Consider the following 55,908-nt stretch of genomic DNA (forward strand, 5'->3'; position numbering starts at 1 on the left):
CGGCCTGATCCACCACAGCGACCGTGGCAGCCAATACGTCTCGATCAAGTATACCGAGCGCCTTGCCGAAGCTGGGATCGAGCCATCGGTGGGCAGCGTAGGCGACAGCTACGACAACGCTTTGGCCGAGACGATAAACGGCCTTTACAAGGCCGAGCTGATCCACCGGCGAGGTCCGTGGCGATCCTTCGAGGCCGTTGAATACGCCACGCTCGAATGGGTGGACTGGTTCAACAACCGCCGGCTCCTCGCGCCCATTGGCAATATACCGCCTGCTGAAGCGGAGGCGCGCTATTACGCCATGCTGGACGATATCCCGATCGCCGCATAATTTAAGCCGAATGGCCTCCGGCAATCCCGGGGCGGTTCAATCGTCGATGTCCATCTCGACGAGGTTGTTCATCCGGATGATGCCGGCATTGTTGACGAGGATGTCGAGGCCGCCGAGTTCTGCCGATGCCTCGTCGACCGAACGACGGATCGCCGCGACATCCGCGCTGTCGGCCTGAATAGCGACGGCGAAGCGACCAAGCGCCTTGATTTCGGACGCCACCGCGCGCGCGTGATCGGCCGACTTCTCATACGTGATCGCGATCTCGGCACCCTCGGCCGCAAGCGTCCTGGCGATCGCAGCGCCGATACCCGGCTGCCGCCGGTCACGAGCGCCTTTTTCCCTGCAAGGTTCATCGAACCCTCCTTCTCATGTCGAGCGCATAGGGTCACGCTGGCCGACGGCTGCTGATCATCTTTGCACTGGCAATTGCGGCCTAGTCGGCCTGTTGCGAACGCCAGATTTCCAGCGTGTCGATCACTTGGTGAAAGCCAACGATCTTGCCGTCGGCGACACGGACGACATGCATGTATTGCGCATCGAATGGTTTTCCGGTGGAGGCCATGACGCCTTTTGATCGGCCCACGGCAACCACCACATCGCCGGCGTCGATCAGCTCGGTAGGTCCGGCCACATAATCCTGAAACTCTTTGGCGATGCGACCAAAAACGCCGTCCACGACCGCCGAAGGGGACAAATAAGGGTTGCGATCGCCCAGCAGAAAATTCTCGGATTCCCGCCAGTCCAGATCATCGCTCAAGGTGGCTACGACGGCTTCAATGTTACCTTCCACGAAACTGTCGTAGAACTTTTTGACGACGGCAATGCCAGCTTGTTCAGTCATGATGCACTCCATGAACAAATGGTTCGTATCAGGATGTTGGATTGTTGCTCTGAGGCCGAATGACCTGCTTGAGTAGCTGATCTTCAGGAGCCGCGGACCTGCCACGACGGCCCACCCGCCGGCATCAGACGGTGCGGATCGTCCCGCCGTCGATGACGAACTCAGCGCCGTGAATGGCGGCCGCCCGGTCGGCGGACAGATAAGCAATAAGGTCGGCGACCTCTTCCGGTTCGGCTCCGCGGCCGATTGAGATCCCGCCGAGAGCATCGAGCACGGACTGACGCGCGTCCTCGATCGTGCCGCCATTGGCTGCTTGAAGCATGCCGAGAAAATCTCTCGTGGCTTCCGTCATGATCCACCCAGGCGAGACAGCGTTGACCCGCACGCCCTTTGGCCCGAGCTCCTTCGAGATCGACTTGCTGTACGTCCGGAGCGCAGCCTTGGCGGCGGCATAGCCGGTCGTGGACGCCGGAAGGGGCAGGACGGACTGAATCGAGGTGACGTGGACCACGACGCCGTTGCCTCTGTCGAGCATCTGCGGGATCAGCAGGCGGTCGAGCCTTACGGTCGCCAGCAGGTTGAGGTTCAACTCTGCAAGCCAGTGCTCGTCCGTCAGTGCGACAAAGCCTCCGGCGGGCGACGCCGAACCCCCGACGACATGGGCCAGGATATCGATCCCGCCCAGCCGCTCGATCGCCGCGTTGGCAAGCGCCTCGCCGCCCTCGGACGTGGTCAGGTCTGCCTCGACATATTCGACGCCCTCGATCGCATCCTTGATAGCCCTTGCGGCCGTAATGACCCGCGCGCCGCCGGCCAGGAAGCGCTCGACCGTCGCACGGCCCAGTCCCTTGGTGCCACCACTCACGAGCACGCGCTTGCCGGCGAACTCGGTGGGATCAGCCTTGACGCTCATAGCGTGATCTCCAGCGTCTCGATGGCGTCGTTTGCCAACGCGAAGCGATAGGTGAAGCGGAGCGGGCTGCCCGGAAAATCACCGTGAGCAGGGCCTTCGACCACGACATCGCCGTCCTCTTCCCGCATGGTGTCGGGCGCGAAGATCGCCTTTACCGGGATCACTTCGTTTTCGAGCAGATGGCGGATCGCCGTCTGCCCCTCGAACCGCTTGCCGTTATCGACGATGACGGCGTCGCGCAGAAAAGGCTTCATCATACCGTCGACATCGAGGCGGGCATTTGCCTCGACATAGTCGGCAATGGGTCGGGGTAGATCGCTAATCATGGTCATCTCCTCAGCGGCGATGACGCAGATTTAGCGATGGACATTACGCCTGATAATCGAGACAAATCGCCATAGCGTGTCACGGAAAACGGGATAATGAATCGCCATTCGCTGATCGAGCTGGAGGCGGTGCTCGCCATCGTGCGGTGCGGTTCGTTCCGCGCGGCGGCGCTCGACCTTGGTCTATCGACAACCGCCATCAGCAACGCGGTGGGCAAGCTCGAACGCGAGCTGGCGGTGCGGCTGTTCAATCGCACCACGCGTAGCGTCTCACTCACGCACGCCGGGCGGATTTTTGTCGCTCAGATCAAGCCAGCGCTCGAGGACATCCAAAAGGCGATGAACACCGCGCGCGCGCAGCAGGAGGTGCCATCGGGCGCGTTACGCATCAACGCCTTCGCGACGGCGGCGCGCGAGATCATGGCGCCCCTCGTGCTGGCCTATCTGCAGCGCTATCCGCAGGTACATATTGACCTCGTCACCGAGGGGCGGCTGGTCGACGTCGTGGCGGCAGGGTTCGATCTTGGGGTGCGCAGCGCGGACTTTGTGCCAAGCGATGCGATCGCCATCCCGCTCGGCCAGGTGCGGCGCATGGCGGTCGCGGCGTCACCCGCCTTTTTCGAAGGCCGGGCGATCCCCCGGGTGCCGCAGGAACTGCTCGGTCACCCCTGTCTGCGGATCCGGCTCCCCAATGGCGCCTTGTTCCGATGGCGCTTCGAGAAGGACGGCGAGGAACTGCAGATCGACGTCGAGGGGCCGATCACCCTCGACGAGGCCTCGCTCTCGCGGATCGCAGCAACGAATGGCGTCGGGATCGGCTATTTCATGGAAGCTGACGTTCGCGAGGACATCGCGGCGGGTAAACTCGTCCGCATCCTCGAGGACTGGACGCCGCCGCTCGCTCCGCTGTGCCTTTATTATTCCAACCGGCGCAATTCCTCGGCGGCCTTCCAAGCCTTTATCGCACTCGCGCGCGACTTTGCCGCGGGACGGCTAGCGCAGACCTGACCGCGGTCGCGTGGATCGCCGTCCACCCAGCCGATGAGGCCCGCCCCAATAGGAGAGGACGGCGCATCGCTACATGACGGCACGTCGCCCTCTCGCATGGAAGATGAGGCAGCGCCGCCCACCTACCGCGCTCATGGGCAAGCGATATCACCTCGCGCCGATAGGAGCGGCGCGAGGTGATTACGGATCCCGCTCAGAAAGGGCAGCGTCAGCTTAGGCACGTCTTTTGCGGACGGCCCCGATCATGCCGCGTGGCCGAAGCGCCGTCGCTCTGGAAATCGAAAATCGTCGCCGACAGAAAAGGGAAGATGGCGCTTCCAGCGCGGCCCGGTCTCCTTGGCGGGACGGTCCACGAGGACGAAAGGCTCGGGCAAACCGTCGCAAAGCATGTCAGCCCAAGCCTGAGCGAGTTCCCGACGCCGTGGCATATATGCAGCCCGGTTGTAGGCTCCTTCGACCTTTTCCTTCGGCACGTGCGCCAGCATGAGGTCGATCACCTTGCGATCATGCTCCTTGCCATGTCGCTCCGTCCACTCGTTCATGATCGTCGAGAACGCCGCGCGGAACCCGTGGGGCACATGGTGTCCGTGGTAGCCGGCGCGATTGAGCAGATAGCCGATCGCGTTTTCGCTCATCCGCCGGTGCGTGTGCCGCATGCTGGGAAAGACCAGCGGACAGGCTCCCGTCAGCGGCCAGATGGCCTTGAGCACCGCGATCGCCTGCGGCGTCAAGGGAACGACATGATCGCCGTTGATCTCATCCTTGCGCTCGAGGTCGCCTTTCATTCGTGCTGCCGGGATGCGCCACAAGGGTTCGCGACCATTCAGATCCTCGAACTCGTCCCAGAAGGCGCCGCGCAGCTCGCTCGGTCGGACCGCGGTCAATGCCAGAAACCGTAGCGCGAGGCGCGTGATCGGCCGGGCATGGTCTTCCTCGGCGCGACTGATCATTACGCGCAGCGCGGCGAGATCGGTGATCGCGGGCTGGCGCCCTTTGCGCAGCGGCTTCAAGACCGCACCGAGCTTCTCCGCTGGATCGGACTGGGTGATGCCTTGGGCGATCGCGTAGACGAACGTGCCCGAGATTCGCTGGCGCACGCGCTTTGCCGTCTCGATCGCGCCTCGGCTCTCGATCTCGCGAAGCACGGCGAGCACCAGCGGGGGCGTGAGATCGGCGATCGGAAGCGCCCCGATCGTTGGGAACACGTCGCGCTCCAAGCTGCGGATCACGTCGTTGGCATGGACCGTCGCCCATTTGCACTTGGCGTTCTCATGCCACTCGCGGGCGACCCTCTCGAAGGTCTGCCGGCTCGCTTCGAGATTCTCCTCGATCTTGAGCTTCTTCGCCACGCCGGGATCTCGGCCTTCATCGAGCAGCATGCTCGCCTCGTCACGCTTTATGCGGGCATCGGCGAGGCTCACCTTCGGGTAGGGGCCGAAGGCCATCGTCTTCTGCTTGCCGTCGAAGGCGTAGTTCCATTCCCAGAGCTTGGAACCATTGGGCTTCACCAGGAGGTAGAGCCGGTGGCTATCTGTCACCTTGTAAGCCGAGGGCCGCGACTTCGCCGCCCGGATCTTCGTTTCGTTCAACATCGTTCACCTCGGGACCACGTTTTTCCGGTGCCGGGACCACGTTTTGATCCACGCGACTCGTCGGAGGCGTGTGGACGGCTGTGGATGACCTGACCCGCTAAGCGTCTGGTTTCAGAGGAAAAACATCAATCCTGGTGGACTTCTGCGGACCCTTCCGGAGGGGGGTCTGGCGGAGCGGGAGGGATTCGAACCCTCGATACGCTTTTGACGTATACTCACTTTCCAGGCGAGCGCCTTCGACCACTCGGCCACCGCTCCGCATAGCTTGGAAGGCGGCTCCCTATCGCGGCAGCGGCGGCGGTGCAAGCGCTTCCGCTGCGGGGCGTTACAGGACCAGGCGGAACAGCGCGCCGCCGGCGGGCGAGCGGTCGACCTCGATCGATCCGTCATGCGCCAGCAGCACCTGCCTTGCGAAGCTGAGGCCGATGCCGCTGCCCGTCTTCTTGGTGGTGAAGAAGGGCAGGAAGATGTCGTGGCGCAGCGCCTCCGGCACGCCGGCGCCATTGTCGCCCACCTCGATCCGCGTGCGGCCGGAGCGCATCGCCTCGATCGACAGCGAGACTTCGGGCGTGTCGCCGTTCATCGTCGCCGCGTCGGCGGCATTGCGCAGCAGGTTGATCACCACCTGCGCGATCAGGTCCGGATCGGCGTCGATCAGATGGTCGGGCGGGTTGATCAGTATCCTCAGCAGCACATCGGCCCAATGGCCATCGGCCTCGAACAGCCGGCCAAGCTCGGCGGCGAAGGGCTCGGCGGCGAAGAGGCGGCGGTTGATCTGGGGCGGGCGGGTGATCGTGCGATATGTCTCGACGAAATGCATCACGCCGTCGGCGCGGCGCGACAAGGTCTCGATCGCGCTGCGTGCATCGGCGACGGCGGGATCGTCACCGCGATCGGCCTCGGCGATCAGGTGCGCGGCGGTACGTGCGAGCGACGTCACCGGCGTCATCGAATTCATGATCTCGTGCGTCAGCACGCGGATCAGGTCGCTCTGCGCCGCGACCTCGACGGCGTTGAGCGCGTCCTGGATCGGTTGCACCGCGATCACCCGCACGGCGCCGCCCAGCCGCGCGAGCGACGCCGCCCGCACCGTCGCGCGCTGCGGCCCGATATCGAGCGAGAGGATCAGCAACTGGTGGCGGCCGGGCGGCAGGCCGGCGATCGCCTGCACCAGGCTGGCGCCATAGACCTCGAAATCGGCGACACGGACGCCGCCGTGGCGGTTGAACAGCCGGCGGGCCGCCTTGTTGGCGCATTCGGCGCGTCCCTCCGCATCGACGGTGACGAGCGCGACGGGCACGTCGTCGACCAGGGCGGAGAAGAAGCGGGTTTCCTCGGCGATGCGTTCGCGCTCCTCGCGCAGCGTACGGATGCCGCCATCGAGCGCTTCGCCCAATATGTCGAAGCCGCTGCCCGCGCCGGGGCGGGCGAAGCGCGCCTGCAGATCGCCGAAGCGTACCGCGTCGACGAAGCGTGCGACTTCCAGATTGGTGCGGCGGACATAGCGCCACAGCGCGATGCCGGTGCCCAGCGCCAGCAGGGCGGCGACGATCCGCGCCGCTGCGAGCCCGGGCGTCAGCCATGCCCAGGCGAACAGCGCGAGCGCGGCGAGCGCGAGGGCGAGCCGCAGCGCCAGCCCGATCGCGAAGCGCCGGTCAAAGCCCATGTTTTTCCATCCGCCGGTAGAGCGAGGCGCGGGTCAGACCGAGTTCGGCCGCCGCGTTGGAGATATTGTAGCCGTGCTTCTTCAGCGCCGCTTCCACCAGGCGGCGCTCGACACGTTCGAGGTTGAGATCGTCGTGGCCGGCATCCGGCTCGACGACGGCTGCGCGCTCGACACGCAACGGCGCGGGTTCCGGACGGCGGATCGAGAAGTCCTCGATCGCCAAGGGCGCGTCGCCCGCCAGGATCACCGCGCGTTCGACGGCATGGCGCAGCGCGCGGACATTGCCTGGCCAGTCATAGGTGGTCAGCGCGGCCAGCACGTCGTCCGGAACGGGACGCAGCGGCTTGCCATATTTGCGGGCGTAGAAACCCAGATAATGGTCGAGCAGCATCGGCACGTCCTCACGGCGTTCGCGCAGGGGCGGCAGCACGATCTCGACGGTGTTGAGCCGGAACAGCAGGTCCTGGCGGAAGCGCCGCTCGTCGCCAAGCTGGTCCGCCGAAAGGTTGGTGGCGGCGATCACGCGGATATCGACGGGCACCGGTTTGTTGGCGCCGACCGGCGTCACCTTGCGCTGCTCCAGCGCGGTGAGCAGCTTGGGCTGTAGGTGGAGCGGCAGATTGCCGATCTCGTCGAGGAAAAGCGTGCCGCCGTCCGCCGCCTGGAGCCGGCCGATCCGGTCGGCGCGCGCATCGGTGAAGGCGCCACGAACATGGCCGAACAGCTCGGAATCGATCACCGTTTCCGCCACCGCGCCCAGATCGACCGACAGCATCACCCGTTCGGCGCGACGCGAGCGGCGATGGAGTTCGCGTGCGACGAGTTCCTTGCCCGTGCCGTTCTCGCCCAGGATCAACACATTCGCATCGGTGGGCCCGGCGCGGTCGATCAACTGCTGGACGCGCGCCATCGCGGGCGAGGTGCCGAGGAGCGGCGTCTCCCCGCCCGGCGTGGCGGCCGCGATCGCCACCACCTTGTCCTTCTCCACCGCCACCCGGCGTGATTGGCGAAGCGCGGCCGCGGTCCGCACGGTGGCGAGCAGCCGCTCGTTCGACCATGGCTTGGTCGCGAAATCGGTGGCGCCACGCTTCATCGCCTCAATGGCGATCTGGACGCCGCCATGCGCGGTGATCATCACCACCACCGCGTCGGGATCGCGCGCCAGGAAATGGCCCAGCCATTCGAAGCCTTCGGCGGCATTGGTGGCGCCGCGCGCGAAATTGGCGTCGAGCAGGATCGCGTCGGGCGCGCGCGCGGCGGTGCGTTCGAAGGCGTCGCGCGGATCGGTGAAGGTCAGGACCTCGTCGAACAGCGCGCGCAGCAGCAGGCGTGCCGCGAGCAATATGTCTTCGTCGTCATCGATGACGACGCACAATTCGAATGGCTTTCCCTCCGGCATGCGTCCGTTCCCGTACAGCGAGTGTCCGAAATCGGGCAATCAATAATTGTGCCAGCCTGGACGGTATCGGCCCAACGCGCCGAAATGCGCCGTTTCCGGCATTTGGCACGCCCCCTGCAAAGACATGGGCAACAGGGCCGCGATCGGCGGCATGACGAGGAGAAAGACCATGTATACGCCCAGCTCCAACCGGTTCCCCAGTGCCGTCGCCGCCATCCTGGCCGCTGCCGTCATGACCTTCATGACCGTCGCGCCGGAGGCGGAAATCCGCGCTTCCACCAGCGATATCCGTGTCGCCGAGACCGAAGCGTCCCCGTCCGGCGTGTGCATCGAGCGCGCTTTCGTCGGCTGCGAACCCATTCGCGCCTAATGTCCGGAAACGGACACGAACTGTTCGGAATCGGACGCGGCCTATGAGCGTGATACGGATGACCAGCGATGCGAGCCGCACTGACCAGCCGACGAGCGGCGGCGCGATGGACCGCGTGATCGAGCGCCGCGCGATTCCGCTCAAGATGAAGCTGGCCGCGGCCGGCGTCGGCGTGGTGCTGTTGCTCGCGATCGCCTGGTATCTGATGCCGCGCGGCAGCAGCCAGACCGTCGCCGCCGATCGTGTCACCGTCTCCACCGTCACACGTGGCCGCTTCGAGGATTTCCTGCCGCTGCGCGCGCGCGTCACCCCGCTCGTCACCGTCTATCTCGATGCGATCGAGGGCGGTCGCGTGGAGGAGGTGCTCGTCGAGGACGGCGCGACTGTCCAGAAGGGGCAATTGCTCGCACGGCTCTCCAATGCCGAACTCCAGCTTTCGGTGCTCGCGCGCCAGACCGAAGTGACGCAGCAGCTCAATTCGATGCGCAGCCAGGAACTGGCGCTTTCGCAGAGCCGTATCCAGAACGAACGCAACCTGCTCGAAGCCGGACTGGCGGTGAAGAAGGCGCAGCGCCAGTTCGAGCGTGAGGAGCCGCTGGCGAAGCGTGGCTTCGTGCCGGGCAAGACCTTTGACGATACGCGCGACGATTTCAGCTATCAACGCGATCGGCATGCCGTGCTCGCGCGCGCGCAGGCGACCGACGAGCGTTTGCAGTCGAGCCAGCTTGCGCAGCTCCGCGCCTCAGCCGTCTCGCTCGAATCGAGCCTGGCGCTCGCGCGCGCCAATCTCGATGCGCTCAACCTGCGCGCGCCGGTGTCGGGCACGCTTTCGGCTTTCTCGATCCAGGTCGGCCAGTCGATGGGACGCGGCGAGCGGCTCGGCCAGATCGACAGCCCCGGCCGCAACAAGCTGATGGCCGGCGTCGACGAATTCTATCTCGCGCGCGTCCAGCCCGGCCAGACCGCGGTCGTCGACTGGAACGGCAAATCATACCGGATGCGCGTCACCAAGATCTATCCGACCGTGCGCAACGGCCAGTTCGAGCTGGACCTGCAGTTCCTGGGCGACGAGCCGCCGCAGATCCAGCGCGGCCAGACCTTGCAGGCGAAGCTGACACTGGGCGATCCGAGCACCGCGTCGCTGATCCCCAATGGCAGCTTCTACAACGAGACGGGCGGAAGCTGGGTGTTCGTGGTGACGCCCGATGGCAGCCAGGCGATCAAGCGTCAGGTCCGCCTGGGCCGCCGCAACGCCGATTTCATCGAAGTGCTCGACGGGCTGGAACCCGGCGAGAAGGTTCTGACCTCTCCCTATACCGGTTTCGCCGACAAGGATCGGCTCGACCTTGCCCGTAAATGACTAAAACGAAAGGCCAAGACATGACGCAACCGATGCTCAGCATGCGCGACCTCAGCCGGGTCTATCGCACCGACATGGTCGAGACGACGGCGCTCAACTCCGTCGATCTCGATATCCATCAGGGTGAGTTCGTCGCGGTGATGGGGCCTTCGGGCTGTGGCAAATCGACCTTGCTGAATGTGATCGGCATGCTCGACAGCCCGTCGAGCGGATCGTACCGCTTCGGCGATATCGAGGTGGCGGGGCTGCCCGAAAGCAAGCTGGCCGAAACGCGCAAGACGCATCTCGGCTTCATCTTCCAGAGCTTCAACCTGATCGACGAACTCAGCGTCGCCGAGAATGTCGAGCTGGCGCTGCTCTATCACGACATGCCGGCGGCGACGCGCAAGGCGAAGGTGGAAGCGGTGATGGACCGGGTCGGGATCGCGCACCGTGCGCGCCACCGGCCGAGCCAGCTTTCGGGCGGGCAGCAGCAGCGCGTCGCGGTCGCCCGCGCGCTCGTCGCCGAACCCAAGCTGATCCTGGCGGACGAGCCGACGGGCAACCTCGACACCCAGCATGGCGAGGAGGTGATGAAGATGCTCCAGACGCTCAACGCCGAGGGATCGACCATCGTCATGGTCACGCACTCGCCCTCGCATGCCGATTACGCCAGCCGCGTCGTCAACATGCTCGATGGCCGCATCCTCCAGGAACGGCGCCGCGCCGCCTGATCATGATGTCTGATATCCCTTCCGTTCGTGTCGAGCCTGTCGAGACACCGCCCTTCTTCTACGTCGACGCGGAAGAACAGGGCTTCGACAGGCTCAGCCCGAGCGGGTTCTGAAGAATCCGGGAGGAAACCTGCCATGTGGCGCAATTATCTGATCGTCGGGCTCAGGTCGCTCATGAAGAGCCGCACCTATGCCGCCATCAACATATTGGGGCTCGCCATCGGCATGGCGGCGTGCCTGATCATCCTGATCTTCGTGCGCAACGAGCTGACTTATGATCGCTGGATGCCGGAGGCCGACCGGACCTTCCAGCTCCAGACCTATTATACCGACCGCACGACCGGCGAAGAGCAGAACCTGCAAATGGCCGCCTATGTGACCAAGGCGGCGATGCTCAAGGATTTCCCGCAGATCGAGGGCAGCGTGCATCTGCTCTCGGCCGGCCCGGTGGTGATCCGCAACGGCCAGGCGACCGAGGTGGAGGCGATGAAGTTCGTCGACGGTCCCCTGTTCGACGTGCTCGATCTGCCGCTGGTGCAGGGCGATCCGAAGACCGCGTTGGCGCAGCCCGGCGGGATGGTGCTGACCGAAAGCGAGGCGAAGCGCCGTTTCGGCGACGAGAACCCGATGGGGCAGACGCTGACTCTGGTCTCGCGCGGCATATCGCAGGATTATCGCGTCACCGGCATCCTCAAGGATATTCCGAAGAACTCGCACCTCAAGCTCAACATGGTCGCGCGTTATGACATCAATGCCTATTGGGCTGAAAATCCGCAGTTCCTGAGCGAATATGGCTGGCAATCGGGCGCGCTCTATTTCCGCTTGAAGCCGGGCGCGAACGTGAACGACATCAACAGCCAGTTCCATGCCTGGGAGAAGCGCAACATTCCCGATCAGGTGTTCGGGGAGCGGCGCACCAACCAGGGCGACAATGCCGAGTTCGCGCTGGTCAATGTCCGCGACATCCACCTCGGCCGCGCGCAGGAAGGCGCGATGACGCCGGGCAATGATCGTCGTTCGATCATGACCTTCGCGGTGATCGCGCTGCTGATCCTGGGGATGGCCTGCGTCAACTTCGTCAATCTGGCGACGGCGCGGGCGAGCCAGCGCGCACGCGAAGTGGCGCTGCGCAAGGTGCTCGGCGCCAATCGCCGCCAGCTCGTGATCCAGTTCATCGGCGAATCGATCCTCGTTTCCGCGCTGGCGATGTTGCTTGCGCTGGCGATGACCGAACTGGTGCTGCCGCTGATCAGCCGTTTCCTCGATGCGGAGCTGTCACTCGTTTATATCGGAACCGGCGGCCTGTTGCTGCCGATCATCGCCCTGGTGTTGCTGGTCGGCGTCGCCGGCGGTGTCTATCCGGCCTTCTACCTGTCCCGCTTCCAGCCGGCTCGCGTGCTCAAGGCGAACAAGTCGGCGGCCGATGCGGAAGGGTCGGGCCGGCTGCGCAGTGCACTGGTGGTCGCGCAGTTCGCGGTCTCGATCGGGCTGATCATCTGCACGATCGTAGTCTATGCGCAGACGCTCTATGCGCGGAATTCCGATCCGGGCTATCGCCGCGACGGACTGATCCAGATCTCCGCCATCGGGCGCCGCCAGCTCGATCCGATCAAGGATACGCTGGTGCGCGAGATCGGAAAGGTCGATGGCGTCACGGCGGTGGGGCGCACGACCATCGGCATCAACACGCTGAACAACACGGTGACCGGCGTCCAGCTTCCCGGTCAGACGGAGCCGATCGGCCTGGGCTATTACAATGTCGATACCAGCTTCTTCGACACGATGGGCATCAAGCTGCTCGCCGGGCGCGGTTTCGATATCAACCGGCCGCTCGACGACAGCACGCGCCCCACGCCCGAGGATCCGGCGGCCGAGCATGCGTTCGTCGCGCGCGGCGCGAATACGGTGATCAATGCGACCGCGGTCAAAAGGCTGGGCTTCAAGTCGCCGCAGGATGCGATCGGCAAGCAGATCCGGGGATCGATCGCGCGCGACCAATATGGACTGGTGCCGATCACCATCATCGGTGTCGTCCAGGATTCGCGCTTCCGTTCGATCCGCGATCCGCTCGACGCGATCATGTTCTATTATGATCGCAACAATCACAACGAGATGCTGGTGCGCTACACCGGCGATCCGGCGGCGGCGATGGGCAAGATCGAGGCGGTGTGGAAGCGCCTGGCGCCGGATACACCCTTCACCGCCAAGTTCGCCGACGACATCGTCCGCGACCTCTACAAGGCGGAGGAGTCGCGTGCGCAGATCTTCGGGGCGTTCTCGCTGCTCGCGGTGGTCGTCGGCTGCCTGGGTCTGTTCGGCTTGGCCGCGTTCACGGCGCAGCGCCGGACCAAGGAGATCGGCATCCGCAAGGTGCTGGGCGCCAGCACGTCACGGATCGTACGGCTGCTCGTCTGGCAGTTCAGCCGGCCCGTGATCCTCGCCAACATCATCGCCTGGCCGATCGCCTGGTGGGTGATGCGCGATTGGCTCAACGGCTTCGACGCGCGCATCGCGCTGGGGCCGATACCCTTCCTGGTCGCGGGTGCGCTGGCGCTGCTGATCGCGATCGGGACGATCGGTGCGCACAGTTTCCGCGTCGCGCGCACCAACCCGATCCACGCGCTGCGCTACGAATAGGAGGCTTGAGGCCGGGCAGGTTCCCGCCCGGCCTCAGGTCTTCCATCTCGGCCGCTCCGGCTTATGCCGGGGCGGCCTTTTTTTTGTTTTGTATTATGGCCTGCGCCGGATCGGCACGGGGATGTTGCACACATCGGCACCGCCCGCCGGCACGTTGAAGAACGGATCGCGACGGTTCGCGCGCGCCTCGCGATAGGCGGCGAAGCTCTTGCCGGCCAGATATTGGTGCGTCGATCGCGCGCCTGGATCGGCCTCGGCCATCGGCCTGATGCTGTCGATGGGGATGCGCTGGCGCGGGTCGTCGTAGAAGCCGAGCTGGGCGGTGCCGCGCGGGCGCGAGGACAGATATTCCATGCCTTCGATCACGCGGCCGACCAGCGCGATGTTGCGATCGAGGTGGCGCGGCGCCTGGCCGATCACCGCGTAGAGTTCCGCGCCGGATCCGGTATCGGGCGCCATGTTCCGGCCGACGCCGACCATCGCATAGCAATGGGCCAGCCAGATCTTGCCGCGTCCGTCGCCGCCCACCGGCCAGCCGCCCGCGAAGCCGGTGCGCTTCGCATAGGGATCGGGCCATGGAATCCATTCGGGTTCCAGTCCCGTTTCGGCGCGCAGATATTCCTCGGGCGGTTTCGCGGTCACGTCGGCGGGCAGCGGTTTGCGTTCGGTGGGATCGCCCCATTGCACGACATAATTGTCCTGCACCCGGTTGATCGAGGTGCCGTCCCACCAGCGCTGGGCCGCGAGCTTGCGGATATTGTCGATATGGACGGGCGCGTAATCGGGCGCGAGCTGGATGACGACGCGCCCGCCGCCGGCCACGTTCATCAGCAGCAGGTCGCTTTCCGGGATGTCGCGCCAATCCGATGCAGGCGCTGCCTGGGTGATCTCGGTCGGCGCGAGCGCGGGCGCCTGGCGCTGCGCCACGGCATAGATGCCGATCGGCGCGGCGCCGGCCACCAGCAGCGAAAGCAGGATCGTTCTCGTCATCGATATCCTGGCCAAGGGGATTTTCTGGGATCACCTGCCCGTCTGGACTTCCCTGCGGGCAGAGAGAATCCAGACGCATTCCGGAACGCGAACCCGGTCGAGACTAGAGCGGATTTCGACGGAGTCGATACCCATAAGAGCATCGGGCCCTTACTCGGCGGGAAAGACGCTGCGCTTGCCGCCCGCCTTGTGGATGACGCCCTGGCGCATCACGAACTCGACCCGCTCCATCGCATGGACATCATCGAGCGGATTGCCCGGAACCGCGACGATATCGGCGTCCTTGCCCGGCTCGATCGAGCCGATGCTGTCGCCACGGCCGAGCAGTGCCGCGGCATCGATCGTCGCGGCGCGCAACGTAGCGGCGGGCGTCATGCCCACGTCTGTCATCAACGCGAATTCGCGGCCGTTGATGCCGTGGCGCCCCACACCCGAATCGGTGCCGAAGACGATACGGACACCGCCACGCACCGCACGGCGATGGCTTTCCTTGACGACGCGCGCGACTTCCTCCGCCTTGGCGGCTGACGCGGCGGGCCGCTCGCCGCTGCGCGATTGTTCGAGGACCGACTGGAAAGCGAGCATCGTCGGCACCAGTGCCGCGCCGGTCTGCTTGAACAGGCGCACCGTCTCGTCGTCGATGAAGGATCCATGCTCGATCGAATCGACGCCCGCCCGCAGCGCCGCGTCGATCCCGTCCTTGCCATGGGCATGCGCGGTCACCTTGCGGCCGAATGCATGGGCGGTGTCGACGATCGCTTTCATCTCCTCGTCGGTCATCTGCTTGCCCAGGCCGCCGGCGATATTGCTGCCGACGCCGCCCGACGCCGCGAACTTGATCGTCAGCGCACCCGTGAAGATCTGTTCGCGCACCGCCCGTCGGCAATCGTCGGGTCCGTTGCACAGCGCTGGATCATTGGCGCGCTCGGCTGCCGCGAATTCGCGCTTCAGGCCGTTGGCGTCACCATGGCCGGCCGTCACCGAGACCATGCCGCCGGCATTGACGATCGTTGGCCCCTCCAGGTCGCCGCGCGCGATCGCGTCGCGCAGCGCGCGGATGCCGCGCGGCTCGCCGCCCAGGTCGCGCACCGTGGTGAAACCGGCATCGAGCGTGCGTCGCGCATTGACGGCGGCGGTCGCGAACTGATCCTCCAGGTCGCGGCTCGGCATCTCCAGTCGGGATTTGAGCGGTTCGCCGGTCGAATAGAAATGGACATGCATGTCGATCAGACCGGGCAGCACGAAGCGATCGCGCAGATCGACCAGCGCCGCGCCGGCGGGTGGCGCTTCGAAACCATTGCGGAGCTCCGCGATCTTGCCGTCTCGCACGATGATGGTGGTCTGGCCCCGGGGCTTCTCGCCGGGCCGATCGAGCACCGCGCCGGCATGGATATAGGTCATCTTGGGCTGGGCGGTTTGCGCCGCCGCGCCGCCGGCCATCGCCATCGCGGCGAGCGCGCCGATCAGACAGGCTTTCATGTCTTTCCCCTTATTGTCGACTTTATTCCTACCAGGTCTCCCCATAGGGCCGGATCTCCTGCTCGAAGGTCCAGGCGCTGCGGGGCTGGCAAAAGAGCTGCCAATAGGCGTCTGCGATCGCGGCGGGCGGCATCAGCCGGTCGGGATGCATTTTTTCGATCGCTTCGCCGCCTTCGCGTTGCTCGATCATCTGGCGAACCCATTGGGTATCGACGCCGGCATCGATGATCAGATGCGCGACATGCAGCCCGGCGGGCCACAATTCGCGCGCCATCGACTGGGCGAGGGCGCGCAGCCCGAACTTGGCGGATGCGAACGCGGCATAGCCCTTGCCGCCGCGCAGCCCGGCGGTGGCGCCGGTGAAGAAGATCTTGCCTTGTCCGCGCGGCAGCATGATGCGCGTGGCCTCGCGCCCGGCGACAAATCCCGCGAAGCACGCCATTTCCCAGACCTTGCGAAACACCCGATCGGTGGTTTCGAGGATCGGGAAATTGACGTTGGCGCCGACGTTGAAGATGACGAGCGCCAGCGGCGCGCGGGCATCGGCGTCGTCGAGAAAGGCGGTGACCTCCTCCGGCACGCGTGCGTCGAGGGAGCGCGTTTCGATACACCCGCCGGCGGCGGCGATCTCCTCCGCCAGCGGCTTCAGCTTGTCGCCGTTGCGGCGCCCGGCGAAGACGATGAAGCCTTTGTCCGCGAACTTTCGCGCGATCGCGCTGCCGATATGGTCTCCGGCACCGATAATCGCGACGGTCGCGTCAGGCCGGGTCGCCATGCCGGCCTCTCAGGAACCGGAGGCGCGCGGCGCTGCACCAGCCGGGGCGGCGGGCGCGGCGCCGGGGGCGCTGACCCGCCAGATGACGTTGCCGACATCGTCGGCGACGAGCAGGGCGCCGGTGCGATCCTTGATCACACCGACCGGACGGCCGCGTGCCTCGTCACCCACCAGGAAGCCGGTCAGGAAGTCCTGCGGCTTCGCATAGGGCAGCGGATAGCCGTTGGGGCCGAACGGCACCCAGACCACCTTATAGCCCGATGCCGGTTTACGGTTCCACGATCCGTGCAGGCCGATAAATGCCCCGTTCGCATAGGCCGGGCCGAGATTGGCGCCGTCGGCGAAGGCGAGGCCGAGCGCCGCCACATGCGGGCCGAGCGCGAAATCGGGGCGCTTCACATATTCCAGCCGGTCGGGCCGGTAGGGCTCGACGCGGTTGTCCTGGTAACCGCCCCAATAGCTGTTGGGCCAGCCATAGTCGGCGCCGAACTCGACGCAGGTCATGTAATCCGGAACGAGATCGCCGCCCAGCATGTCGCGTTCGTTGACCGTGGTCCACAGGCAGCCGGTCTTGGGTTCGTAAGCCAGGCCATTGGGATTGCGCAGGCCGGTCGCATAGATGCGGAAGCTCTTCTTGGCGGGATCGACCTCGAGCACGGCGGCGCGGTTCACCTCCTTGTCCATCCCGTTCTCGCCGATATTGCTGGCGGAACCGACGGTGACATAGAGCAGCTTGCCGTCGGGGCTCGCGATCACGTTGCGCGCCCAGTGGCCGTCGCCTCCCGGTATATCGACCACCTTGGTGCCCTTGGCGGTGATCTTCGTCTGGCCGGTTTCGTAGGGGAAGGCCATCAGGGAGTTGGTATTGGCGACGTAGAGCGTGTTGCCCACCAGCGCCATGCCGAAGGGCGAATTGAGCCCTTCGAGGAAGACGGTGCGCTGGTCGACCTTGCCGTCGCCATCGCCATCGCGCAGCAGGGTGATGCGGTTGGCGGAGGGCACGCCCGCGCCCGCGCGACCCATCAGCGTGCGCATGATCCAGTTCTTGATGCCGCCGGTTTCACGCGGTGGCGAATTGGTTTCGGCGACCAGTATGTCGCCATTGGGCAGCAGATACAGCCAGCGCGGATGATCGAGTTTGTCCGCGAATGCCGCGACGTTCAGCCCCTTGGGTGCATCGGGCTTGGCGCCGTTCGGCCAGCCGACCGGATCGGCGATGTTGACGGTTGGCAGCTTTTCGGGGCGCGGCGACGAGATTGTGGGTTTCGCCCCCGTCACCTCTTCGACAGAGAGCAAGGCCGGCTTGCCGCGCGACACGAAGTAGAATGCCGCCGCGAATCCCAGCAGCAGCAGGACGAGGATGATCAGGATGGGCTTTTTCATGTGCGGACCATATGCCTGCGGCATTGCGGGTCAAGGGGCGTCGCGTGCCTCTTGTATCCCATGATCACGGCTTCAGGTAACGGGTCACGCAGGCGTCCATCACCATGGTCGGCGGGCCGGCTTGCGCGCCCAGCGCAAGCCCGCGAACCGCACGCCCCGCCAGTTCGGCGAGATTGGGTTCGCCGCCCGCCCGGATCTCTTCGGAGATCCGCGTGTCGAGCGTTTCGTTGAGCCGGGCATAGGCGCTACCCTTGTCGTCCCGGCGTACGCCGCTCGCCTGGTAGATCTGGACAAGTGCGTTGGCGAGCGCAAAGCACATCATGCGGGTATCGGCGCTGTCGGCTGGCAATGCCTTGAACGCCGCCGGCAACGTCTCCGGATAAGCCTTGGCGCAGGGTTCGGCATAGTCGGCCGCGTTCTTCCGTTCGGCGATCGAGGCCAGCAGCGCCTGCCCGCGCTCGGCGAGCGCCTTGGCCTTGGTCGGCTGAGCGATGCCGTTGGTCGATGCGCCGAGCAGCAGGAAATGCGCGGCTTCATTGACCTGGACGACGGTGAGCGACGTGTTCTTGTCGCTCGCGCCGAACTGGGTGAGCTTGGCGGCATAGCAGGCTGCCGCGCGTTCGTCGGGATCGGTCGGCAGGGTCAGCGCAGGCTTGCTGCCACAGGCTGCCAGCAGAGCGCTCAAGAGGAGGGCGGTTGCCGGATATCGGATGATCCCCATGGTTGAACTCCCCTTGTTCCTGTCGCTCCGATCGCGTCAGATATCGTCCACCGCGATCGGTTCCGGCGGCGGTTGCAGGCGAACGCGCAGCACGCGGCGCTCATCGCCTTCGGTCACCTCGATCGTCCAGCCGCTGACATGCTCGACGTTTTCGCCGGGCTGCGGCACATGGCCGGCAAGCACCACCGCCAGGCCGCCGATCGTGTCGACATCCTCCTCCACCTCGGCCAGCCGTGCGTCGATCCGCTCGGCGACATCCTCCAGCTCGGCGCGCGCATCGGCGTCCCAGCTTCCGTCGCCGCGCGCGACAAGCATTTCCTCGGGTTCGTCGTCATGCTCGTCCTCGATATCGCCGACGATTTCCTCGACGAGATCCTCGATCGTGACGAGGCCTTCGGTGCCGTCATATTCGTCAAACACCACCGCCAGATGGGTGCGCGTCGTGCGCATCTCCGCCAGCAGGTCGAGCACGCCCATGGTTTCGGGCACGAAGCGCGGCTGGCGCAGCAGCGTGGTGATGTCGGCCGGCGCCTTGCGGCCCTCGGCCAGGATCACGAACACGTCCTTGATGTGGATCATGCCGATGATCTGGTCGAGATTGTCGCGATAGACGGGCACGCGGCTATGGCCGTGCTCGGCGAAGAGCGCGACCAGCTCGGCGAAGCTCGCGCTTTCGGGAATCGCGACGATATCGGCGCGGGGCACCGCGACGTCGCCCGCGTCGCGTTCGCCGAAATGGAGCAGGTTGCGCAGCATCTGGCGTTCGATCGGGGAAAGGTCGCCAGCGGCCTTGCGGCCATTGTCATCCTCATGCTCCTCGATCGCCTCCTCGATCTGGTCGCGGAGAGTCGGCTCGCTCTCGTTTCCGAAGATCAGGGACCGAAGTCCCCTCCACAATCGGCCGCTACTACTGTCGCCGTTCCCGGAATCGTCTGGCATCGCTTTTACGTGTCAGTCCCTGTTATACGGGTCCGCCAGCCCGATCGATGCGAGCGCGCGTGTCTCCAGCGCCTCCATCGCTTCGGCCTCGGCCTCGCCCTGATGGTCATAGCCTAGCAAATGGAACGTGCCATGGACAATCAGGTGCGTCGCATGGTCCGCGACCGAAATCTCCTTTTCCGTCGCCTCGCGCTCGCATACCCCGCGCGCGAGCACGATATCGCCCAGGATCGCCTCGCCATCGTCGGTGTTGGCGAGCACTTCGAGCAGATCGGGCTGGACCATCGGAAAGGAGAGAACGTTGGTCGGCTTGTCCTTGCCGCGATACTGGGCGTTGAGCTGCCGGACCTCGTCGTCGTCGGTCAGCCGAACGGTCACCTCCACGCACAGGGTGCGGGTCAACCAGTCGAGATGCGGGCTATGCTCGATCGCGAGGCGGACAGCGGCTTCGGCCAGCGTATCCCAGTCGGCGCCGTCATCCCACTCCGGCTCCGTCTGGACGGCAACGTCAAGCATCAGGAATCCGGCCCTTCATAGGCCTGGACGATCTTGCCGACGATCGGATGGCGGACGACATCGGCCGCGTTGAAGCCGATGACCGAAATGCCCTTGATGCCGGTCAGCTTGCCGACCGCGTCGGCCAGGCCCGACTTGCCGGGATCGGGCAGGTCGACCTGGCGCGGGTCGCCGCAGACGACCATGCGGCTGCCTTCGCCGAAGCGGGTCAGGAACATCTTCATCTGCGCGGGCGTGGTATTCTGCGCCTCGTCCAGGATGATGAAGGCATTGGCGAGCGTGCGGCCGCGCATGAACGCGATCGGCGCGATCTCGATCTCACCCGACGCGATGCGCCGTTCCACCTGTTCGGCGGGCAGCGTGTCGTACAGCGCGTCGTAGAGCGGGCGGAGATAGGGATCGACCTTCTCCTTCATGTCGCCGGGCAGGAAGCCCAGCCGTTCGCCCGCCTCGACAGCGGGACGCGACAGGATCAGCCGGTCGATCGATCCGGTGATGAGCTGGCTCACCGCCTGCGCCACCGCCAGATAGGTCTTGCCCGTACCCGCCGGACCGAGCGCGAAGATGATTTCGTCGCGCGCCAGTGCCTGCATATAGGTGATCTGCGTCGCCGATCGCGGCACGATCGTCTTCTTGCGCGTGCGGATCATCACGCTCGGCGGTTCGGCGACGTCGTGGCGGATGATGCCGTCGAGCGTCGGTTCGGATGACATCGCGATCACCGCCTCGACCATGCCGGCGTCGACATCCTCACCATGGACGATGCGATTGTAGAGGCCGGTGAGCACGTCGCGCGCGCGGGCGGCGGCGGCGGCTTCGCCCTCGATCTGCAGCTTGTTTCCGCGTGCGGCGATATAGACGCCGAGCCGGTTCTCGATGGCGACCAGATTCTGGTCATATTCGCCGAACAGTCGGCCGAGGAGCTGGGGTTTTTCAAAAACGATCTCGAGACGCGAGCGATCGCCGACCTGGGCTTGCACTGGCTTGCGCGACATAAGCCTCCTTGAACGCCGTCTGCGGGCGCGGCGCCCGCGACGGACATCGCTACAATGGTCCGGTGACGCGATTGTGTCCATCGCTGCCGGCGCGATCACGCAAATTTACGGCCGCTGTCGCACAAAGGGCACAATGTCAGGCGGCGCGGCGTTCCATGGCGATGCCGATGAGGCTGTTCGGTCCGGCGGAGGCGATCTCGACCGGCAGCAACGATCCGGCTTCGGGCCCGTTCTCGACGATCACCGATTGCAGCCGGGGCGATTTGCCGAGCTTCTGGCCGGGGCGCTTGCCGTCGCGCTCGATCAATATCTCGGTGATGCGGCCGACGCTCGCCAGGTTGAAGCGATGCTGCTGCTCGTTGAGCAGCGCCTGGAGCGCCTGAAGCCGCTCGTCCATCAGTCGCGGCGCGATCTGGGCATCCATGGTCGCAGCCGGGGTGCCGGGGCGCGGCGAATATTTGAAGGAATAGGCCATCGCATAATCGACGTCGCGGACGATCTGCAGCGTCGCTTCGAAATCGGCGTCGGTTTCGCCGGGGAAGCCGACGATGAAATCGCCGGAGACCGCGATATCGGGGCGGACGGCGCGCACGCGTTCGATGAGCTTCAGATAGCTCGCGGTCGAATGGCTGCGGTTCATCGCCTTGAGGATCGCATCGCTGCCCGATTGCACGGGCAGATGGAGAAAGGGCATCAGCGCGTCGATGTCGCGGTGCGCGGCGATCAGCCCGTCGGTCATGTCGTTGGGATGGCTGGTGGTGTAGCGGATCCGCGCAATGCCGGGGATCAGCGCGATCGTCTCGATCAGAGTGTGGAGGCCGCGTCCCTGTTCGTCGAACCAGGCATTGACGTTCTGGCCGAGCAGGGTGATCTCGCGCGCGCCGCCATCGGCCAGCGCCTTGGCCTCATCGACGATCTGGTCCCAGGGACGGCTGATCTCGGCGCCACGCGTGTAGGGGACCACGCAATAGGTGCAGAATTTGTCGCATCCTTCCTGCACGGTCAGGAAGGCGCTCGGCCCTTGGCGCCGGGCGCGGCGCGGCAGCACGTCGAACTTCGACGCGGCGGGCATGTCGGTGTCGAGCGCATGGCCGCCGGCCGACGCACGCGAGACCAGGTCGGGCAGCCGGTGATAGGCCTGTGGGCCGACGACGATATCGACCTGCGGCGCGCGGCGGTGGATTTCGGCGCCTTCGGCCTGGGCCACGCAGCCGGCGACGGCGATCATCGGTCGCGGGCCGTTTTCGCGGCGCGCGAGCCGGCCGATGTCCGAATAGACCTTTTCCGCCGCCCGTTCGCGGATATGGCAGGTGTTGAGCACCACCAGATCGGCGCTGTCGGCATCGGCCGCGGTGAGACCCTGCGCCCCGAGCATTTCGCCCATGCGCTCGCCGTCATAGACGTTCATCTGGCAGCCGAACGACTTGACGTGGAAGGTCTTCGGCGTGGGGGTCTTGGGGTCGGTCATGGCCGCGCCTATACCGCGCCGGTTCAGGATGCGGAAGCCAGTGCCTCGGCGATGCGATGGCGGGCTTTTGCGGCGATCGCCTTGCGGTCCGCACAGGCGGCCGGGTCGAAGGGTTCGAGGAAGGTCAGCCGCGCGCCAAATCGCCCGCGTCGCTTCAGGATGCGGGCCGCGTTCTCGCCACCCGGCTCGTCGCCCACCCAGGCGATTTCAGCCATCTCATGGCCATAGTCGATCAGCACCGGCTGCACCTGCATCGCGCGCGGCGGCGGCGAAAGCACCGCGAGCAACGATGCCTTGAACGGCAGGATGCCGTCGCCGTCGCCAGTGGTGCCTTCGGGAAAGATCGTGATCGGTTGATGCACCTCGACCGCCGCGCGCACCGCATCGACCTGTGCCGCGACGGACCGGCGATCGGTGCGCGCGACGAAGACGGTGTTGTTGAGTTTGGCCAGCCAGCCGACGACCGGCGTGCGCGCGACGTCGTCCTTGGCGACGAAGGCGGTGCCGGTCGCGCCCGCCATCACCAATATGTCCATCCAGCTCAGATGATTGGCGATGAAGAAGACGTCCTGCTTCAGCGGGCGGCCCCGGATTTCGACGGTCGCGCCGAAAATACGCGCGACGCCGCCGAGGAACAGGCGCGGCCATGGCGATACCTGGCGCGCGGCGCGCCACAGATAATGGGCGGGCAGGCAGAAGATCAGCAGCAGCGCGGCCGCCAGCAGCCGCGCGAAAAGTCGGACGGGTCCGAGCGCGTCAGCTCTTGCGATCGAGAGCGACGCCATAGAGCTCCATGCGATGGTCGACGAGGCGATAGCCGAGCTTTTCGGCGATCTGCTTCTGCAGCGCTTCCAGTTCGGGATCGACGAATTCGATCACCTTGCCGGTCTCGACATCGATCAGATGGTCGTGATGCGCTTCCGGCGCCGCTTCATAGCGGGCGCGGCCGTCGCCGAAATCGTGGCGCTCCAGGATTCCGGCCTCTTCGAACAGGCGGACGGTGCGGTAGACGGTGGCGATCGAGATGCCGGGATCGATCGCTGCCGCGCGCTCGTGCAGCTTCTCGACGTCGGGATGATCCTCGGCCTCCGAAATGACGCGGGCGATCACCCGGCGCTGTTCCGTGATCCTGAGGCCATTCTCGTGGCACAGGGCTTCAACATCGATCTTGCGGCTCATGATTCTCGCTCTTCTCGCCCCGAAGTCCCCATATGGGGAACCCTAGCCGCTTTTGAAGGAGTGGAAAAGGGCGGCGGCGGAAAGGGATTGCCGCCGCCCGTTTTAAGGCTGGTTCAGGCTGTCTCTCAGCGCTTGCGGCGCTTCGTGCCCAGGCCGATCTTCTTGGCGAGCGAGCGGCGCTGCTCGGCATAGTTGGGGGCGACCATCGGATAGTCCGCCGGCAGGTTCCACTTGGCGCGATACTGCTCCGGCGTCATCTGATAATGCGTCATCAGGTGGCGCTTGAGCATCTTCAGCTTCTTGCCGTCTTCCAGGCAGACGATGAAATCGGGTTTGATCGACGAGCGTACCGAAACGGCCGGCTCCTGCTTGACTTCCGGTTCGGCTTCAGGGGTGCCGAGGCCGGAAAGCGCGCCATGAACATTCTGGATGAGGAGGGGAAGATCGGAAACCGCGACGCTGTTGTTGCTGACATGCGCCGCGACGATGTCGGCTGTCAGCGTGATCAACGTTTCCGAAAGCTCGTTATGCTCGTCCATATCTCTCTCTTCTGGGTCGGATTGGCGGCGCAAGGGGGTCGCGGCGCGCGCGCTCATTAAACGCGGCACTGGCGGCTGACAATGAAGAACCGGCTTTCGCAGTATCAGATCGGCAGGCTGTAAGTATGGGCATCGAATAGATCACCATTCGTGCCGCGGTAATAATTGATGCGCTCACCGACTTTCGAAAAGCCAGCTTCTGTATAAAGCGCGATCGCGGGATTGTTCGAGCGAACCTCCAAGAACAGGCTCGTGGCACCGCGGCGTCGCGCCGCATCGGCCACGGCGGCGATCAGCCGGGCGCCAATGCCTCGGCGGCGGGCCTCGGGATGGACCGCGATCAGCAGCAATTCGGCCTCATCGACGATCGCGCGAGTCAGCGCGAAGCCGGCGGGGCGGCCGTCGAGTTCGGCGATCATCAGCCAGGTGCCGGGGCTCGCGAGGATCCCGGCGCACTGGGCTGACGTCCAGGCCTCGCCATAGGCCGGATCGAACGCGGCACGCATGATTTCCATCACCGGGGCAAGAAAGCTCGCGTCGACGCTCACCACGCGGATCGCGCCATACCCCCTGGCGTCGGTCATGCTCACGCCATCGGCTTGGCGTCGGGCGCGCGGCCGTAGATCGGCACGGCCGCCAGCGCCCGCAAGCCCGCAGGCAGATCGACGACGCGGGCTGCATCGAGGCCGGCGGCGATGGCCTGACCCCGTCCGCGCGCGCGGACGAGCGTCGCGGCGGCATTGCCGACGACCCGGTCGTCGGAAACGAGGCGGGCGGCATCGTCGGGAATGAGCGAGGCAAGATCGGACAGGGGCTTCATCGGCTCCTTCGCGAAGCGCTGGACGAAGAGCTGACCATGCCCGCCGTCGATGGCGACGGCAAGCGTGTCGACATCGTTCCAGTCCGCTCCCGCCGCGATCAGCGCGAGCGAGGAATAGCCGCGCACTTCGGCGCCCCAGGCCAGGCCAAGCGCGCGGGCGGCGGCAAGGCCGACGCGCACCCCGGTAAAGCTGCCCGGTCCGCAATCGACCAGGATCTCGGCGGCGCGGCCCTTGTCGGGCAGCGCCGCGATCATCGGAATCAGCCGCTCGGCATGGCCCCGGCCGACTTCCTCATGTGCATGGGCGATGACGGCGCCCTGCTCGATCAGCGCGACCGAACAGGCGCCGGTCGCGGTCTCGATCACGAGCGTGCGCATGCCGGCGGAACGGTGCTCAGGCGATCGTGTTGAACCGCTCGAAAGCGGGGCGCGGCAGGCGATCGAAGATCGTCGCCGGATCGCCATAGCCGAGCGTCGAGATGAAGTTGGACTTCACATTGGGCGTATCGGCGAAAAAGGCCTGGTCGACCGCCGAGTTGTCGAATCCCGACATCGGTCCGGTGTCGAGGCCGAGCGCGCGCGCCGCCAGAATGAAATAGGCGCCCTGGAGCGAGCTGTTGCGCAGTGCCGCGACTTCGCGCGCCGCCGGATCGGGGAACCAGTCGCGTGCCTCGGGCGCATGCGGGAACAGGTCGATCAACTGTTCGTGGAAATCGACATCCATGCCGATGATCACCGTCACCGGAGCCTTCTGGATCTTCGCGCCGTTGGTGCCGCTGGAAAGCGCGGCGAGCTTGTCCTTGGCGTCCTGGCTGACGCACCAGACCAGTCGCGCGGGCAGCATATTAGCCGATGTCGGCCCCATCTTCATCAGCTCCCAGATCTCGTGGAGCTGGCCTTCGCTCACCGGCTTTTCGAGATAGCCGTTATAGGTGCGCGCGCTGCGAAACAGCGTGTCGAGCGCATCGGACGAGAGCGGTTGGCCCATGTTTGACTTTTCCCTTGGCTGATATGTCGGATTGTGGCGGATCAGACCGCCTGGACGCCCGTGACTTCGGGCACATAATGCTTCAGCAGCGATTCGATGCCATGCTTGAGCGTCGCGGTGGATGATGGGCAGCCTGCGCAGGCACCCTGCATCTTGAGATAGACCGTGCCCTTGTCGAAGCCGCGATAGATGATGTCGCCGCCGTCATTGGCGACGGCGGGGCGAACGCGCGTGTCGATCAGTTCGCGGATCTGTGCGACGATATCGGCATCGGCGGGATCATCGGCGAACGCCTCTTCCGCCGGAACGCTGATGCCGACGGCGCTGGCAGCGTGGAATAGCGGCATTTCGGCCGAAAAGTGATCGAGCAGCACCGACAGGACCTGCGGCTTCAGATCACCCCAGCTCACGCCCGGCGCGGCGGTGACCGAGACGAAATCGCTGCCGAAAAACACGCCGACGACGTCACCGAGCGAGAACAGCGCTTCCGCGAGCGGCGACGCCTCCGCTTCTTCGGGCGAAGCGAAGTCGCGTGTGCCGGTTCCCATCACGGCGCGGCCGGGCAGGAATTTGAGCGTCGCCGGATTGGGCGTGGTTTCGGTCTCGATCAGCATGGCGCCCATGTGGGGCCGGGGGGGAGGTGGATCAAGCCAAATTTGCTTTAAGGCAGCATAGCCAGCCAGCGCGCGATCATCGCCTGGCCGGCCGTTACGCAGGCGGGGCCGAGCCGATCATAATCCACACGCAGGGTGGCGCCATCAATGCCGAGCCCGGCCAGGCTTTCCGCCGCATTGTCGATCCAGCGGTCGATACGGGGATCAAGCCCCATCTCAGCATGGAATTGCAGCGCGAGCAGCGTGTTCCCGCGCCGGAACGCCTGATGTGGATAAAGCGGGCTGGCCGCGAGCCATTCGGTGTCTTCGGGCAGATCGAAGGTGTCGCCATGCCAGTGAAGCACCGGCGTGTCGCCCAGCGCGGCGAGCGGCGTGTTCGCGCCGGCATCCGTCAGCGTGACGGGATGGAAGCCGATTTCCTGCACCGGCCCCGGATAGACGTCGGCGCCGAGCGTCGCGGCGATGATCTGCGAGCCCAGGCAGATGCCCAGCGTCGGCCGGTCGGCATCCAGCCGCCGTTGCAAACGCGCGATCTCGTGGTCGAACCAGGGATGCGCGTCACGTTCGTAAACGCCCATCGGGCCGCCCATCAGCACGACCAGATCGGGTACGGCCAGATCGATATCGGCAAAGGTCGGATCGGTCGCGTCGATGCTGTCGAGCGTATAGCCGGCCGCTTCGATCGGATCGCCGAAGCCGGCGATATCTTCATAGGAGACATGGCGGATGACGAGCGCGGTTCTGGTCATGGCGATACGGTCCTGATGGCGCGATCTAGCGCGGTTCGCGGCTGAGGCGCGTCATCAGGATCGCGGCGCGCTTCGCCTGGCGCGGGAAGCTGGACAGGTCCACGGTCTCGCCCGGGGCATGGCTGCCCGCGCCCGACGGTCCCAGTCCCACGAGCCCGGCCACGTCGTTCGCGACAAAGCCGATATCGCCGGCGCCGCGCTTCAGCGGGTCGAGCGGCTGCATCTCTTCCAGTCCTAGATCGCGGTTGATCCCGTTGAGCTTCGCGAGCAGCGCGCGGTTGCCTTCGGTCGGCGCCATCGCGGGATAGCCGCCCGGATCGAAGCTGATCTGGGCAGTCGCGTGGGCGAGCGGTCGTGCGACGATCGCCTGCATCTTGCCCTTCACGCGATCGATCTGCTCGTTGGACAGCGCCCGCAGGTCGCCGCGCGCGATCGCGGTGGCCGCGATGATATTCGATTTGCCCGCGACTGTGCCGGCGATCTTGCCTTCGTTCAGCGCAACGTCGCTGCCGCCCGCGATCAGGCCGACATTGAAGGTCAGGTTGGGCTCGGGCAATTCGGTGCGGAACGCCGTGACGATCTTCGACAGGCCATAGATCGCCCCATCGCCGACGCCAGGTGCGAAGATCGCGCTCGAATGGCCGCTCTTGGCGGTCACCGTCACGGTCCAGCTATCGCTGCTGCGCCGGGCGATCGAGCCCATGTCCTTGCCGTTTTCGATGCTGAGCCCTTCGAAATCGAGCGCGGCATCGGCGCGCTTTCCTGCCTCGATCAGGTCACGGCGAGCCACCTCGATCGGATCGCCCGCATCCTCCTCGTCTCCGGTCAGCACCACCTCGATATCGGCATCCTTGAGCGTGCCGGCGGCATGCATCGCGCGTAGCGCCATCACCATGACGACGATGCCGCCCTTGTCGTCGCCCGCGCCCGGGCCTTCGCCGATATCGCCCTTGCGCGTGAAGGCCTGGAAGGGCGAGGACGGTTCGAACACCGTATCGAGATGGCCGATCAGCAGCATCCGTTTGCCGCGGCCATTGCCCTTGTGCACCGCGATCAGATGGCCGGCGCGCTTCGTCTCGGTCATCGGCACCCAGCGCACCGCGAAACCCAGCGGCTCAAGCTCGGCGCGCATCATCTCGCCCACCTTTGTCACGCCCTCGGGATTGAGCGAGCCGGAGTTCTGATTGACCAGCTTTTCGAGCAGCGCGATCGACCGGTCCTGATCGGCGTCGACGGCGCCGGCCATCTTGCGTTCGGCGGGCGCCAGCGCGGCATGGGCGGGAAAGGAGAGAAGGGCGGCGGCGAGGGGAGCGAGGACGATCTTCATGCCGCGCTTGTGCGTGAAGAAGTGCGGGCGGGCAAGCGGCGGAGCCATCGAATCATGCGGCGATGGCATGGTTGCGGCGGTTGATGGCCTGCGGACTCGGCGCTTGGATCCGATCCTACACCGTATTGCTTCGAGCAGCGTCGAGAAGCTCTTGAGCCGGGACCTTCTCGACTGCGGTTCTCGGCAAGCTCGAACCTGCGCTCGAAGCTAACGGAAATTTGTCGAACCCTCAGCCCAGGCCACCTGCTTGTTGCTTGCGGCGATCATCCGGCGCATTCAGTCATTCCAGAACAGGGCCGCACCTGCCGATTGATCATATCGAGTCATATCGAACAAAGGGGGACGGGGCATGGGCGTTCAGGTCATCGATGGCACGTTGGACAGTATCGAACTCGGGCGCGAGGCCAAGGGCATCGCGATCTTCAAATCCGCCAGCTTCACCACCGCCGAGGGGCAGGTGAAGGTGCTGCCAAAATTCGTCGTCCCCGCGTCGCTCAAGGGCGATCTGGTGCCGGGCACCAGGGCGCGCTTCTATCATTACAAGTCGATCGATCATCAGGGCATCGTCGGCGTGCGGACGCCCGACGGCCGCGCTGCCTTTCATTTTCCGCGCAACAACGAATGGATCGCGCTGGGGGTGGTGATCATCAATATCGCCTGGCTGACGCTGATGATTGTCGCGGAGGACAGGATTCCCTTTCTCGCGGTCGGTCTGATCATATTGGGCGCGGTGCTGTGGTTCGTATCGCGCAAGAGTCACGCGGAGGCGAAAGCGTTGTTCGACGCGGGCTAGTCTCGGTCCGCCTTGCTTTCGCCACCATTGTCGACCATATGCGCCGCAGCGCACAAGGCCGGTGGACCGGCCCTGACCATATCGGCAGCGTGAACGCCCGGGTTTCCGGGGCCGGCCGAACCAGATGCGCTTTTGCCCAAGGCTTCCCTTTTCACGCGGGTCGTCATCGAACCCCGCGGTTCGTGCGCCAGCCCTGGCGCACGCCTCGCATAGATTGTGAGTTACGGATTTGACCAACTTCACCCAGCTCGGCCTTGCCGAGCCGATCCTCAAGGCGCTTGCCGCCAAGGGCTATGACAAGCCCACGCCGATCCAGACCAAGGCGATCCCGTCGCTGCTGGAAGGGCGTGACCTGTGCGGCATCGCGCAGACCGGCACCGGCAAGACCGCGGCCTTCGCGCTGCCCAGCCTCGATTATTTCCACAAGAACCCGCGCCCGACTCCGCTCGGCGGATGCCGGATGCTCGTCCTGTCGCCGACGCGCGAGCTGGCCAGCCAGATCGCCGTCTCGTTCCGCGACTATGCGCGCTTCATGCGCCTGTCGGTCGAAACCGTGTTCGGCGGCGTGCCGATCGGCAAGCAGATCCAGCGCATGCGCGCGGGCGTCGACATCCTGGTCGCAACGCCCGGCCGCCTGCTCGACCTGATCGACCAGCGCGCGCTGACGCTCAAGGATGTCGAGATCTTCGTGCTCGACGAAGCCGACCAGATGATGGACCTCGGCTTCATCGTGCCGATCAAGCGCATCGACAAGCTGTTGCCGCGCAAGCGCCAGAGCCTGTTCTTCTCCGCCACCATGCCCAAGGCGATCGCCGAACTGGGCGACCGGTTCCTGACCGATCCTGTCAAGGTGTCGGTGGCGCCGCAGTCGACCACCGCCGAGCGCGTCCGCCAGTATGTCACCTTCGTCAACCAGAAGGAGAAGCAGGCGCTGCTCACCATGACGCTCAAGAACGAGCCGATCGAGCGCGCATTGATCTTCACCCGCACCAAGCATGGCGCCGACCGTGTCGTGAAGCATCTCCACGCGGCGAATATCGGCGCGGCGGCGATCCACGGCAACAAGAGCCAGCCGCAGCGCACCGCCGCGCTCGGCGCGTTCCGCAAGGGCGAGATCAAGTTCCTGGTGGCGACCGACATCGCGGCGCGCGGCATCGACGTGCCGGGCGTCAGCCATGTCTTCAATTTCGAGCTGCCCAATGTGCCCGAACAATATGTCCATCGCATCGGGCGCACCGCGCGTGCCGGGGCGGAGGGCGTTTCGGTCAGCTTCGTCGATGGCGAGGAAAAGGGCTGGCTGCGCCAGATCGAGCGCCTGACCGGCGTCAAGCTCGACACGATTCCGCTGCCGGAGAATTTCACGGCGGAAGCGGCGCGCCTGCCCAAGCCGACCGCCGCGCCGCGTGCCGAACAGCCGCCGCGCGGCGGCCGCGGGCAGCAGCCGCGTCGTCATGACGAGCGCCGCGAGCAGCCTGCGGGCGACCGGCCGAAGCGGCCTTTCCGCCGCCGTCGCAGCGGCGTCGGCGCGCACAAGGGCGCGGTCACGAAAATGGGCGGCCGTTGATACCGCTGCGCCTCGTTCCGATGGAGCGGGGCGCACGCGGAATAATCCGTGTTGGCAAGGTTCATCTTTGACCGGTAGGATCGCGTCCATGACGTTCCAGTACCGGCGCATCGTGCGCTTCGCCGTCCTTCCCCTCATTGCCGGCCTCGGCTTCTCCACGGCGACCCTGTTCGCCCAGGATGCAGCGAAGCGCGGCGTCTCCAGCGCGGCGCCTGTCGTGCCGGCGCCACGGCCCACGCCCTGGCTTTACGTCAACAGCGACGTGCCTCAGGAAAAGGCGTGGCTGTTCGGCACGCTCGACAACGGCCTGCGTTATGCGATCCGCCGCAACGCCGTGCCGCCGGGTCAGGTTTCGATCCGCGTCCGCATCGACGCGGGATCGCTGATGGAAAACGACAGCGAGCTCGGCTTCGCGCATTTCCTCGAACATCTTTCGTTCCGTGGTTCCAAGGACGTACCGGAACTGGAGGCCAAGCGTATCTGGCAACGGCTGGGCGCGACCTTCGGATCGGACAGCAATGCGTCCACCACGCCGACCGAGACGGTCTACAAGCTCGACCTTCCCCAGGCGACCTCCGAAAGCGTCGACGAAAGCCTGCGCATCCTGGCGGGCATGATGGATTCGCCCAATATCAGCGACCAGAGCGTCAGTTCGGAACGCGCGGTGGTGCTGGCCGAACAGCGCGAGCAGTTCGGCGCGGCGGTGAAGGTGGGTGATGCGCTGCGTGCGCATTTCTTCAACGGGCAGAAGCTGGCCAAGCGTTCGCCGATCGGGACGACCGAGACGCTGACGGGCGCGACCGCCGCCGGGCTCAAGGCGTTCCACGATCGCTGGTATCGGCCGGAACGCGCGGTGGTGGTGATCTCGGGCGATCTTGATCCCGCCGCGATGGAAGCGATGGTGCGCGGTCGTTTCAGCGGCTGGAAGGGCGATGGCCCGGCGCCCGCCGACCCCGATTTCGGCAAGCCCGACATGAAGGCACCGGCTGCCGCCGCTGTGGTCGAACCGAGCTTCCCCACGATGATCCAGATGGCGGTGCTGCGTCCCTGGGAGCAGGTGGAGGACACCATCTCCTATAATGAAGGGCTGATGGTCGACGCGGTGGCGCTGCGCATCATCAATCGCCGGCTGGAAACCCGCGCGCGCGCTGGCGGCAGCTTCCTCCAGGCGCAGGTCGATCAGGAGGATGTGTCGCGTTCGGCCGACACGACGACGGTGTCGCTGGTCCCGATCGGCGACGACTGGCGCGCGGCGCTGCGCGACGTACGCGCGGTGATCGCGGAGGCGACGACGGTTCCGCCGGGCGCCGCCGATATCGAGCGCGAGGTGAGCGAGTTCGACCTCGCCCTGCTCGGCCAGGTCGAGAATGCCGGCGCGGAGCCAGGCTCCAAGCAGGCCGATGATCTCGTCCGCGCCGTCGATATCCGCGAGACGGTGACGACGCCGCAGGGTGCGCTCGATATCTTCCGTGGCGCGAAGCGGCTGTTCACCCCCGAACGCATCCGTGACGCCACCAAGCGGCTGTTCACCGGCGCCGGCCCGCGCATCCTGCTGATCACGCCCAAGACGGTGCCCAACGCGACCCAGCTCGCCAGCGCCGCGCTGTCCGAAACCGTGACCGCGTCGACGCTGGGCGCCAACGCCCGCGCCGTCACCTTCGACGACGTGCCCAAGCTCGGTACACCGGGAACGGTGGTGAGCCGGTCTTCTCTCACCCAGTTGCCGATCGAGACGGTCAAGCTCTCCAACGGCGTCAACCTGATCCTGTTTCCCAACCAGGGTGAGCCGGGCAAGGTCTATGTCTCGGTGCGCTTCGGCAATGGCTACAAGGCATTGCCCGCCAAGCGGGAGACCTTGGCCTGGTCCGGCCCGATGGCGCTGGTCGGCACCGGAATCGGCGATCTGGGGCTGGAGGAGCTCGACCGGCTGACCAACGGGCGCAAGATCAACATGGGTGTCTCGATCACCGAGGACGCGTTCGTGCTGAGCGCTGAGACGCGCGCACCCGATCTCGCGGACCAGTTGAAGCTGTTGGCGGCCAAGCTGGAAAAGCCCGGCTGGGATCCCGCGCCGATCGTTCGCGCGCGCGCGCAACTGCTCGCCAGCTACGAGATCATGAGCGCCTCGCCCGGCAATGTGCTGACGCGCGATCTCGATGCGCTGGTGCGTGGTGGCGATCCGCGCTGGACGACGCCGGACCGCAAGGAGATCGAATCGCTCACACCGGAAAGCTTCCGTGCGCTCTGGACGCCGCTGCTGGCGACCGGCCCCATCGAGGTGCAGATCTTCGGCGACTTCAAGACGGAGGATGCGGTGAATGCCGCGCTCGCGACCTTCGGGGCGATGAAGCCGCGCGGACCCGCACCGATCGAGCCCGGCAGCGAACGGACGGGCGTGCCCGTGCATGTCGCCAAGCCGGTGCTGCGCACGCATAACGGCCCGCCCGAACAGGCGGCGGCGGTGATCGCCTGGCCCACCGGCGGCGGTCTCGACACCGTCATCGAATCACGCAAGCTGGAAGTGCTGGCGGCGATCTTCAACGATCGGTTGTTCGATCAGCTTCGCAATGCCGCGGGTGCCAGCTACAGCCCCACGGTGTCGAGCCAGTGGCCGACCGGCATGGACAATGGCGGTTATATGATCGTGCTGGGGCAGTTGAAGCCCGAGGGGGTCGATCTGTTCTTCAAGCTCAGTCGCGAAATCGCGGCCGATCTGGCCGCCAAGCCTGTCGATGCCGACGAGCTGGCGCGGACATTGGGCCCGATCAAGCAATATTATGCGCGTGCAGGGACCGCCAACCAGTTCTGGCTGCGCCAGACCGCGGGCTCGTCACGCGATCCGCGCCGGATCGCCGCGATGGCGAGCCTTGCGCGCGATCTGCTGCAGATCACGCCCGAACAGATCCAGGAAACCGCGAAGCGCTATCTGGCGCCGGGCAAGGACTGGTCGATGGTGGTGCTGCCGCAGGCGGCAGCGCAAAAGGCGGCACCTGCGAAGAAGACGGCGGCGCGCTGAACTTTCTCATCGTCATTCCAGCTTTCGCCGGAATGACGATGAGGGTGTTGGGATGTTTTTCCGCCTATTGCGCCGGATAGCGCTCGAACGCCGGCAAGGTGTGGACCTCGGCCATCCAGCCGATGCGGTCGGCGGTCTGGATATGAACCTGCGCCGGAATGGCGTCGGGATCGTCATAGGTCGCGCTCTGCACGTCGACGATGCCGGGCAGGATTTCGGCATTGCGATAGAACAGCCCGGTGCCGCAGTCGCCGCAGAAGAAGCGGCGGCCATGTTCGGACGATGCATATTCGCGCGGACTGCCCTGGGTGACGGTGAGCGCGCCCTCCGGATACATGGTCCAGCCGACCATCGGCGCGCCTGACGCGCGGCGGCAATCGGTGCAGTGGCACAGGGCGTGGTGCATGGGGTCGCCGCTCAGTTCGTAGCGGACGGCCCCGCAATGGCATCCGCCGCTATTGGCACCGCTATTGGTCATGTCGCTCTCCTTATCCGGCCGACGGCATTGGCCGGGCCCGGCGCCTTTTTACCCATGCCAATATGCGCAAGCCAAGCGCCGCGGTGGCGATCGGCGCGAAGATCAGCCCTGTCATCATCCGTTCGGGATCGGCAAGCCGCCCGAGATAGCTGAAGAAGAAGATGAACCAGATATAATGGATGCCGATGGTGTGCAGCCGCTTCCACGCCGTGCCCAGCGCGCGCTGGCTCGCATCGTTGGATGTCAGCGCCATCGCCAGGATCAGCGCATAGGCCAAGCCGCCGCCGGCCAGTGTGAACAATGGCCGCTGTTCGCCGGTCAGGGTCAGGGCGTGGACGAGCGCGGCGAGATGCACGCTGTGCGCCAGCGCGAAGCCCAGGCCCCATTGCCGCCGCCGCTGGCGGATGCGCCGCGTCACCGCCGACGGAAACAGCGTGTCGAGCGCGGATGCCGAATAGGCGATCAGGAAAACCAGGAAACTCGCTCGCGCCGTCCAGCGCGCCGCGAGTTGCGATTGTTCGGTAAAGTCGGCGCCAAACAAGGCGGCGGCCGCGACCGCCATGGCCGAGGCGGCAAAAGCGATCAGGATCGGCGTGGCGCGATGCGAACGAACCGACATGGCTGGTTCCTCCCCGGGCTGTATTTTTCAGCCGGGGGAGGGTGAGGCGTCAAGCCGAGACCTGATCGATCCAGTCCTGGAGATTATAATGGTTGGTGACGCGCGTGATGCGGTTGCCGCCGATCTCGAAGAACGCGCCGACGCGCAGGTGATAATGCTGGCCGCGCGCAGCGGGCAGGTCGCTGTCGGTCTTGAGATATTTGCCCTCGAGGAAGAATTCCGCCGACGCGCGATTTCCGGCGGGGGAATAGAGGACGACCGGGTCGATCACCCGTTCCTTGTAGCAGCGGTTCATATGCTCGAGGAATTCGCGGAACTTGCCGATTCCCTCGCGCGGGGCGCCCTGGCAGGGTTCGTGGACGATCGACTCGTCGAGCAGCGACAGCATCGCTTCCACATCGCCGTGATTGAAGGCGGCATAATAGGATTCGACAATTCCGGTCATCGATCGCTCCACTTCGGCAGGTCGGGATCGTCCTATGCCATTCCCGCTTTCACGGGAATGGCATCGAGCTGTCAGAGAACGTATTTGCTGAGATCGGTGTTGCGCGCGACCGCCGCGAGCTGGGCATCGACATAGGCCGCATCGACGGTCAGTTTCGTCTGCTTGCGGTCCTCGGCTTCGAAGCTCACATCCTCAAGCAGCTTCTCCATCACCGTCTGGAGGCGGCGCGCGCCGATATTCTCGATCTGCCCGTTCACCTCGGCGGCGATCCGGGCGACCGCCTTGATGCCGTCCTCGGTGAATTCGATATCGACGCCCTCGGTCCCGATCAGCGCCTTGTATTGTTCGGGCAGCGAGGCCTTGGTGTCGGAGAGAATGCGAACGAAATCCTCCTCGGTCAGCGCCTTCAGCTCGACGCGGATCGGCAAGCGGCCTTGCAGTTCGGGCAACAGGTCGCTGGGCTTGGCGACATGGAAGGCGCCGCTGGCGATGAAAAGGATATGGTCGGTCTTCATCGGGCCGTATTTGGTCGCGACCGTCGTGCCCTCGATCAGCGGCAGCAGATCGCGTTGCACGCCTTCGCGGCTGACCGATCCACCGCGCACGTCGGAGACAGCGATCTTGTCGATCTCGTCGAGGAAGACGATGCCGTTGGCCTCGGCATCGGCGAGCGCGGTGCGGCTGACCTCGTCCTGGTCGAGGCGCTTGTCGGCCTCTTCCTCGACCAATTTGGTCCAGGCGGAGCGGACGTTGATCTTGCGGCGCTTGAGCTGCTGGCCGCCGAAGGCCTTGCCCATCATGTCGGACAGGTTGATCATGCCGATCTGACCGCCCTGGCCCGGCATTTCGAAGGGCATGGAGGGCGCCGCCTCCAGCTCGATCTCGATCTCGCTATTGTCGAGATGGCCGTCATGGAAACGCTGGCGGAATGCGGAACGCGTCGCCTCGCTCGAGTCCTTGCCGGTCAGCGCGTCGAGCAGCCGATTCATCGCGGCTTCCTCGGCCTTGTCCTTCACCGCGTTGCGGCGGCGCTCCTTTTCCAGCCGGATGGCTTCCTCGACCAGGTCGCGCGCGATCTGCTCGACGTCACGGCCGACATAGCCGACCTCGGTGAACTTGGTCGCCTCCACCTTCACGAAGGGCGCGTCGGCGAGCTTGGCCAGGCGGCGGCTGATCTCGGTCTTGCCGCAGCCGGTGGGCCCGATCATCAGGATGTTCTTGGGCGTCACCTCGTCGCGCAGCTCGGGGCCGAGCTGCTGGCGCCGCCAGCGGTTGCGCATCGCGACCGCGACGGCGCGCTTGGCCTCTTTCTGGCCGATGATGTGCGCGTCGAGCGCGGCGACAATGGCTTTGGGGGTAAGGTCGTCGTTCATGTCATCTTCCGTTGGCCCCGCGCGAAGCCGCGGGGCGCATAGACTGGGCAATTGTCGATCGGATGGGCCGCCGGGTCAGGTGGCCGAATCCATCGTTTCAATGGTGAGCTGGTCGTTGGTGTAGACGCACAGGTCCGCCGCGATGCCCATCGCCTTGCGGCAGATGGTCTCGGCGTCGCCTTCATATTCCACCAGCGCCCGGGCGGCGGCGAGCGCGAAATTGCCACCCGATCCGATCGCGGCGACCCCGGCGAGCGGTTCCAGCACGTCGCCGTTGCCGGTCAGGATCAGCGTCGTTTCCTTGTCGGCGACGATCATCATCGCTTCCAGGTTGCGGAGATATTTGTCGGTCCGCCAGTCCTTGGCGAGCTCGACCGCCGCGCGCATCAACTGGCCGTTCGCGCGTTCCAGCTTGGCTTCGAGCCGCTCGAACAGGGTGAAGGCGTCGGCGGTCGCGCCGGCGAAGCCGCCGATCACGCTGCCGTCACCCAGCCTGCGCACCTTGCGGGCATTGGGTTTCATCACGGTCTGGCCCATCGAGACCTGACCGTCGCCGGCGATCACGACCTTACCGTTCTTGCGCACCGAAAGGATCGTGGTGCCGTGCCATTTGGGCATTTCGCTCATTCAGATAGGTTCCTGCGTTCCCCGCTTCATCGATGGGCGCGATATGGGTTGGCACCCGCATCATCGCAAGCACAGGCTCCTTTCGTCGAAAAGCTGGCGCATCGCACGGTGATTCGGTTATCCTCCCTTCTTCGGGCGAAAGGAGGGCGCCCGGCTGGCATCGACCCCGAGACGAGGGAGGTGACGTATGGCGAGTGCATTTGGTGAAACCGGTGTTCCACCCGGTTACCGGGTCCTGCTGGTGGAGGATGATTCCCTGCTGGCCGAAATCGCATCCGAACAACTTGAATCCATCGGCTGCACGGTGGCGCATGTCGCGCCCGATGCGGAGGCGGCGATCGCCTGGGTCGATGGCGGCGGAGAGGTCGATCTGCTTTTCGCCGATATCGTGATGCCTGGCATGAACGGCGTCGCGCTCGCGGTGTATCTCAGCGATCGTCGCCCCGATATCCGCGTGCTGCTCACCACCGGCTATGGCGCCGCGCTGGTCGACGAGCAGAGCCGGCATTATCGTGTGATCGGCAAGCCGTGGCGCAGCGAGCAGATCGCGGCGGAGATCCGTGGCGTCGCGGCGCAGCCGGCGCGACCTGTGTTGAACGCGTAGGGCGCGGCGACGCGGTAGGTTCGGCGTCCTACGCCGCCTCCTGCGCCTCCAGCGCTTCGCTCGCTTCCAGCCAGCGCGCCTCCGCCTCTTCGAGTTCCTGCTCGATCCTGCCGCGCGCCTGCATCAGTTCGCTCATGGTCCGTTTCGCGTCCTGCGGCGTGGCTGACGCGGGATCGAACATCGCGCGGTCGATTTCCGAGCGTCGCGTGGTGAGTCGCTTGATATCGGCTTCGGCCGCCTTCACCGCTTCGCGAATCGCGCGATTGCGCTCGCGGGCATCGGCCGCGGCCTTGCGCGCATCCTTGGCGGATACCTTGGGCGCCGCCGGCTTTTCCTGGGCGGGGGCCGCCTGGCCCTTGCCGAGGATCAGATCGGTATAGTCGTCGAGCGAACCCGAAAACTCCTTCGCCGTGCCGCTATCGACGAGGACCAGCCGGTCGGCCGCCAATTCCAGCATATGGCGATCGTGACTGACGAGAACGACCGCCCCCGAATAGCCATTGAGCGCCTGTACGAGCGCCTCGCGCGAATCGACGTCGAGGTGGTTGGTCGGTTCGTCGAGGATCAGCATGTGCGGCGCGTCGCGTGTGATCAGCGCCAGCGCCAGCCGCGCGCGTTCACCGCCCGACAGTTTCCCGACCAGCGTTGTCGCCTTTTCGCCCGAAAAGCCGAATCGACCGAGCTGTGCACGGACGGCGCCGGGTGTCGCGCCTTTCATCAGCCGGGTCATGTGCTCGACCGGCGTGTCGCCCGTGTCGAGCTCCTCGACCTGATATTGCGTGAAATAGCCGACGCGCATCTTGCCGGATGCGGTGATCTCGCCCGCCATCGGTGCGAGCTGCGCGGCGAGCAGCCGCGCCAGCGTGGTCTTGCCGTTGCCGTTGCGTCCGAGCAGCGCGACGCGATCGGTGGGGTCCAGGCGCAGGTTGAGCCGCTCCAGGATCGGCTTGCCTTCGGTATAGCCCACGCTCGCCAGATCGAGCGTCACCAGTGGCGGGCGGAGTTCGTCCGGGCTCGGGAAGTCGAAGCTCAGCGACGGATCCTCGGCCATCGCTGCGATCGGCGCCATTTTCGCCAAGGCCTTGGCACGCGATTGCGCCTGTTTTGCCGTGCTCGCGCGCGCGCTGTTGCGGGCGATGTAATCCTGCAACTTGGCGCGCTGCGCCGCCTGGGCGGCGCGCGCCGATTCGAGTTGCGCCATCCGTTCGGCGCGCTGTTTCTCGAACGCGTCATAGCCGCCGGGGTACAAGGTCGTCCGGCCGCCTTCCAGATGCAGGATATGATCGACGACATTGTTGAGCAGGTCGCGCTCGTGGCTGATCACCACCATGGTCGCGCGATAGGATTTCAGGAAACTCTCCAGCCAGAGCGTCGCCTCGAGGTCGAGATGGTTCGATGGCTCGTCGAGCAGCAGCAGATCCGGCTCTGAGAACAGCAGGGCGGCGAGCGCGACGCGCATCCGCCAGCCGCCCGAGAAACTGTCGAGCGGGCGATGCTGCGCCTCCTCGTCGAAGCCGAGACCCACCAGGATGCGTGCCGCGCGCGCCGGCGCCGCATGCGCGTCGATCGCGATCAGCCGCTCGTGAATCTCGCCGATCCGATGCGGATCATGCGCGGTTTCGGCCTCGGCCATCAATGCGGCGCGCTCTAGATCGGCGGCCAGCACGGTTTCGAACGGCGTCGCGCTGCCGCCCGGCGCGTCCTGCGCGATATAGCCGATGCGGCTGCCGCGCGGCATGTCGACCGATCCCGAATCGGCTTCGCCCGTTCCGGCGATCACCTTCATCAATGTCGATTTGCCGGCGCCGTTGCGGCCGATCAGCCCGACGCGGCTGCGCTGCGGCAGCGACGCGGTGGCGCCGTCGAGGATAAGGCGCCCGCCAAGGCGCACGGTGATACCGGAAATCGAAAGCATGGCGCGCCGATAGCAGGGAGGATGCGAAGCGTCATCCCGCATCGCGGCGCTTCCAGATCGCGGTGATGTTTCCTTCTAGGAAGAAACTGGTCGGGACGAGAGGATTCGAACCTCCGACCCCCACACCCCCAGTGTGATGCGCTACCAGGCTGCGCTACGTCCCGACCGAAGGCGGGCGCTTTAGGGCGAAGTCCGGCGTCTGGCAAGCCTTCGCCGAGAGCTGCGCCAAACAAGCAGAAGTTGCCCGCCGTGGCCGGGCATGTTAGGCGCGCCCCTTTCATGGAGGATGCAGCACGCGTCCTCGCCCTTGTCACGGGTGACATTGATGATCTTCACTCCCGCTTATGCACAGGCCGCCGGCGCAGCTTCGTCGAGCGGCGGCATGGCCGCCTTCTTCGTTCAGGTCGCGCCGCTGATCCTGATCTTCGTGATCTTCTGGTTCCTCATGATCCGCCCTCAGCAAAAGCGGATGAAGGAGCATGCGGCCCGCATCAACGCGGTGCAGAAGAATGATCAGGTCGTCACCGGCGGCGGCCTGGTCGGCAAGGTGACCAAGGTTGATGACGCGCATGTCGAGGTAGAGATCGCCAGCGGGGTCAAGGTGAAGGTCGTCAAATCCACGCTGAGCGACGTGATGCCGATCGGCGGCGCGCGGCCGGCCAACGACTGAGCCCCGCGATGCTCGATTTCCCACGCTGGAAGGTCTGGCTGGTCTGGCTGGTCATCGTCATCAGCTGCGCCTATTCGATCCCGAGCTTCTTCCCCAAGGCGCAGACCGCGACCTGGCCGAGCTTCGCTCAGGTACGCTTCAATCTCGGTCTCGACCTGGCGGGCGGCAGCCACCTGATGTTCGAGGCGGACACCAGCGACGTCGCCAAGCAGCGGCTCGAGACGATGGAAGACATCGTCCGCACCGAGATGCGCCGCGCCAGCCCGCGCATCGAGATCGGTGACATCTCGTCGCAGGGCGGGCAGCTTTCCTTCATGGTCCGTGACGCCAGCCGCGTCGATGCCGCCGTGGAACTGTTGCGCGCGCAGACGCAGGGTGCCGGCATGACCGGCCAGCGTGACTGGGATGTGAGTGTGGTGGATGCCACGCGCATTATGTTGAAGCCCACCCAGGCGGGCATCAACAAGTCGCTCGACGATGCGATGGCGACGGCGCGCGAGGTCGTCGCACGACGAATCGATCCGGACGGCACCAAGGAAGTGACGGTGGTTCGTCAGGGCAGCAATCGCCTGGTCGTCCAGGTGCCTGGCGTCGAGGATCCCGAATCGCTCAAGAAGCTCGTCGGCAAGACCGCGCGGCTCGATTTCAAGCTTGTCGATCTGAACGCCAATCCCAACGAGGTCGCGCAGGGCCGAGCACCGGTCGGCAGCCAGGTGTTGCCGCAGGTCGGCGGCGGCTTCATCGCGGTCAAGCGCCAGGTGATGGTCAGTGGCGACCAGTTGATCGACGCCAATCAGAGCTTCGACCAGCAGTCCAACGCGGCGGTGGTCTCGATCCGCTTCGACAGCCAGGGCGCCAAGCGCTTCGCGCGCGTGACGCAGGAGAATGTCGGCAAGCCGTTCGCGATGATCCTCGACGGCACCGTGCTGTCCGCGCCCAATATCAACGAGCCGATCCTGGGTGGCCAGGCGCAGATCTCGGGCAATTTCACGGTCGAAAGCGCGAACGAACTCGCCGTGCAGCTTCGTTCGGGCAAGCTGCCGGTCGAGCTCAAGGTGGTCGAGGAACGAACCGTCAGTCCCGAACTCGGCGCCGATTCAATCCAGAAGGGCGCGGTCGCCGGTATCGTCGCGACGCTGGCGGTGATCATCTTCATGATCGTCACCTATGTCCGTTTCGGTATCTATACGACGGCGGCGCTGGTCGTGAACGCCTTCATGATCCTCGGCGTCATGGCGATCTTCAACGCGACATTGACGCTGCCCGGCATCGCCGGCTTCGTGTTGACCATCGGCGCGGCGGTCGACGCCAATGTGCTGATCAACGAACGCATCCGAGAGGAACAGCGACGAGGACGGCATACGCTGCAGGCGGTGGAGTTCGGCTACAAAGAGGCCAGTCGCGCGATCTTCGACGCGAACATCACCAACGTCATCTCCGCCGCGATCATGTTCACCTTCGGCCAGGGGCCGGTTCGCGGCTTCGCGGTGGTGCTCACCATCGGCATCATCACGTCGGTGTTCACCGGCGTCACCTTCACCCGGTTGCTGGTCGCGCAATATCTGAAGCGCAACAGGCCGAAGGAACTGGTGATCTGATGTTGCGCCAGCCCCATCGCTTCTCCCGGAAAACTCCGTGTTCCTGCATTCCCGCCTTTGCGGGGATGACGCAGGATAAAGGCATCGACCCATGCGTCCGCTAAAGCTCGTCCCCGACAACACCAACATCCCGTTCCTGAAATACAGGAACATCGCGATGGCCTTTTCGATGTTGCTGATCATCGGCTCGCTGGCGCTGGTCGCCGTGCGCGGGTTCAACCTCGGCATCGATTTCGTCGGTGGGCAGATGGTGCGCGTCACCTTCGACCAGCCCGTGAATATCGAGAAATTGCGCGGAACCGTGGAATCGCTCGGTCAGGGCGAGGCTTCGATCCAGCAGTTCGGGCCCAAGGAAGTCGCGATCCGCACGCCGTTGCCCGATGGCGACGAGACTGCCGCGAACCGCGCTGCCGAAGAGATTCGCGCCACCGTGCAAAAGGCGTATCCCGACGCGCATCTGGGCGGCACCGAAAGTGTCTCGGGCAAGGTCAGCCAGGAACTCTTCCGCACGGGCGCCCTGGCGCTCGGCCTCGCCATGTTCGCGATCGCGCTCTACATCTGGTTCCGTTTCGAATGGCAGTTCGGCGTCGGTGCGCTCTTCGCGCTGTTCCACGACGTCGCGCTCACATTGGGCTTCTTCGCGCTCACCCAGCTCGAATTCGATCTCGACGTCGTCGCCGCGATCCTGACGATCGTCGGCTATTCGCTCAACGACACCATCGTGGTCTATGACCGTATTCGCGAGAATATGCGAAAATACCGCAAGATGGACATGATCGGCCTGCTCGATTTGTCGGTGAACGAAACACTGTCGCGCACCCTTGTCACCTCGCTGTCGCTGATCATCGCGCTGTCGGTGCTCCTCGTGCTGGGCCCGGACGTGATCTTCGGCTTCACCGCATCGATGCTGCTCGGCATCGGTATCGGCACCTTCTCGTCGGTCTATGTCTCCGCTGCGATCCTGCTGTGGCTCAAGCTCAAGCCGGATAGTTTCCTGCCTAAGGAATCCGCGACGGCGAACGCGGCCGAACGTGTCCGTTCCGCCGATTCCAACGATGGCGCGGTGCCGTGAGCATCCAGGTCCGGCCCGATGCGGCCGGGCCGGGGCCGCGCATCACCGGCTTCGCCGATGGCGGCTTTCGGATCGACGGCCGCGTGATGGCGGCCGCGCTGCTGACGCCGCAAGATGCGGTTGCGTGGGATGCACCCCCGCTGGACGCGCTTGATGCGGGGGCGTTGGCGCCGCTGGTCGCGGTTCGCCCCGAATTCATCCTGATCGGCACTGGCGCCGTGATGGCGCGGCCGCCGCGCGCGCTCGTCGATGCGCTTGATGCGGAGGGGATCGGCGTGGAGGCGATGGACAGTCGCGCCGCCGCGCGCGCCTGGGGGATATTGCGCGGCGAAGATCGCTGGATCGCCGCCGCGCTGCTGCCGCTGGCCTGACGCTGGCGGTCAGGCGCCGCGGGCGATTTCCGACAGATGCGCAAACAGCGCCTCGCTGTTCGCCGGCCAGGTGAAACGCCCGGCTGCGGCCCGAATCGCCGATGCCGGCGGCGGATCGCCGATCAGCGAAGCTATGGCGGCGGCGATCGCAGCCGGGGTGCGCGCCGCGATCCGGCCGATATCCGGGCTTTGCACGACTTCCCGTGCGCCGCCTGTATCGGTGATGACGATCGGCGTTCCGCAGGCAAGCGCCTCGACCCAGGCATTGGCCAGTCCTTCGGACGCCGAAGGGAGCGCCATCACGTCGGCCGCCGCCATTATCCGCGCGATCTCGTCATGCGGCAGGCTACCGGTAAAGCGCACCCGCTCGGAAATGCCGAGCTTCGCCGCCTGCGCTTCGAGCGCAGCCCGATCTGGACCGTGGCCGACGAGCACCAGCGTAACGCCGGGAAGCGTCGCCATGGCATCGATCAGGATCGCCTGGCCCTTGCGCGGGATGAGCGCGCCGATGCTGGCGACAAGCGGCCCCGTCACGCCGATCCCGGCTTTCAGCACCGCCCGGTCGCCCGGCGCGAACCGATCGAGGTCCACGCCGGTATGATGGACCCGGATCCGCTCCTCGGCCATGCCGAGCGCCATCATGTCGCGCTTCATCGCATCGCTCACCGCGAGCAGGCCGGCCGCATTGATCCCGGCTAGCTGCACCGCGTCCGCTGTGGCGGGCTGATGCCCCCAATAATGGATATCGGCACCGCGCGCCTTGACCGAGTAAGGCAGGCGGAGCGCCTGGGCGATGCGCATCGCAGCCGGTCCGTCCGGGAAGAAGAACTCTGCGTCGATCACGTCGAACGGTCGTTCGGCATGCAGCCGCCGTGCGGTCGGCAGGATGGCACGCGCCATCAGGGCACCGCTCGCCCGGCCATTGGCGCCGGGAATCACGGCGAAGCGGGGACGATGGACGCTCAGCCCCTTCCAGGTCTCGTGCCTGGGCAGCTTGGCGAGCGCGCGATAGCGGGCGTGACGCGACAGCGGCCAGGGCGGGATGCCGACCGGCGCGATCACCTCGATCGAGACATCGTCCCGCGCGGCAAGCCCAAGCGTCTGCCGTTCGACGAACACGCCGAAAACGGGCCGACTCTCGTCTGGAAAGAGCGAGGCGATGGTCAGTACACGCAGCATCGCCGACAGCATAAGGCAGCGAGGGTTAAATTCCTCCCAGCGCCGCTGCGCTCAGCGTAATATGTCGATCCGCGCGGCCAGGGGGTAGGCGAACAATGCGTCGCTTTCGCCGTCGGTCATGATCGCCACATCCTCCTTCACGATCCAGCATTCGCCAGCATGCCATGTTTCTCCCGCAAGGGCGCCAGTTCCGCTGATCGGCACGAACCAGCCCGGCATGCCCACCGGCAATGCGATCCGGCCCTGGGGTGAGCGCCATCGTTCGAGCACGAATTTCGGTCCTTCGGCCAGGATCGTGCGGCCCGGTGCCGGGGTTTCGGGTTCGAAATTGGGCACGAATGGCTCGGGATCCGACACCGCAATACCGTCATCGAGATGCAATTCGCGCGGCCGACCATAATCGTAGAGCCGATAGGTGAGGTCGACATTCTGCTGGACCTCGATCAGCGTGATGCCCGCACCGATCGCATGGACGGTGCCGGCGGGTGAATAATAGGCCTGGCCCGCCTTCACCGGTTTCCAGTCGACCAGCGCCTCGATGCTGCCGTCGAGCGCGGCGGCGCGCAGCGTTTCGCGGCTGACCGGCGTGCGGGTGCCGATCGCGATGGTCGAATCGGGCTCCGCCGCCAGGATCACCCAGGCCTCGTCCTTGCCGCGCGCATGGCCGGACGCGCGCGCCGTCGCATCGTCGGGATGGACCTGAATCGACAGCCTCTCCGCCGTGAAGAGATATTTGACCAGCAGCTCGGGCGTTTCGTCCGCGTCGTCCTGAAACCAGATCTCGCCCACCGGCGCGCCGTCGGCTGGCGGATCGGCGAAGCCCGGCCACAGCGAATGCCGGCCCCACGGCTTCTCTACACGGCGAGTGATCAGGCGTTTGACGGTCATGATTTCTCCGGGCGCATGGCTGCTTGCCAGTCTGGCTGAATGCGTCTGTGCGGGCAACGGTTCCGCGCGTTCGACCGGTGCATCCGCCCACTCGGCAAACCGCTTGGCGAAGCCCAAAGGCTCGGCTAGAACCCGCGCCATGCGTAGCCTTTCCCTGAAGTCGCTGGCTCTTGCCGCCGCCGCCGTCTCCCTTGTCGCGCTGGCCGGTTGCGCTGGCAAGAACGCGCAGAAGCGTGCCGACACCAACTATGTCGCCCGCGACGTCAACACGCTGTACAATGCGGGCAAGGACCGGCTCGATCGTGGCCAGTACAAGCTGGCTGCCGCGCTGTTCGACGAAGTCGAGCGCCAGCATCCCTATTCGCCCTGGGCGCGCCGCGCGCAGCTTATGAGCGCGTTCAGCTATTATGCCGCGAAGGACTATACCGAATCGATCCAGTCGGCGCAGCGCTTCCTGGCGATCCATCCGGGTAACAAGGATGCGCCTTACGCCTATTATCTGATCGCGCTCGATTATTACGAGCAGATCACCGACGTCACGCGCGACCAGAAGATCACGCAGCAGGCGCTGGCGGCGCTCGGCGAGCTCACGCGTCGTTATCCCAACACCCGCTATGCGGCCGATGCGCGACTCAAGATCGATCTCGTCAACGATCACCTTGCCGGCAAGGAGATGGAGATCGGCCGGTTCTATCAGCGTCGGTCGCAATGGCTGGCGGCGGCGGCGCGGTTCCGTTCGGTGATCGATCAGTATCAGACGACCACGCACACGCCGGAGGCGCTGATGCGCCTGACCGAATCCTATCTCGCGATCGGCATGCGCGAGGAAGCGAAGAAATCGGCGGCGGTGCTCGGCACGAATTATCGCGGCACGAAATGGTATGGCCGCGCATTTGAGCTGATGCAGAAGAACCCTGTCTGAACGCGCGGTCGGCCGTCCTCCTTCGAGGATGAATGACGCGGCTCGAAAGATCGGCCAAGGCGGGCTGCGCGATGTAAGAATCGCACCGCCCGCTCTTGTCATGTGCTGCCGCATCGTTTTTGCGGAAAACCGGTTCCCACTTTTCCGCACGATGCTTTAATCAATCCGCGATGCTGTCCGTCCTGTCCATTCGCGATGTCGTCCTGATCGAGGCGCTCGATCTGGAATTCGGGCGTGGCCTCGGCGTGCTCACTGGCGAAACCGGCGCCGGAAAATCGATCCTGCTCGATTCGCTCGGCCTTGCGCTCGGCGCACGCGCTGAAAGCGGGCTTGTCCGCCAGGGGCAAACTCAGGCCGTGGTCAGCGCGAGCTTCGAGATCGCCGATCCCGCGCATCCCGCGCGCGCCATGCTGGCCGAAAATGGCTTGGAGGCGGCATCGGGTGAGCCGGTCGTCGTTCGCCGCATGGTGAAGGCCGATGGCGGCAGCCGCGCCTTCGTCAACGATCAGCCGGTCTCCGCCGGGCTGCTGCGCGAACTTGGCAGCATGCTCGTCGAGATCCACGGCCAGCATGACGATCGCGGCCTGCTCAACGCGCGTGGTCACCGCGCCCTGCTCGACAGCTTCGCGCGCGCCGATGTCCGCGCCGTCGCCGCCGCGCATGGCGCGTGGCGCACCGCCGAACAGGCGCTCGCGCGGGCGCGCGCCGATATCGAGACCGCCGCGCAGGATCGCGACTGGCTGGAACATGCGATCGAAGAGCTTTCTCGTTTCGCGCCCGAAGATGGCGAGGAGGAGACGCTCGCCGCCGAGCGTGCGGACATGCAGAAAGGCGCGCGCCTGTCCGAAGACATGGTGGCGGTGATGGACGCTTTCGACGGATCCGATGGCGGGCTTGCGCAGCTTCGCCAGGCCGCGCGTCGGCTCGATCGGATGTCGGGCGAGCACCCGCTGCTTTCCGAGGCGTTGGCGGCGCTCGATCGCGCGATGATCGAGGCGTCGGATGCCGAGGACAGGCTGAACCAGGCGGCGGAAGCACTGCGCCACGATCCCGAGCGGCTGGAAACAATCGAGACGCGCCTGTTCGAATTGCGTGGACTGGCGCGCAAGCATCGCGTGGCGCCCGATGCGCTGGGCGAGTTGCTACGCGAATTGACCGAACGCCATGGCCGTATCGAGGCTGGCGCCGAGGGGTTGATCCAGCTTGAAACCGAACTTGCGGAGAAGGCGGCGATCTATGTGCGTGCGGCCGAGGCGCTGAGCGTCGTGCGCCAGGCGGCGGCGGCGCGCCTCGATGCGGCGGTGGCCACCGAGCTCGCGCCGTTGAAGCTCGATGCCGCGCGCTTCCGAACCATTGTCGAGCCGCTGCCCGAGGGGCAGTGGAGCGCGGAAGGGCGCGACCGGGTCGAATTCGAGATTTCGACCAATCCGGGTGCGCCCTTTGCGCCGCTCGCCAAGATCGCCAGCGGCGGCGAATTGTCGCGCTTCATCCTGGCGCTCAAGGTCGCGCTCGCTGAAGAGGGCGGCGCGGGTACGATGATCTTCGACGAGATCGATCGCGGCGTCGGCGGCGCGGTGGCGTCGGCGATCGGCGAACGCCTGGCGCGGCTGGCGGACAAGGCGCAATTGCTGGTGGTGACGCACAGCCCGCAGGTCGCCGCGCGGGGCGCGGCGCATCTGCTGATCGCCAAGAGCCATGACGGCACCGTCACGCGGACCGGCGTGACCGCGCTCGACGAGGCGGAGCGCCGCGAGGAGATCGCGCGCATGCTGTCCGGCGCCAATATCACCGATGAAGCCCGCGCACAGGCGGGCAAGCTGCTGGAGGCCGCGTGACGGGCGGGAATGGCATGATGACGACCGAAGCTGATGCCGCCGCCGAGCTGGAGCGGCTTGCCGCCGAGATCGCGCGGCATAACCGGCTCTATCATACCGATGACGAGCCCGAGATATCGGATGCCGAATATGATGCGCTCGTGCGGCGCAACGCCGCGCTGGAGACCGAATTTCCGCATCTGATCCGCGCGGATTCGCCCAGTCGGGCGGTTGGGGCGGCGCCGGCCGGGCATCTCGCCAAGGTGGCGCACGCGCGCGCCATGCTCAGCCTCGACAATGCCTTTGCCGATGATGAGGTGATCGAGTTCGTCGTGCGCGTGCGGCGTTTCCTGGCGCTCGGCGCGGAGGATCGCGTCTCGTTGACCGCCGAACCCAAGATCGACGGGCTTTCTTGCTCGCTCCGCTACGAAAAGGGTGAGCTGGTGCTGGCGGCGACGCGCGGCGACGGCAGCATGGGCGAGGATGTGACCGCCAATGTGCGCACGATCGCGGATATCCCGCAGCGGCTGACCGGCGACGTTCCCGATATCTTCGAGATCCGCGGTGAGGTCTACATGGCCAAGGCCGATTTCGCCGCGCTTAATGCGCGGTTGCTCGCGGAGGCGGATGATCCGGAAAAGGCGCGGCAATTCGCCAATCCGCGCAATGCTGCCGCCGGATCGTTGCGCCAGAAGGATCCGGCGGTCACCGCGTCCCGCCCGCTTCGCTTCCTCGCGCATGGCTGGGGTGAGGTTTCGGGGCTGCCGGCCGACACTCAATATGGCGTGATGCGGGCGATCGCGGGCTGGGGGCTGCCGGTCAGTGACCTGCTGATCCATGGTGAGGTCGTGGAAGCGGCGCTGGCGCAGTATCGGCGGATCGAGCAAATGCGCGCCGATCTGCCCTTCGACATAGACGGCGTCGTCTACAAGGTCGACAGGCTCGATTGGCAGCAGCGGCTGGGTTTTGTGGCGAAGGCGCCGCGCTGGGCGATCGCGCATAAATTCCCCGCCGAGCGTGCCCAGACCACGCTGAACGCCATCGACATCCAGGTCGGCCGCACGGGCAAGCTCACCCCCGTCGCGCGGCTGGAGGCGGTGACGGTGGGGGGCGTGGTCGTGACCAACGCCACGCTCCACAATGCCGACGAAATCGGCCGGCTGAACGCATGGCCGGGCGATCGCATCGTCGTGCAGCGCGCCGGCGACGTCATTCCGCAGATCGTCGAAAATCTTTCGCGCGACGATGCGCGTGGCGCCTGGCCCTTTCCCCAAGCTTGCCCGGAATGTGGTTCCGCCGCCGAGCGCGAGCCCGGCGAGGTCGATTATCGCTGCACCGGCGGTCTGATCTGCCCCGCGCAACGCGTGGAGCGGCTGCGTCACTTCGTTTCGCGCCACGCGCTCGATATCGAGGGGCTGGGGCTTACGCAGATCGTCCAGTTCTTCAATGACGGGCTGATCGCCAGCCCGGCCGATATCTTCAAGCTCAGCGAAGAACAGCTGCTTGCGCGCAAGAAGAAGGGGGATGTCTGGGCCGCCAATCTGATCGCCGCGATCGATGCGCGCCGCGCGCCGTCGCTCGATCGCTTCCTGTTCGCGCTCGGCATCCGACATGTCGGCGAGGTGACGGCGCGCGATCTCGCGCGTCGCTATCGCAGTTGGGCGGATTTCCGCGCGCTGATCGACCGCGCCATCGAACGGCGCGGCGAACTCGTTCAGGCGGTTGGCGAAACCGACGAGAAATTCCTCGCGCGCGAGGCGAAGGAGCTTGCCGCGATCGTCGAGACGCCTGGGGTCGGGCCTGAGGTCGCGCTGGCGCTGATCGATTTCTTCGCCGAGCCGCATAATATCGAGGCGGTCGACGATCTGCTCGGCCAGCTCTCGCCCGCCGACGTCATCCATGAGACCCGTGCGTCGGAGGTGAGCGGCAAGACCGTGGTGTTCACCGGAACGCTCGAATCGATGAGTCGCGACGAGGCGAAAGCCCAGGCCGAATCACTCGGCGCGAAGGTCTCGGGATCGGTTTCATCCAAAACGGATCTAATTGTCGCGGGGCCGGGCGCGGGCTCGAAGCTCAAAAAAGCGGCCGAACTCGGCATCTCCGTCATTGACGAGGCCGGCTGGGCGCGGATCGTTGCCGAAGCTCAATAAACTGGCATGATTAGATAAAATGTTAGTAGATTTGGCGATGTTTAGAGAGTTTTAACTGTTGGCGGTCATTTTGCCTGGCTGTGGGGGGATGGAAATGGTGCGTTTCCGTCCAAAGCATTTTCAAGCAAAAGGCTGGACACCCCCATGGCCCAAGGCAGTGCAATTACAGGCAAATCTCGTCTGACGGATGACGATCCGGCGATCGCTGGCATCTTCATTCCGCAGCCCGATCGCCGTCAGGATCAGCGCCTCATCACCATCCTCCGGGTCGGCAAGATGATCTGCGCGCGCAATCAGGAACTCTGCCTGATCCGCAACATCTCCGAAGGCGGATTGATGGCGCATGTCTATTCACCGCATGAGGTGGGTGATCGCGTCGTCATCGAACTCAAGTCCGATCATTGCGTTGCGGGCACGATCCGCTGGCTGCAGGGCGACAATGTCGGCATCGTCTTCGACGAACGCGTCGACGTCGCCGAAGTGCTGCGCAACCGGGGCGTGGCGGATGGCCGCCGGCCACGCGCGCCGCGCCTGGAAGTGCGGGGCTATGCGCGGCTGCGCATCGGCTCGGAAACCTGGCGGGTCGAGGTGAGCGATCTCTCGCAGGGCGGGGCCAAGGTGAAGGTGTCCGATTATCTGCCCGTCGACGAGGATGCGGTGGTGACGATCGATGGCCTGCGTCCGGTCAAAGCCGTGATCCGTTGGCAGGAGGGCGATTATGCCGGCCTGGAATTCCTGCCGATCATTCCCCTTGAAGAACTGGTCCAATGGCTCGGCCTGCGGCGCGAACGCGAGGAACGCGAGAACTGATCGGGGACGCGTAAGCACTTTCGAGATCGCGTAGACCCTGGCGCTTCACCCCTTGCCATGGGGCGTCGCTGACGGAATAGTCGGCGTGCTGCGGGCAAGGGGGTGGCGATGGACCGATCCGGGCTGGAAGGGCGCGATGCACTGTTCGTGATGGCGCGGGTGCTGATCGCCAGCGTGTTCGTTGGGCTGGGCTTCGAACGGATCGCCGTCATGCTGGGTGGCGGTGTGCCATTCTCGCCCGGCGCATTCGGTTTCTCGGCATTCGAGGCGGCGGCCGGCATCGCGATCATGATCGGATGGCGGGTTGCGATCGTCGCGCCGTTGATGGCGGCCTTTCTGCTTGTGGATGCTGTCCTCTCGCACCCGTTCTGGGCGGTGCAGGCGACCGAGTTCCATGGCCAGTGGCTGCACTTTCTCAAGAATATGAGCGCGATCGGCGGCCTGCTCCTGCTGGCGCTCCTTGCCCGCTCGCGCGCGGCCGCCTGAGGTGGCGGATCCTGCCGCGCAGGGCCTGCTGCGCCTTCGCTCCCACACGCATGACGATGCGAAGGTCGGCTATGTCGAGCTGTTCTTCGATCTCGTCTTCGTCTTCGCGGTCACCCAGCTCAGTCATGGCCTGCTTGCGCATCTGACGCCGCTGGGCGCCATCCACACGGCCATGCTGCTGCTCGCGGTCTGGTGGGTGTGGATCTACACCGCATGGGTCACCAACTGGCTCGATGTCGAGCGGATGGCGGTGCGGCTGCTGCTGTTCGCGCTGATGGGGCTGGGGCTGCTCATGTCGCTCTCGATCCCGCAGGCTTTCGACGCGCGGGGCATGGTGTTCGTCACGGCTTTCCTGACTATCCAGATCGCGCGCCCGGCATTCATGCTTGCCGCGTTGCGCGGGCGCAGCCTCGACAATTATCGCAATTTCCAGCGCATCCTGATCTGGGCACTGCTCTCGGCGCCGCTCTGGATCGCCGGGGCGCTGGTGGAGGGACATGGGCGGACGCTCTGGTGGGCGGCGGCGCTCGCGATCGACTATGCCGGCCCCCTGCTCGGCTTCCTGGTGCCGGGGCTCGGCCGGACGCTGACCGGCACATGGAATGTCGAGGGGCATCATCTGGCGGAGCGCTGCGGGCTGTTCGTCATCATCGCGCTCGGCGAATCGGTGCTGATCACCGGAGCCACCTTCGCCGAAGTGCCGTGGAGCGCGCCCGAGATCGCCGGGTTCGCCAGTGCCTTTCTGGGCACCGTGGCGATGTGGTGGATCTATTTCAATGTCGGCGCGGTGCGCGGCAGCGAACGGATCGCGCATCATGACGATCCCGGGCGGATGGCGCGGCTCGCCTATACCTATCTCCACCTACCCATTGTCGCCGGCATCATCGTGACCGCCGCGGCCGACGAACTGGTGCTTGCGCATCCGGTCGGTCATGCGGCGGGCATGGCGGTCGCTACGATCCTGGGCGGGCCGGCGCTCTATCTGCTGGGCAACATGGCCTTCAAGCGCACCACGGCCGCGCATTTCCCGTTGTCGCACATGGTCGGGCTCGCGATGATCGCCGGGCTCGCCATGGTCGCCGGGCATATGGAGCCGGTGGCGCTTTCGGTCGCCACCACCGCGATCCTGCTGCTGGTCGCCGCCTGGGAGACACTGTCGTTCAGGCGCGGGGCCGCCTGACGTTATCGACTATTTGCCGCGCCGCTTGACCAGCCGGAGCGTCGGCCAGTCGCCCCTGTCGATCCGGCCGGCCAGCCGCAATCCCTGGCGACGATAGGCGCTGGCGACGCGCTCGGCCTGGCTGTCGAGAAGGCCGGCGAGGATCAGCGTGCCGCCTTCCTCCAGCGCGGCGGCGATGGGTGCTGCCATCTCGATCAGCGGACCCGCCAGGATATTGGCGATGATGAGGTCATAGGGCGCGCGGTGCCGCAGCATCCGATGCGACATGCCGGGGGCTACCGCAAGCGCCAGCCGGCCCTCCCGGTTGCCGATGCGGATGCCGTTCACGTCCGCATTCTCGCGGGTGACGTCGATCGCGATCGGATCGATGTCCGACGCGGTCGCATAGGCGTGGGGCCAGAGATGCATCGCGGCGAAGGCCAGCAAGCCGGTACCTGTGCCGAGATCGAGCATGTCGCGGAACACCAGTCCCTTCCGCTTCAGCGCATCCAGCGTCAGCAGGCAGCCGGTGGTCGTCTCATGCTGGCCGGTTCCGAAGGCCAGGCCCGCCTCGATCAGGAAGGCGCGTGTACCCGGCGGGGCCGTGCCGGTGTGTGTGGAGGTATGGACATAAAAGCGCCCCGCATGGACGGGCTCGAGCCCGGCCTGGCTCATCGTCAGCCAGTCCTGTTCGTCGAGCCGCTCGATCCTGGGCTTCTTGCGCCCGGCACTCGGCACCAATCTGCGAATGAGCGCGATCGCCTCGTCATCGGGCTCCATCTCGAAATAGGCGTCGAGCCGCCAGGCATCGGGATTGTCCGGCTCGTCCTCGCTGGTCATCAGCACCGGCGGGTATGGCAGCATGGCGAGTTCAGGCACATCGCCGTTCAGGGTCTGCGCCTCCGCCAAGGTGCAGGGCAGGGTGAGTTTCCAGCTATCGGACATAGCTTGCTCCATTCACGTCGAGGACCGCTCCGGTCATCGAGGGGGGCGCCGAGAATGCGCAAAATGCGGCGACTTCGGCCACTTCATCCGGATCGGCCACCTTGCCCAACGGAATGTCGGCAAGCAGGGCGGCGCCGTCCCGGCTCGCCAGATACTCCTCCGCCATGCCGGTCAGCGTGAAGCCGGGGCAGATCGCGAAGGCATGGATGCCCTCGTTCGCATAGGCGCGCGCGATCGTCTTGGTCATCGCGACCATGCCGGCCTTCGACGCGGCATAATGCCAGTGCGCCGGGCTGTCGCCGCGATGCGCGGCGCGGCTGGCGATATTGACGATGCGGCCACCCTCGCCGCGCTCGCGGAAATGCAGGACGGCGAGGCGGCAGAGCTCGGCGGACGCGGTCAGGTTGATCCGCATCGTCCGTTCCCAATCCGCGACCCATTGGTCGTGCGGCGTATCGATCGGCGTTGCTTCGAAGATGCCGGCATTGTTCACGAGCACATCGACCCGGCCGTCGAGCCGTTCGAGCGCATTTCCCCACAACCGGGCCGGTGTCGCGGGTTCGGAAAGGTCGCCATCGGCGCTGCCGGTGCCGACGATGCGGGCGCCGCCCCGTTCGAGCCGCGCGGCGATCGCTGCGCCGATCCCGCGGGTGGCGCCGGTAAGAAGGATATTGGTCATGGGGCCGCTTTAGCGGCCGAGTCCGCGTGAGCCTAGCATTGTTGGGCGGTCATCAGCCGATCCGGGCGACATAGCTACCGGCGGCCTGTTTCAGCGTGCCGATGCGCTGCGCCATCGTGCCGAACCCGGTTTCGAGCTGATCGATCTCGGTCGCGACATTCTCGGTATCGGCGCGGATCGCGGCGATCGTGCCCGACATCGAATCGGCGGCCAGGGCGGTCTCGTCGACCGCCGCGGTGATCATGGTGACGGTCTGGGCCTGCAATTCCATCGCATCGCGGATGCGCTCGGCAGAGGCCTGCACTTCGTTCACCGTCTGGCGGATCGACGCGCTGGTCTGCACCGTGGTGCGCGTGGCGGTCTGGATCGCCTCGATCTTCGCCGCGATCTCGTCGGTCGCGCGCGCGGTCTGGTTGGCCAGCGACTTCACTTCCTGCGCGACCACCGCGAAGCCGCGCCCGGCATCGCCGGCGCGCGCCGCCTCGATCGTCGCATTGAGCGCGAGCAAATTGGTCTGGCCGGCGATCTCGCGGATCAGCCCCAGGATCGATTCGATGGATTCAGCGTGGGAGGACAGCATCTGCGATACGCCGACCGCTTCACCCGCCTGGCTCGACGCGCGCGTCGCGATGTCGGCGGCGACCTCGACTTCGGCGCGCGCATCCTCGATCGCGCGGATCAGTCCGGCGGCGGTCTGCGCCGCCTCGCGCATCGCCAGCGCCGATTGTTCGGCGGCTGACGCCACTTCGGACGCCTTGCTGAGCATGCCGCGCGCCGAAGCGGAGGCGCCATGCGCCTGGCTGCGCAGCGACTGGCCGAGCTCGGAGGCGATCTCGACCTCGCTCGCGATGCGTTCGTTGAAGGTCCCCGCGCGTTCGGCGCGTTCTGCGCGCGATTGCTGGACGTTCCGTGAACGGATGAAATCGGCCATGATCTCGGCCTCGATCACGCCGATGCGCTGGATCGCCTCGACGCCCCTGCGATAGCGGTCGGGCTCATGCCCGATGGCGTCCCACAGCGCCTCGGTCGCCCGGTTGCCGGCGTGGCAGAGCGCACCGAGCAAGCTGTAGAGCGGAACCCCCGCAGCGCG

56 protein-coding genes and 2 tRNA genes (1 of these 58 only partly in view) are annotated in these 55,908 nt (G+C 65.7%); 20 read left to right on the forward strand and 38 right to left on the reverse strand.

Annotation, left to right across the window (positions count from 1 at the left end; genetic code table 11):
- The coding region (locus ACODTA_RS25985) for an integrase core domain-containing protein (protein WP_489070053.1) at window positions 1-331 on the forward strand (331 nt) is incomplete at its 5' end.
- 36 nt (window positions 332-367) lie between these two features.
- On the opposite strand, the gene ACODTA_RS25990 is transcribed toward ACODTA_RS25985, so the two are convergent.
- From ACODTA_RS25990 to ACODTA_RS26005, 4 genes are all read right to left on the reverse strand, one after another.
- Entirely contained in the window at window positions 368-640 is a 273-nt protein-coding gene (locus ACODTA_RS25990) for an SDR family NAD(P)-dependent oxidoreductase (protein WP_489070190.1), read from the reverse strand.
- Window positions 641-767: 127 nt separating this feature from the next.
- Window positions 768-1,175, reverse strand: coding sequence for a nuclear transport factor 2 family protein (locus ACODTA_RS25995; RefSeq protein WP_489070054.1), 408 nt, complete (start codon window positions 1,173-1,175; stop codon window positions 768-770).
- 124 nt (window positions 1,176-1,299) lie between these two features.
- Entirely contained in the window at window positions 1,300-2,088 is a 789-nt protein-coding gene (locus tag ACODTA_RS26000) for an SDR family oxidoreductase (RefSeq protein ID WP_489070056.1), read from the reverse strand.
- Complete coding sequence (locus tag ACODTA_RS26005) at window positions 2,085-2,414, reverse strand: nuclear transport factor 2 family protein (protein WP_489070058.1); 330 nt, start codon at window positions 2,412-2,414, stop codon at window positions 2,085-2,087. Before ACODTA_RS26005 ends, ACODTA_RS26000 begins: the two co-directional genes overlap by 4 nt.
- A gap of 96 nt (window positions 2,415-2,510) precedes the next feature.
- Here ACODTA_RS26005 and ACODTA_RS26010 point away from each other — a divergent pair, with 96 nt between their 5' ends.
- Complete coding sequence (locus ACODTA_RS26010; RefSeq protein ID WP_489070060.1) at window positions 2,511-3,422, forward strand: LysR family transcriptional regulator; 912 nt, start codon at window positions 2,511-2,513, stop codon at window positions 3,420-3,422.
- Between the two features lie 242 nt (window positions 3,423-3,664).
- Here the strand turns inward: ACODTA_RS26010 and ACODTA_RS26015 are convergent, their stop codons facing one another.
- From ACODTA_RS26015 to ACODTA_RS26030, 4 genes are all read right to left on the reverse strand, one after another.
- Complete coding sequence (locus ACODTA_RS26015) at window positions 3,665-5,014, reverse strand: tyrosine-type recombinase/integrase (protein WP_489070062.1); 1,350 nt, start codon at window positions 5,012-5,014, stop codon at window positions 3,665-3,667.
- A 167-nt stretch (window positions 5,015-5,181) separates the two neighbouring features.
- Window positions 5,182-5,272, reverse strand: a tRNA-Ser gene (locus ACODTA_RS26020).
- Window positions 5,273-5,339: 67 nt separating this feature from the next.
- The gene (locus tag ACODTA_RS26025) at window positions 5,340-6,680 is read right to left on the reverse strand and encodes a sensor histidine kinase (protein WP_489070064.1); all 1,341 of its coding nucleotides are present in this window, start codon (window positions 6,678-6,680) and stop codon (window positions 5,340-5,342) included.
- On the reverse strand, window positions 6,670-8,079 hold the full coding sequence (locus ACODTA_RS26030) for a sigma-54-dependent transcriptional regulator (RefSeq protein ID WP_489070066.1): 1,410 nt from the start codon (window positions 8,077-8,079) through the stop codon (window positions 6,670-6,672). The genes ACODTA_RS26025 and ACODTA_RS26030 overlap by 11 nt, the downstream gene beginning before the upstream one ends.
- Window positions 8,080-8,248: 169 nt before the next feature.
- On the opposite strand from ACODTA_RS26030, the gene ACODTA_RS26035 reads away from it, so the two are divergent.
- The 4 genes from ACODTA_RS26035 (at window position 8,249) to ACODTA_RS26050 (ending at window position 13,159) form a co-directional block, all read left to right on the forward strand.
- Window positions 8,249-8,449, forward strand: a complete 201-nt coding sequence (locus ACODTA_RS26035; protein WP_489070068.1) for a hypothetical protein — start codon at window positions 8,249-8,251, stop codon at window positions 8,447-8,449.
- Between the two features lie 43 nt (window positions 8,450-8,492).
- Window positions 8,493-9,809, forward strand: coding sequence for an efflux RND transporter periplasmic adaptor subunit (locus ACODTA_RS26040; protein ID WP_489070070.1), 1,317 nt, complete (start codon window positions 8,493-8,495; stop codon window positions 9,807-9,809).
- A 20-nt stretch (window positions 9,810-9,829) separates the two neighbouring features.
- Window positions 9,830-10,522 carry an ABC transporter ATP-binding protein gene (locus ACODTA_RS26045; protein WP_281423015.1) on the forward strand — a complete coding sequence of 231 codons (693 nt, stop codon included), beginning with the start codon at window positions 9,830-9,832 and terminating at the stop codon, window positions 10,520-10,522.
- Window positions 10,523-10,657: 135 nt separating this feature from the next.
- The gene (locus tag ACODTA_RS26050; protein WP_489070072.1) at window positions 10,658-13,159 is read left to right on the forward strand and encodes an ABC transporter permease; all 2,502 of its coding nucleotides are present in this window, start codon (window positions 10,658-10,660) and stop codon (window positions 13,157-13,159) included.
- Between the two features lie 93 nt (window positions 13,160-13,252).
- Here the strand turns inward: ACODTA_RS26050 and ACODTA_RS26055 are convergent, their stop codons facing one another.
- The 18 genes from ACODTA_RS26055 to ACODTA_RS26140 form a co-directional block, all read right to left on the reverse strand.
- Window positions 13,253-14,149, reverse strand: a complete 897-nt coding sequence (locus ACODTA_RS26055; RefSeq protein WP_489070074.1) for a peptidylprolyl isomerase — start codon at window positions 14,147-14,149, stop codon at window positions 13,253-13,255.
- 150 nt (window positions 14,150-14,299) lie between these two features.
- Entirely contained in the window at window positions 14,300-15,628 is a 1,329-nt protein-coding gene (locus ACODTA_RS26060) for a metal-dependent hydrolase family protein (protein ID WP_489070076.1), read from the reverse strand.
- A gap of 28 nt (window positions 15,629-15,656) precedes the next feature.
- Entirely contained in the window at window positions 15,657-16,403 is a 747-nt protein-coding gene (locus ACODTA_RS26065) for an SDR family NAD(P)-dependent oxidoreductase (protein WP_489070078.1), read from the reverse strand.
- Window positions 16,404-16,412: 9 nt separating this feature from the next.
- Complete coding sequence (locus tag ACODTA_RS26070) at window positions 16,413-17,786, reverse strand: PQQ-dependent sugar dehydrogenase (RefSeq protein ID WP_489070080.1); 1,374 nt, start codon at window positions 17,784-17,786, stop codon at window positions 16,413-16,415.
- A 64-nt stretch (window positions 17,787-17,850) separates the two neighbouring features.
- A complete protein-coding gene (locus ACODTA_RS26075; RefSeq protein WP_489070082.1) occupies window positions 17,851-18,507 on the reverse strand; it encodes a hypothetical protein in 657 nt (218 codons plus the stop codon).
- Between the two features lie 36 nt (window positions 18,508-18,543).
- On the reverse strand, window positions 18,544-19,446 hold the full coding sequence (locus tag ACODTA_RS26080) for a hemolysin family protein (protein WP_489070084.1): 903 nt from the start codon (window positions 19,444-19,446) through the stop codon (window positions 18,544-18,546).
- Window positions 19,447-19,458: 12 nt separating this feature from the next.
- The gene (gene ybeY, locus ACODTA_RS26085) at window positions 19,459-19,962 is read right to left on the reverse strand and encodes an rRNA maturation RNase YbeY (RefSeq protein ID WP_489070086.1); all 504 of its coding nucleotides are present in this window, start codon (window positions 19,960-19,962) and stop codon (window positions 19,459-19,461) included.
- Window positions 19,962-20,957: a PhoH family protein gene (locus tag ACODTA_RS26090; protein WP_489070088.1), complete on the reverse strand. Its 996-nt coding sequence runs from the start codon at window positions 20,955-20,957 to the stop codon at window positions 19,962-19,964. The genes ybeY and ACODTA_RS26090 overlap by 1 nt, the downstream gene beginning before the upstream one ends.
- 136 nt (window positions 20,958-21,093) lie before the next feature.
- Window positions 21,094-22,425 (reverse strand): tRNA (N6-isopentenyl adenosine(37)-C2)-methylthiotransferase MiaB, encoded by a 1,332-nt coding sequence (gene miaB, locus ACODTA_RS26095; protein ID WP_489070090.1) that lies wholly within the window; start codon window positions 22,423-22,425, stop codon window positions 21,094-21,096.
- Window positions 22,426-22,448: 23 nt separating this feature from the next.
- The gene (locus ACODTA_RS26100; RefSeq protein ID WP_489070092.1) at window positions 22,449-23,210 is read right to left on the reverse strand and encodes a lysophospholipid acyltransferase family protein; all 762 of its coding nucleotides are present in this window, start codon (window positions 23,208-23,210) and stop codon (window positions 22,449-22,451) included.
- Window positions 23,182-23,604 (reverse strand): Fur family transcriptional regulator, encoded by a 423-nt coding sequence (locus tag ACODTA_RS26105; protein WP_489070094.1) that lies wholly within the window; start codon window positions 23,602-23,604, stop codon window positions 23,182-23,184. Before ACODTA_RS26105 ends, ACODTA_RS26100 begins: the two co-directional genes overlap by 29 nt.
- Before the next feature lie 125 nt (window positions 23,605-23,729).
- Window positions 23,730-24,143 (reverse strand): Ros/MucR family transcriptional regulator, encoded by a 414-nt coding sequence (locus ACODTA_RS26110; protein WP_489070096.1) that lies wholly within the window; start codon window positions 24,141-24,143, stop codon window positions 23,730-23,732.
- A 104-nt stretch (window positions 24,144-24,247) separates the two neighbouring features.
- Window positions 24,248-24,727: a ribosomal protein S18-alanine N-acetyltransferase gene (gene rimI / locus ACODTA_RS26115; protein ID WP_489070098.1), complete on the reverse strand. Its 480-nt coding sequence runs from the start codon at window positions 24,725-24,727 to the stop codon at window positions 24,248-24,250.
- A gap of 2 nt (window positions 24,728-24,729) precedes the next feature.
- On the reverse strand, window positions 24,730-25,341 hold the full coding sequence (gene tsaB / locus ACODTA_RS26120; protein ID WP_489070100.1) for a tRNA (adenosine(37)-N6)-threonylcarbamoyltransferase complex dimerization subunit type 1 TsaB: 612 nt from the start codon (window positions 25,339-25,341) through the stop codon (window positions 24,730-24,732).
- A 16-nt stretch (window positions 25,342-25,357) separates the two neighbouring features.
- Window positions 25,358-25,951 carry a malonic semialdehyde reductase gene (locus ACODTA_RS26125; RefSeq protein WP_489070102.1) on the reverse strand — a complete coding sequence of 198 codons (594 nt, stop codon included), beginning with the start codon at window positions 25,949-25,951 and terminating at the stop codon, window positions 25,358-25,360.
- Window positions 25,952-25,992: 41 nt separating this feature from the next.
- Window positions 25,993-26,565 (reverse strand): NifU family protein, encoded by a 573-nt coding sequence (locus tag ACODTA_RS26130; protein ID WP_489070104.1) that lies wholly within the window; start codon window positions 26,563-26,565, stop codon window positions 25,993-25,995.
- Window positions 26,566-26,612: 47 nt separating this feature from the next.
- Window positions 26,613-27,314, reverse strand: coding sequence for a glutamine amidotransferase (locus ACODTA_RS26135; protein WP_489070106.1), 702 nt, complete (start codon window positions 27,312-27,314; stop codon window positions 26,613-26,615).
- 25 nt (window positions 27,315-27,339) lie between these two features.
- The gene (locus tag ACODTA_RS26140; protein WP_489070192.1) at window positions 27,340-28,641 is read right to left on the reverse strand and encodes a M20/M25/M40 family metallo-hydrolase; all 1,302 of its coding nucleotides are present in this window, start codon (window positions 28,639-28,641) and stop codon (window positions 27,340-27,342) included.
- Window positions 28,642-28,990: 349 nt separating this feature from the next.
- Between ACODTA_RS26140 and ACODTA_RS26145 the strand changes: the two genes are divergently transcribed.
- From ACODTA_RS26145 to ACODTA_RS26155, 3 genes are all read left to right on the forward strand, one after another.
- On the forward strand, window positions 28,991-29,434 hold the full coding sequence (locus ACODTA_RS26145; RefSeq protein ID WP_489070108.1) for a hypothetical protein: 444 nt from the start codon (window positions 28,991-28,993) through the stop codon (window positions 29,432-29,434).
- 229 nt (window positions 29,435-29,663) lie between these two features.
- Window positions 29,664-30,998: a DEAD/DEAH box helicase gene (locus tag ACODTA_RS26150; RefSeq protein WP_489070110.1), complete on the forward strand. Its 1,335-nt coding sequence runs from the start codon at window positions 29,664-29,666 to the stop codon at window positions 30,996-30,998.
- Window positions 30,999-31,086: 88 nt separating this feature from the next.
- Window positions 31,087-34,014, forward strand: a complete 2,928-nt coding sequence (locus ACODTA_RS26155; RefSeq protein ID WP_489070112.1) for a M16 family metallopeptidase — start codon at window positions 31,087-31,089, stop codon at window positions 34,012-34,014.
- A 64-nt stretch (window positions 34,015-34,078) separates the two neighbouring features.
- Here ACODTA_RS26155 and ACODTA_RS26160 read toward each other — a convergent pair whose 3' ends face one another.
- The 5 genes from ACODTA_RS26160 to hslV form a co-directional block, all read right to left on the reverse strand.
- Window positions 34,079-34,492, reverse strand: a complete 414-nt coding sequence (locus tag ACODTA_RS26160) for a GFA family protein (RefSeq protein WP_489070114.1) — start codon at window positions 34,490-34,492, stop codon at window positions 34,079-34,081.
- Between the two features lie 10 nt (window positions 34,493-34,502).
- On the reverse strand, window positions 34,503-35,111 hold the full coding sequence (locus tag ACODTA_RS26165) for a hypothetical protein (RefSeq protein ID WP_489070116.1): 609 nt from the start codon (window positions 35,109-35,111) through the stop codon (window positions 34,503-34,505).
- A gap of 49 nt (window positions 35,112-35,160) precedes the next feature.
- Complete coding sequence (locus ACODTA_RS26170; RefSeq protein ID WP_489070118.1) at window positions 35,161-35,556, reverse strand: nuclear transport factor 2 family protein; 396 nt, start codon at window positions 35,554-35,556, stop codon at window positions 35,161-35,163.
- A 71-nt stretch (window positions 35,557-35,627) separates the two neighbouring features.
- Complete coding sequence (gene hslU / locus ACODTA_RS26175; RefSeq protein WP_489070120.1) at window positions 35,628-36,929, reverse strand: ATP-dependent protease ATPase subunit HslU; 1,302 nt, start codon at window positions 36,927-36,929, stop codon at window positions 35,628-35,630.
- Window positions 36,930-37,004: 75 nt separating this feature from the next.
- Window positions 37,005-37,556, reverse strand: coding sequence for an ATP-dependent protease subunit HslV (gene hslV, locus ACODTA_RS26180; RefSeq protein WP_489070122.1), 552 nt, complete (start codon window positions 37,554-37,556; stop codon window positions 37,005-37,007).
- Window positions 37,557-37,743: 187 nt separating this feature from the next.
- Here hslV and ACODTA_RS26185 point away from each other — a divergent pair, with 187 nt between their 5' ends.
- Window positions 37,744-38,160, forward strand: coding sequence for a response regulator (locus tag ACODTA_RS26185; RefSeq protein WP_489070124.1), 417 nt, complete (start codon window positions 37,744-37,746; stop codon window positions 38,158-38,160).
- A gap of 28 nt (window positions 38,161-38,188) precedes the next feature.
- On the opposite strand, the gene ACODTA_RS26190 is transcribed toward ACODTA_RS26185, so the two are convergent.
- Both ACODTA_RS26190 and ACODTA_RS26195 read right to left on the reverse strand, forming a co-directional pair.
- Window positions 38,189-40,075, reverse strand: coding sequence for an ABC-F family ATP-binding cassette domain-containing protein (locus ACODTA_RS26190; protein WP_489070126.1), 1,887 nt, complete (start codon window positions 40,073-40,075; stop codon window positions 38,189-38,191).
- 87 nt (window positions 40,076-40,162) lie between these two features.
- A tRNA-Pro gene (locus tag ACODTA_RS26195) sits at window positions 40,163-40,239 on the reverse strand.
- A gap of 161 nt (window positions 40,240-40,400) precedes the next feature.
- Here ACODTA_RS26195 and yajC point away from each other — a divergent pair.
- From yajC to ACODTA_RS26215, 4 genes are all read left to right on the forward strand, one after another.
- Window positions 40,401-40,745, forward strand: a complete 345-nt coding sequence (yajC, locus tag ACODTA_RS26200) for a preprotein translocase subunit YajC (RefSeq protein WP_489070194.1) — start codon at window positions 40,401-40,403, stop codon at window positions 40,743-40,745.
- Window positions 40,746-40,753: 8 nt separating this feature from the next.
- Window positions 40,754-42,343, forward strand: coding sequence for a protein translocase subunit SecD (secD, locus tag ACODTA_RS26205; RefSeq protein ID WP_489070128.1), 1,590 nt, complete (start codon window positions 40,754-40,756; stop codon window positions 42,341-42,343).
- Between the two features lie 91 nt (window positions 42,344-42,434).
- Window positions 42,435-43,415: a protein translocase subunit SecF gene (secF, locus tag ACODTA_RS26210; RefSeq protein WP_489070130.1), complete on the forward strand. Its 981-nt coding sequence runs from the start codon at window positions 42,435-42,437 to the stop codon at window positions 43,413-43,415.
- Complete coding sequence (locus ACODTA_RS26215) at window positions 43,412-43,786, forward strand: Mth938-like domain-containing protein (RefSeq protein ID WP_489070132.1); 375 nt, start codon at window positions 43,412-43,414, stop codon at window positions 43,784-43,786. The genes secF and ACODTA_RS26215 overlap by 4 nt, the downstream gene beginning before the upstream one ends.
- 9 nt (window positions 43,787-43,795) lie before the next feature.
- Here the strand turns inward: ACODTA_RS26215 and ACODTA_RS26220 are convergent, their stop codons facing one another.
- Window positions 43,796-44,965 carry a glycosyltransferase gene (locus ACODTA_RS26220; protein ID WP_489070134.1) on the reverse strand — a complete coding sequence of 390 codons (1,170 nt, stop codon included), beginning with the start codon at window positions 44,963-44,965 and terminating at the stop codon, window positions 43,796-43,798.
- A 51-nt stretch (window positions 44,966-45,016) separates the two neighbouring features.
- Window positions 45,017-45,853 (reverse strand): class I mannose-6-phosphate isomerase, encoded by an 837-nt coding sequence (locus ACODTA_RS26225; RefSeq protein WP_489070136.1) that lies wholly within the window; start codon window positions 45,851-45,853, stop codon window positions 45,017-45,019.
- A 139-nt stretch (window positions 45,854-45,992) separates the two neighbouring features.
- Here ACODTA_RS26225 and ACODTA_RS26230 point away from each other — a divergent pair, with 139 nt between their 5' ends.
- The 6 genes from ACODTA_RS26230 (at window position 45,993) to ACODTA_RS26255 (ending at window position 53,215) form a co-directional block, all read left to right on the forward strand.
- Entirely contained in the window at window positions 45,993-46,775 is a 783-nt protein-coding gene (locus ACODTA_RS26230) for an outer membrane protein assembly factor BamD (protein WP_489070138.1), read from the forward strand.
- 170 nt (window positions 46,776-46,945) lie between these two features.
- Window positions 46,946-48,610, forward strand: coding sequence for a DNA repair protein RecN (gene recN / locus ACODTA_RS26235; RefSeq protein ID WP_489070140.1), 1,665 nt, complete (start codon window positions 46,946-46,948; stop codon window positions 48,608-48,610).
- A 17-nt stretch (window positions 48,611-48,627) separates the two neighbouring features.
- Window positions 48,628-50,739, forward strand: coding sequence for an NAD-dependent DNA ligase LigA (gene ligA, locus ACODTA_RS26240; protein ID WP_489070142.1), 2,112 nt, complete (start codon window positions 48,628-48,630; stop codon window positions 50,737-50,739).
- Between the two features lie 144 nt (window positions 50,740-50,883).
- A complete protein-coding gene (locus ACODTA_RS26245) occupies window positions 50,884-51,549 on the forward strand; it encodes a PilZ domain-containing protein (RefSeq protein ID WP_222991153.1) in 666 nt (221 codons plus the stop codon).
- Between the two features lie 108 nt (window positions 51,550-51,657).
- Window positions 51,658-52,035, forward strand: a complete 378-nt coding sequence (locus tag ACODTA_RS26250) for a hypothetical protein (RefSeq protein ID WP_489070144.1) — start codon at window positions 51,658-51,660, stop codon at window positions 52,033-52,035.
- Window position 52,036: 1 nt separating this feature from the next.
- A complete protein-coding gene (locus ACODTA_RS26255; protein WP_489070146.1) occupies window positions 52,037-53,215 on the forward strand; it encodes a low temperature requirement protein A in 1,179 nt (392 codons plus the stop codon).
- A gap of 9 nt (window positions 53,216-53,224) precedes the next feature.
- Here the strand turns inward: ACODTA_RS26255 and ACODTA_RS26260 are convergent, their stop codons facing one another.
- The 3 genes in view from ACODTA_RS26260 to ACODTA_RS26270 are tightly spaced (at most 52 nt apart) and all read right to left on the reverse strand, a layout consistent with a single transcriptional unit that may run on beyond the window.
- A complete protein-coding gene (locus tag ACODTA_RS26260) occupies window positions 53,225-54,139 on the reverse strand; it encodes a 50S ribosomal protein L11 methyltransferase (protein WP_489070148.1) in 915 nt (304 codons plus the stop codon).
- Window positions 54,129-54,818: an SDR family NAD(P)-dependent oxidoreductase gene (locus ACODTA_RS26265; protein ID WP_489070150.1), complete on the reverse strand. Its 690-nt coding sequence runs from the start codon at window positions 54,816-54,818 to the stop codon at window positions 54,129-54,131. The genes ACODTA_RS26260 and ACODTA_RS26265 overlap by 11 nt, the downstream gene beginning before the upstream one ends.
- A gap of 52 nt (window positions 54,819-54,870) precedes the next feature.
- A protein-coding gene (locus tag ACODTA_RS26270; protein WP_489070152.1) for a methyl-accepting chemotaxis protein crosses the window boundary here: on the reverse strand, window positions 54,871-55,908 show its 3' portion. 309 nt of this gene lie beyond the right edge of the window; the window shows 1,038 of its 1,347 coding nt (coding positions 310-1,347); its start codon lies beyond the right edge, outside the window; its stop codon occupies window positions 54,871-54,873.

Source organism: Sphingomonas sp. FG14, from assembly GCF_057809675.1.

Coding starts and splice junctions, on each gene's coding strand:
- ACODTA_RS25995 (WP_489070054.1), bottom strand. CDS start 1,175: ATGACTGAACAAGCTGGCATTGCCGTCGTCAAAAAGTTCTACGACAGT.
- ACODTA_RS26000 (WP_489070056.1), bottom strand. CDS start 2,088: ATGAGCGTCAAGGCTGATCCCACCGAGTTCGCCGGCAAGCGCGTGCTC.
- ACODTA_RS26005 (WP_489070058.1), bottom strand. CDS start 2,414: ATGATTAGCGATCTACCCCGACCCATTGCCGACTATGTCGAGGCAAAT.
- ACODTA_RS26010 (WP_489070060.1), top strand. CDS start 2,511: ATGAATCGCCATTCGCTGATCGAGCTGGAGGCGGTGCTCGCCATCGTG.
- ACODTA_RS26015 (WP_489070062.1), bottom strand. CDS start 5,014: ATGTTGAACGAAACGAAGATCCGGGCGGCGAAGTCGCGGCCCTCGGCT.
- ACODTA_RS26025 (WP_489070064.1), bottom strand. CDS start 6,680: ATGGGCTTTGACCGGCGCTTCGCGATCGGGCTGGCGCTGCGGCTCGCC.
- ACODTA_RS26030 (WP_489070066.1), bottom strand. CDS start 8,079: ATGCCGGAGGGAAAGCCATTCGAATTGTGCGTCGTCATCGATGACGAC.
- ACODTA_RS26035 (WP_489070068.1), top strand. CDS start 8,249: ATGTATACGCCCAGCTCCAACCGGTTCCCCAGTGCCGTCGCCGCCATC.
- ACODTA_RS26040 (WP_489070070.1), top strand. CDS start 8,493: ATGAGCGTGATACGGATGACCAGCGATGCGAGCCGCACTGACCAGCCG.
- ACODTA_RS26045 (WP_281423015.1), top strand. CDS start 9,830: ATGACGCAACCGATGCTCAGCATGCGCGACCTCAGCCGGGTCTATCGC.
- ACODTA_RS26050 (WP_489070072.1), top strand. CDS start 10,658: ATGTGGCGCAATTATCTGATCGTCGGGCTCAGGTCGCTCATGAAGAGC.
- ACODTA_RS26055 (WP_489070074.1), bottom strand. CDS start 14,149: ATGACGAGAACGATCCTGCTTTCGCTGCTGGTGGCCGGCGCCGCGCCG.
- ACODTA_RS26060 (WP_489070076.1), bottom strand. CDS start 15,628: ATGAAAGCCTGTCTGATCGGCGCGCTCGCCGCGATGGCGATGGCCGGC.
- ACODTA_RS26065 (WP_489070078.1), bottom strand. CDS start 16,403: ATGGCGACCCGGCCTGACGCGACCGTCGCGATTATCGGTGCCGGAGAC.
- ACODTA_RS26070 (WP_489070080.1), bottom strand. CDS start 17,786: ATGAAAAAGCCCATCCTGATCATCCTCGTCCTGCTGCTGCTGGGATTC.
- ACODTA_RS26075 (WP_489070082.1), bottom strand. CDS start 18,507: ATGGGGATCATCCGATATCCGGCAACCGCCCTCCTCTTGAGCGCTCTG.
- ACODTA_RS26080 (WP_489070084.1), bottom strand. CDS start 19,446: ATGCCAGACGATTCCGGGAACGGCGACAGTAGTAGCGGCCGATTGTGG.
- ybeY (WP_489070086.1), bottom strand. CDS start 19,962: ATGCTTGACGTTGCCGTCCAGACGGAGCCGGAGTGGGATGACGGCGCC.
- ACODTA_RS26090 (WP_489070088.1), bottom strand. CDS start 20,957: ATGTCGCGCAAGCCAGTGCAAGCCCAGGTCGGCGATCGCTCGCGTCTC.
- miaB (WP_489070090.1), bottom strand. CDS start 22,425: ATGACCGACCCCAAGACCCCCACGCCGAAGACCTTCCACGTCAAGTCG.
- ACODTA_RS26100 (WP_489070092.1), bottom strand. CDS start 23,210: ATGGCGTCGCTCTCGATCGCAAGAGCTGACGCGCTCGGACCCGTCCGA.
- ACODTA_RS26105 (WP_489070094.1), bottom strand. CDS start 23,604: ATGAGCCGCAAGATCGATGTTGAAGCCCTGTGCCACGAGAATGGCCTC.
- ACODTA_RS26110 (WP_489070096.1), bottom strand. CDS start 24,143: ATGGACGAGCATAACGAGCTTTCGGAAACGTTGATCACGCTGACAGCC.
- rimI (WP_489070098.1), bottom strand. CDS start 24,727: ATGACCGACGCCAGGGGGTATGGCGCGATCCGCGTGGTGAGCGTCGAC.
- tsaB (WP_489070100.1), bottom strand. CDS start 25,341: ATGCGCACGCTCGTGATCGAGACCGCGACCGGCGCCTGTTCGGTCGCG.
- ACODTA_RS26125 (WP_489070102.1), bottom strand. CDS start 25,951: ATGGGCCAACCGCTCTCGTCCGATGCGCTCGACACGCTGTTTCGCAGC.
- ACODTA_RS26130 (WP_489070104.1), bottom strand. CDS start 26,565: ATGCTGATCGAGACCGAAACCACGCCCAATCCGGCGACGCTCAAATTC.
- ACODTA_RS26135 (WP_489070106.1), bottom strand. CDS start 27,314: ATGACCAGAACCGCGCTCGTCATCCGCCATGTCTCCTATGAAGATATC.
- ACODTA_RS26140 (WP_489070192.1), bottom strand. CDS start 28,641: ATGAAGATCGTCCTCGCTCCCCTCGCCGCCGCCCTTCTCTCCTTTCCC.
- ACODTA_RS26145 (WP_489070108.1), top strand. CDS start 28,991: ATGGGCGTTCAGGTCATCGATGGCACGTTGGACAGTATCGAACTCGGG.
- ACODTA_RS26155 (WP_489070112.1), top strand. CDS start 31,087: ATGACGTTCCAGTACCGGCGCATCGTGCGCTTCGCCGTCCTTCCCCTC.
- ACODTA_RS26160 (WP_489070114.1), bottom strand. CDS start 34,492: ATGACCAATAGCGGTGCCAATAGCGGCGGATGCCATTGCGGGGCCGTC.
- ACODTA_RS26165 (WP_489070116.1), bottom strand. CDS start 35,111: ATGTCGGTTCGTTCGCATCGCGCCACGCCGATCCTGATCGCTTTTGCC.
- ACODTA_RS26170 (WP_489070118.1), bottom strand. CDS start 35,556: ATGACCGGAATTGTCGAATCCTATTATGCCGCCTTCAATCACGGCGAT.
- hslU (WP_489070120.1), bottom strand. CDS start 36,929: ATGAACGACGACCTTACCCCCAAAGCCATTGTCGCCGCGCTCGACGCG.
- hslV (WP_489070122.1), bottom strand. CDS start 37,556: ATGAGCGAAATGCCCAAATGGCACGGCACCACGATCCTTTCGGTGCGC.
- ACODTA_RS26185 (WP_489070124.1), top strand. CDS start 37,744: ATGGCGAGTGCATTTGGTGAAACCGGTGTTCCACCCGGTTACCGGGTC.
- ACODTA_RS26190 (WP_489070126.1), bottom strand. CDS start 40,075: ATGCTTTCGATTTCCGGTATCACCGTGCGCCTTGGCGGGCGCCTTATC.
- yajC (WP_489070194.1), top strand. CDS start 40,401: ATGATCTTCACTCCCGCTTATGCACAGGCCGCCGGCGCAGCTTCGTCG.
- secD (WP_489070128.1), top strand. CDS start 40,754: ATGCTCGATTTCCCACGCTGGAAGGTCTGGCTGGTCTGGCTGGTCATC.
- secF (WP_489070130.1), top strand. CDS start 42,435: ATGCGTCCGCTAAAGCTCGTCCCCGACAACACCAACATCCCGTTCCTG.
- ACODTA_RS26220 (WP_489070134.1), bottom strand. CDS start 44,965: ATGCTGCGTGTACTGACCATCGCCTCGCTCTTTCCAGACGAGAGTCGG.
- ACODTA_RS26225 (WP_489070136.1), bottom strand. CDS start 45,853: ATGACCGTCAAACGCCTGATCACTCGCCGTGTAGAGAAGCCGTGGGGC.
- ACODTA_RS26230 (WP_489070138.1), top strand. CDS start 45,993: ATGCGTAGCCTTTCCCTGAAGTCGCTGGCTCTTGCCGCCGCCGCCGTC.
- recN (WP_489070140.1), top strand. CDS start 46,946: ATGCTGTCCGTCCTGTCCATTCGCGATGTCGTCCTGATCGAGGCGCTC.
- ligA (WP_489070142.1), top strand. CDS start 48,628: ATGACGACCGAAGCTGATGCCGCCGCCGAGCTGGAGCGGCTTGCCGCC.
- ACODTA_RS26245 (WP_222991153.1), top strand. CDS start 50,884: ATGGCCCAAGGCAGTGCAATTACAGGCAAATCTCGTCTGACGGATGAC.
- ACODTA_RS26250 (WP_489070144.1), top strand. CDS start 51,658: ATGGACCGATCCGGGCTGGAAGGGCGCGATGCACTGTTCGTGATGGCG.
- ACODTA_RS26260 (WP_489070148.1), bottom strand. CDS start 54,139: ATGTCCGATAGCTGGAAACTCACCCTGCCCTGCACCTTGGCGGAGGCG.
- ACODTA_RS26265 (WP_489070150.1), bottom strand. CDS start 54,818: ATGACCAATATCCTTCTTACCGGCGCCACCCGCGGGATCGGCGCAGCG.